Annotated in this window: 49 protein-coding genes (2 of these 49 only partly in view); 28 read left to right on the top strand and 21 right to left on the bottom strand. The window is 58.7% G+C overall.

Translation table 11 applies throughout. The features are described 5' to 3' along the window. Positions 1-696, top strand: partial view of an ATP-binding protein gene (locus tag ACW55A_RS11515; protein WP_096107968.1) — the final stretch only. The gene continues 1,542 nt to the left of window position 1, outside the view; the window shows 696 of its 2,238 coding nt (coding positions 1,543-2,238); its start codon lies off the left edge, out of view; the stop codon is at positions 694-696. 47 nt (positions 697-743) lie between these two features. Here ACW55A_RS11515 and ACW55A_RS11510 read toward each other — a convergent pair whose 3' ends face one another. From ACW55A_RS11510 to pobA, 13 genes are all read right to left on the bottom strand, one after another. After that, on the bottom strand, positions 744-1,436 hold the full coding sequence (locus tag ACW55A_RS11510) for a permease (RefSeq protein WP_072364899.1): 693 nt from the start codon (positions 1,434-1,436) through the stop codon (positions 744-746). After that, positions 1,433-4,327: a hypothetical protein gene (locus tag ACW55A_RS11505; RefSeq protein WP_498811267.1), complete on the bottom strand. Its 2,895-nt coding sequence runs from the start codon at positions 4,325-4,327 to the stop codon at positions 1,433-1,435. Before ACW55A_RS11505 ends, ACW55A_RS11510 begins: the two co-directional genes overlap by 4 nt. After that, positions 4,291-4,824 carry a toxin VasX gene (locus ACW55A_RS11500; protein WP_498811268.1) on the bottom strand — a complete coding sequence of 178 codons (534 nt, stop codon included), beginning with the start codon at positions 4,822-4,824 and terminating at the stop codon, positions 4,291-4,293. Before ACW55A_RS11500 ends, ACW55A_RS11505 begins: the two co-directional genes overlap by 37 nt. A 301-nt stretch (positions 4,825-5,125) precedes the next feature. Next, the gene (locus ACW55A_RS11495; protein WP_003436038.1) at positions 5,126-5,896 is read right to left on the bottom strand and encodes a DeoR/GlpR family DNA-binding transcription regulator; all 771 of its coding nucleotides are present in this window, start codon (positions 5,894-5,896) and stop codon (positions 5,126-5,128) included. 39 nt (positions 5,897-5,935) lie between these two features. Further along, entirely contained in the window at positions 5,936-6,622 is a 687-nt protein-coding gene (locus ACW55A_RS11490; protein ID WP_455808205.1) for an SDR family NAD(P)-dependent oxidoreductase, read from the bottom strand. A gap of 54 nt (positions 6,623-6,676) precedes the next feature. Next, the gene (locus ACW55A_RS11485) at positions 6,677-7,801 is read right to left on the bottom strand and encodes a sialidase family protein (RefSeq protein WP_060708041.1); all 1,125 of its coding nucleotides are present in this window, start codon (positions 7,799-7,801) and stop codon (positions 6,677-6,679) included. Beyond that, positions 7,788-9,212: a sodium:solute symporter family protein gene (locus tag ACW55A_RS11480; protein WP_044309054.1), complete on the bottom strand. Its 1,425-nt coding sequence runs from the start codon at positions 9,210-9,212 to the stop codon at positions 7,788-7,790. The genes ACW55A_RS11485 and ACW55A_RS11480 overlap by 14 nt, the downstream gene beginning before the upstream one ends. Positions 9,213-9,290: 78 nt before the next feature. Beyond that, the gene (gene pdxA, locus ACW55A_RS11475) at positions 9,291-10,313 is read right to left on the bottom strand and encodes a 4-hydroxythreonine-4-phosphate dehydrogenase PdxA (protein ID WP_003436046.1); all 1,023 of its coding nucleotides are present in this window, start codon (positions 10,311-10,313) and stop codon (positions 9,291-9,293) included. Next, positions 10,306-11,565 (bottom strand): four-carbon acid sugar kinase family protein, encoded by a 1,260-nt coding sequence (locus ACW55A_RS11470; RefSeq protein WP_455808203.1) that lies wholly within the window; start codon positions 11,563-11,565, stop codon positions 10,306-10,308. The genes pdxA and ACW55A_RS11470 overlap by 8 nt, the downstream gene beginning before the upstream one ends. Further along, complete coding sequence (locus ACW55A_RS11465) at positions 11,562-12,731, bottom strand: iron-containing alcohol dehydrogenase (protein ID WP_455808202.1); 1,170 nt, start codon at positions 12,729-12,731, stop codon at positions 11,562-11,564. Before ACW55A_RS11465 ends, ACW55A_RS11470 begins: the two co-directional genes overlap by 4 nt. Positions 12,732-12,741: 10 nt before the next feature. Further along, positions 12,742-13,620: a 4-hydroxy-tetrahydrodipicolinate synthase gene (gene dapA / locus ACW55A_RS11460; RefSeq protein WP_455808201.1), complete on the bottom strand. Its 879-nt coding sequence runs from the start codon at positions 13,618-13,620 to the stop codon at positions 12,742-12,744. Positions 13,621-13,790: 170 nt separating this feature from the next. Next, positions 13,791-15,116: an MFS transporter gene (locus ACW55A_RS11455; RefSeq protein WP_248672557.1), complete on the bottom strand. Its 1,326-nt coding sequence runs from the start codon at positions 15,114-15,116 to the stop codon at positions 13,791-13,793. 214 nt (positions 15,117-15,330) lie between these two features. Next, positions 15,331-16,515 carry a 4-hydroxybenzoate 3-monooxygenase gene (gene pobA / locus ACW55A_RS11450; protein WP_498811269.1) on the bottom strand — a complete coding sequence of 395 codons (1,185 nt, stop codon included), beginning with the start codon at positions 16,513-16,515 and terminating at the stop codon, positions 15,331-15,333. Positions 16,516-16,668: 153 nt separating this feature from the next. Between pobA and ACW55A_RS11445 the strand changes: the two genes are divergently transcribed. Next, a complete protein-coding gene (locus ACW55A_RS11445; protein WP_498811270.1) occupies positions 16,669-17,538 on the top strand; it encodes a helix-turn-helix domain-containing protein in 870 nt (289 codons plus the stop codon). A 51-nt stretch (positions 17,539-17,589) separates the two neighbouring features. Here ACW55A_RS11445 and ppnN read toward each other — a convergent pair whose 3' ends face one another. Then, positions 17,590-18,963: a nucleotide 5'-monophosphate nucleosidase PpnN gene (ppnN, locus tag ACW55A_RS11440; RefSeq protein ID WP_003436065.1), complete on the bottom strand. Its 1,374-nt coding sequence runs from the start codon at positions 18,961-18,963 to the stop codon at positions 17,590-17,592. A 452-nt stretch (positions 18,964-19,415) separates the two neighbouring features. Between ppnN and ACW55A_RS11435 the strand changes: the two genes are divergently transcribed. The 3 genes from ACW55A_RS11435 to ACW55A_RS11425 all read left to right on the top strand — a co-directional run bounded on the left by ACW55A_RS11435 (position 19,416) and on the right by ACW55A_RS11425 (position 22,784). Beyond that, on the top strand, positions 19,416-20,090 hold the full coding sequence (locus tag ACW55A_RS11435) for a TIGR04211 family SH3 domain-containing protein (protein ID WP_455808199.1): 675 nt from the start codon (positions 19,416-19,418) through the stop codon (positions 20,088-20,090). A 400-nt stretch (positions 20,091-20,490) separates the two neighbouring features. Further along, positions 20,491-22,092 carry a tetratricopeptide repeat-containing response regulator gene (locus ACW55A_RS11430; protein ID WP_003370034.1) on the top strand — a complete coding sequence of 534 codons (1,602 nt, stop codon included), beginning with the start codon at positions 20,491-20,493 and terminating at the stop codon, positions 22,090-22,092. After that, entirely contained in the window at positions 22,089-22,784 is a 696-nt protein-coding gene (locus ACW55A_RS11425) for a sensor histidine kinase (protein ID WP_455808198.1), read from the top strand. Before ACW55A_RS11430 ends, ACW55A_RS11425 begins: the two co-directional genes overlap by 4 nt. Positions 22,785-22,849: 65 nt before the next feature. Here the strand turns inward: ACW55A_RS11425 and ACW55A_RS11420 are convergent, their stop codons facing one another. Further along, on the bottom strand, positions 22,850-23,659 hold the full coding sequence (locus ACW55A_RS11420) for a glycosyltransferase family 2 protein (protein WP_455808197.1): 810 nt from the start codon (positions 23,657-23,659) through the stop codon (positions 22,850-22,852). A 236-nt stretch (positions 23,660-23,895) separates the two neighbouring features. On the opposite strand from ACW55A_RS11420, the gene ACW55A_RS11415 reads away from it, so the two are divergent. The 3 genes from ACW55A_RS11415 (at position 23,896) to ACW55A_RS11405 (ending at position 27,714) form a co-directional block, all read left to right on the top strand. Next, positions 23,896-24,807, top strand: a complete 912-nt coding sequence (locus tag ACW55A_RS11415) for a methyltransferase domain-containing protein (RefSeq protein ID WP_032609902.1) — start codon at positions 23,896-23,898, stop codon at positions 24,805-24,807. A gap of 93 nt (positions 24,808-24,900) precedes the next feature. Then, positions 24,901-26,244 (top strand): glutamine synthetase family protein, encoded by a 1,344-nt coding sequence (locus ACW55A_RS11410; protein ID WP_498811271.1) that lies wholly within the window; start codon positions 24,901-24,903, stop codon positions 26,242-26,244. A 54-nt stretch (positions 26,245-26,298) separates the two neighbouring features. Then, positions 26,299-27,714: an MFS transporter gene (locus ACW55A_RS11405; protein ID WP_455808196.1), complete on the top strand. Its 1,416-nt coding sequence runs from the start codon at positions 26,299-26,301 to the stop codon at positions 27,712-27,714. A 68-nt stretch (positions 27,715-27,782) separates the two neighbouring features. On the opposite strand, the gene ACW55A_RS11400 is transcribed toward ACW55A_RS11405, so the two are convergent. From ACW55A_RS11400 to flgA, 4 genes are all read right to left on the bottom strand, one after another. Continuing rightward, on the bottom strand, positions 27,783-28,529 hold the full coding sequence (locus tag ACW55A_RS11400; RefSeq protein WP_003370048.1) for a flagellar brake protein: 747 nt from the start codon (positions 28,527-28,529) through the stop codon (positions 27,783-27,785). Between the two features lie 82 nt (positions 28,530-28,611). Further along, the gene (locus tag ACW55A_RS11395) at positions 28,612-29,079 is read right to left on the bottom strand and encodes a flagella synthesis protein FlgN (RefSeq protein ID WP_003370050.1); all 468 of its coding nucleotides are present in this window, start codon (positions 29,077-29,079) and stop codon (positions 28,612-28,614) included. A gap of 49 nt (positions 29,080-29,128) precedes the next feature. After that, a complete protein-coding gene (gene flgM / locus ACW55A_RS11390; RefSeq protein WP_003370051.1) occupies positions 29,129-29,443 on the bottom strand; it encodes a flagellar biosynthesis anti-sigma factor FlgM in 315 nt (104 codons plus the stop codon). Between the two features lie 161 nt (positions 29,444-29,604). Beyond that, positions 29,605-30,363: a flagellar basal body P-ring formation chaperone FlgA gene (gene flgA, locus ACW55A_RS11385; protein WP_003417867.1), complete on the bottom strand. Its 759-nt coding sequence runs from the start codon at positions 30,361-30,363 to the stop codon at positions 29,605-29,607. A 77-nt stretch (positions 30,364-30,440) separates the two neighbouring features. On the opposite strand from flgA, the gene ACW55A_RS11380 reads away from it, so the two are divergent. Together ACW55A_RS11380 and cheR are read left to right on the top strand one after the other, a co-directional pair. Beyond that, the gene (locus ACW55A_RS11380; RefSeq protein ID WP_004658711.1) at positions 30,441-31,367 is read left to right on the top strand and encodes a chemotaxis protein CheV; all 927 of its coding nucleotides are present in this window, start codon (positions 30,441-30,443) and stop codon (positions 31,365-31,367) included. A 51-nt stretch (positions 31,368-31,418) separates the two neighbouring features. Then, a complete protein-coding gene (cheR, locus tag ACW55A_RS11375; RefSeq protein WP_003347319.1) occupies positions 31,419-32,246 on the top strand; it encodes a protein-glutamate O-methyltransferase CheR in 828 nt (275 codons plus the stop codon). A gap of 91 nt (positions 32,247-32,337) precedes the next feature. Here cheR and cynR read toward each other — a convergent pair whose 3' ends face one another. Beyond that, positions 32,338-33,249, bottom strand: coding sequence for a transcriptional regulator CynR (cynR, locus tag ACW55A_RS11370; protein WP_499140273.1), 912 nt, complete (start codon positions 33,247-33,249; stop codon positions 32,338-32,340). A 73-nt stretch (positions 33,250-33,322) separates the two neighbouring features. Between cynR and cynS the strand changes: the two genes are divergently transcribed. From cynS to ACW55A_RS11335, 7 genes are all read left to right on the top strand, one after another. Then, positions 33,323-33,790, top strand: a complete 468-nt coding sequence (gene cynS / locus ACW55A_RS11365) for a cyanase (RefSeq protein ID WP_003370061.1) — start codon at positions 33,323-33,325, stop codon at positions 33,788-33,790. A 10-nt stretch (positions 33,791-33,800) separates the two neighbouring features. After that, a complete protein-coding gene (locus ACW55A_RS11360) occupies positions 33,801-34,274 on the top strand; it encodes a nuclear transport factor 2 family protein (protein WP_003370064.1) in 474 nt (157 codons plus the stop codon). 777 nt (positions 34,275-35,051) lie between these two features. Then, positions 35,052-35,459, top strand: coding sequence for a flagellar basal body rod protein FlgB (flgB, locus tag ACW55A_RS11355; protein WP_003370068.1), 408 nt, complete (start codon positions 35,052-35,054; stop codon positions 35,457-35,459). Between the two features lie 3 nt (positions 35,460-35,462). Beyond that, a complete protein-coding gene (gene flgC / locus ACW55A_RS11350) occupies positions 35,463-35,903 on the top strand; it encodes a flagellar basal body rod protein FlgC (protein WP_002554316.1) in 441 nt (146 codons plus the stop codon). Between the two features lie 15 nt (positions 35,904-35,918). Beyond that, the gene (gene flgD, locus ACW55A_RS11345; RefSeq protein WP_003370069.1) at positions 35,919-36,608 is read left to right on the top strand and encodes a flagellar hook assembly protein FlgD; all 690 of its coding nucleotides are present in this window, start codon (positions 35,919-35,921) and stop codon (positions 36,606-36,608) included. A 25-nt stretch (positions 36,609-36,633) separates the two neighbouring features. Further along, positions 36,634-37,962 carry a flagellar hook protein FlgE gene (gene flgE, locus ACW55A_RS11340; protein WP_003436076.1) on the top strand — a complete coding sequence of 443 codons (1,329 nt, stop codon included), beginning with the start codon at positions 36,634-36,636 and terminating at the stop codon, positions 37,960-37,962. A gap of 197 nt (positions 37,963-38,159) precedes the next feature. After that, positions 38,160-39,905, top strand: coding sequence for a flagellar hook-basal body complex protein (locus ACW55A_RS11335; protein WP_455808195.1), 1,746 nt, complete (start codon positions 38,160-38,162; stop codon positions 39,903-39,905). On the opposite strand, the gene ACW55A_RS11330 is transcribed toward ACW55A_RS11335, so the two are convergent. Continuing rightward, positions 39,906-40,097, bottom strand: coding sequence for a hypothetical protein (locus ACW55A_RS11330; protein WP_032609907.1), 192 nt, complete (start codon positions 40,095-40,097; stop codon positions 39,906-39,908). Between the two features lie 282 nt (positions 40,098-40,379). Between ACW55A_RS11330 and ACW55A_RS11325 the strand changes: the two genes are divergently transcribed. From ACW55A_RS11325 to ACW55A_RS11275, 11 genes are all read left to right on the top strand, one after another. Next, a complete protein-coding gene (locus ACW55A_RS11325; RefSeq protein WP_003370079.1) occupies positions 40,380-41,120 on the top strand; it encodes a flagellar basal body rod protein FlgF in 741 nt (246 codons plus the stop codon). Positions 41,121-41,166: 46 nt separating this feature from the next. Continuing rightward, positions 41,167-41,955, top strand: coding sequence for a flagellar basal-body rod protein FlgG (gene flgG, locus ACW55A_RS11320; protein WP_003412455.1), 789 nt, complete (start codon positions 41,167-41,169; stop codon positions 41,953-41,955). Positions 41,956-42,039: 84 nt separating this feature from the next. Beyond that, positions 42,040-42,753 carry a flagellar basal body L-ring protein FlgH gene (flgH, locus tag ACW55A_RS11315; RefSeq protein WP_002554309.1) on the top strand — a complete coding sequence of 238 codons (714 nt, stop codon included), beginning with the start codon at positions 42,040-42,042 and terminating at the stop codon, positions 42,751-42,753. 13 nt (positions 42,754-42,766) lie between these two features. After that, positions 42,767-43,876, top strand: coding sequence for a flagellar basal body P-ring protein FlgI (locus tag ACW55A_RS11310; RefSeq protein ID WP_003436081.1), 1,110 nt, complete (start codon positions 42,767-42,769; stop codon positions 43,874-43,876). Positions 43,877-43,886: 10 nt separating this feature from the next. Further along, on the top strand, positions 43,887-45,131 hold the full coding sequence (gene flgJ / locus ACW55A_RS11305; protein ID WP_003436082.1) for a flagellar assembly peptidoglycan hydrolase FlgJ: 1,245 nt from the start codon (positions 43,887-43,889) through the stop codon (positions 45,129-45,131). Between the two features lie 10 nt (positions 45,132-45,141). Beyond that, on the top strand, positions 45,142-47,202 hold the full coding sequence (flgK, locus tag ACW55A_RS11300; RefSeq protein WP_003370092.1) for a flagellar hook-associated protein FlgK: 2,061 nt from the start codon (positions 45,142-45,144) through the stop codon (positions 47,200-47,202). Between the two features lie 13 nt (positions 47,203-47,215). Further along, positions 47,216-48,808, top strand: a complete 1,593-nt coding sequence (locus ACW55A_RS11295; RefSeq protein WP_003370095.1) for a flagellar hook-associated protein 3 — start codon at positions 47,216-47,218, stop codon at positions 48,806-48,808. Between the two features lie 89 nt (positions 48,809-48,897). Further along, the gene (locus tag ACW55A_RS11290) at positions 48,898-52,470 is read left to right on the top strand and encodes a glycosyltransferase (protein ID WP_498811272.1); all 3,573 of its coding nucleotides are present in this window, start codon (positions 48,898-48,900) and stop codon (positions 52,468-52,470) included. A gap of 114 nt (positions 52,471-52,584) precedes the next feature. Next, complete coding sequence (locus ACW55A_RS11285) at positions 52,585-55,491, top strand: TIGR00180 family glycosyltransferase (RefSeq protein ID WP_455808192.1); 2,907 nt, start codon at positions 52,585-52,587, stop codon at positions 55,489-55,491. Positions 55,492-55,798: 307 nt separating this feature from the next. Then, complete coding sequence (locus ACW55A_RS11280) at positions 55,799-56,725, top strand: ketoacyl-ACP synthase III (protein WP_003436094.1); 927 nt, start codon at positions 55,799-55,801, stop codon at positions 56,723-56,725. A gap of 328 nt (positions 56,726-57,053) precedes the next feature. Beyond that, positions 57,054-57,671 carry the 5' portion of a flagellin domain-containing protein gene (locus tag ACW55A_RS11275; protein WP_044309033.1) on the top strand. Its footprint extends 231 nt past the window's final position, so only the first 618 of its 849 coding nucleotides appear in the window; it begins with the start codon at positions 57,054-57,056; its stop codon lies off the right edge, out of view.

Below are 57,671 nucleotides of genomic sequence, written 5' to 3'. Positions count from 1 at the left end.
CAGCAGGCCGTTCGCGCCCGCGACGAGCTGGTAGCGGTTGTGTCCCATGACTTGCGCAACCCGATGACGGTCATTTCCATGCTGTGTGGGATGATGCAGAAGTCGTTCAGCTCCGATGGGCCACACACCTCGCGACGTATTTCCACGGCAATCGATACCATGCAGCAAGCGGCCAGCCGCATGAATGTGTTGCTCGAAGACCTGCTCGACACCTCGAAAATCGAAGCGGGCCGTTACACCATTACGCCGCAGCCGCTGGAAGTCAGTCAGATATTCGAGGAGGCCTACACCTTGCTGGCCCCTCTGGCGATGGACAAGTCCATCGAGATCTCCTTCAACGCCGAGCCTGACCTCAAGGTCCAGGCCGACCCGGAGCGTCTCTTCCAGGTGCTGTCCAACCTGATCGGCAACGCCATCAAGTTCACCCCGAAAATGGGCACAATCGGTGTGGCGGCAATGTCCAACGGCGCTGAAATCGTGTTCACCGTACGGGACTCCGGCGAGGGTATCCCTCCCGAGCAGTTGCCACACATCTTCGAGCGCTACTGGACCGTCAAGGAAGGCAACCCGACCGGCACCGGTCTGGGCCTGTACATCTCGCAAGGCATCATCAAGGCACACGGCGGTGAACTGGCTGCGCAAAGCCGGGTGGGCGAGGGCAGCGAGTTCCGCTTCACGGTGCCAATGGCAGTTTGATCGCTTTCTCAGGCTTGCAGTGTGTGTCGGCTCAAGCCTGAGTCGCGTCAGCCCTGATGCCAGTTAGTGGCTTTTTCGATGTATTCAGCGTTCGCCGGAAGTACCTCGCGCAGGAAAGCGAGGTACTTGTCCATCAACGCCTTGCTGGGAAAGCGCGCGGCGAAGCCGGTGGTGATATCGTCGCAATGGATGATGACCATCAGGCGTCTGTGATCGACCGTGACAAATTCATGCAGGTGCCAGGGGGCGGTTTGTCGATGGTGGACAGGGTTTTCCCAGTTCAGCAGTTTGATGGCGGCGATGAAGGCCATCGCTACCGGGCCGACCAGAAAGAGCAACGATCCGGTCAGGACGGCGACGAATCCGAATACCAACATGACGAAAATGGCGATGCCTTTGAAGAAGCTTGAGGCGAAGTCGGGGTAGTGGAGGTAATACTCGACCGTGGCGCCATCGGTTTTCAGGGTGTAGTTGAAGATGGTTTTTTGGCGGATGAGCAGGCCTACGAAATAGGCAAGAACGCCGGCGAGCGCTAATACAGTGCCCACTAATGAGTAGAGACTATCTGAAAACATTATCCAGCCTCCCCACAGGTAAAGTGTGCATCCTGTTAGGTAGAGTGCGATAAATATGGACTGAGTTATCATCATTTCTCTGGGCGATCTTGCAAGTGTTTTGATTTTCCAGTTCAGAACATCTCTACCCTGTGGCAAAGTTGGGACTTTTTCTTGTTGAGTCATATAAGTGTGCCCTCTGCGACTTCTAGAGTCGGCGTACCGGCTCTGTTTGATGCCTTCACTTCAAGTTCCACAGCAGCCAGTCCGTCAATAGCGGTATCGCCTCTTGGGCCAAGCTCCATCTGAAACAGATAGCTTCTATCGTCTTCGCCAAGGTTTAAAAGACTGGCCGGATACCAGATTTGCAGCTCGAGATACATTGCGTCCTTGTTCAGTGGCACCCAGGTTTCCCAGATGAGGTCTTCATTTTCTGGTGGCATGAGAGGGTAGGTGAGGTCATCACTCGCCTTGCCAGAAGGCGTGTTGGTTAGCTTCCCGAACTGTTCGGCTTTCCTGAATTGCCCGCGGTCCAGAAAAGCTTGATGCAGCGGGTCGTCTATTTTTTCTACAGGTAGCACTCCCCATGGTCGCTTGCTGCTGACGATGTTGAAGTGTATGGACTGCCCGCGTATCAGGTTGGGCAATTGCACTTGTACTCCAACACCATTTTGTACCGCTACGCTGTAGTGATCTCCTTTTCCTAGATAACGGTTTTCATAATGCACCGTGCTTTTGATATGAACCTGTGGAGATAATTGAATTTCCATCAGTGCGCGAACTTCTTCATACTCACCTTTGGCAGTCTCAGCGTAACGATAGTCCAGGGTTCTGGACCAACAGCACTTGCGTAGCCACCAGCCGACACTGTCTTGCTTGAAATAATTCAGGGTCATCGTAGTGAAAAGATAAATAGAACCTATTATGAGCAGCGCCACACTGAACCATGAGCTCATCGCAACAGTCGCGAATGCACTGGCAGGCGATAATCCTCCCATCAATTGAAAAGTTGAGCCCACTCCCATTGTGAACACAGAAATGCCTTTTACAATGATTACGTTCTTTTCTTCTGGTGTTTTTGCTGCGTAAAAGTCATCTGCAATATCAAATATTTCAAGCGTAACTGCCGCGAGTCCAAACCCACCCATCGCCACCATCGAACCTCTAAACCCGCGTATCGCATCCCCCCAAACCGCATTACCTCGTGCTTTCCAGTAAGCCGCCGATTTATCGAGAATGCCTATGTTATAGCCGCCAATGACAAGTGGCTTCGCCGTACTGATAACCGCCCACGGTGCTTCAACAAACACCGCCATCAACAAGTTAAAGCTATACCCCAAACCATACGTCACCTCGCCGATGTCCTTGGCACTGAAGTCTCCATCCCGAGTAAGGTCGCGATAAGTGAAGGCGGTGTTGATGAAGTTGAGCATGATCACGCTCCAGGTGATCGAGCCGGCAATCCCTCCCAGTCCATCGAGCCAGCGTTTGGCGGTCGCCAGCCAGTCTTTGGCGATGGCTTTGCCGGACTGGAAGTGCAGGCGAATCTCATCCTGCAACTGCCTGGCGTACTCGTTGTTCTGAAAGTCGAGCAGGGCGGGCATGCTCAGTTCGTGCAGGCGAAGCTTTTGCTCGAGCGTGCGCAGGTGGCTGGCGATGCTTTTGCGGGGGTTGTAAGCGGTTGGGTAGAGCCAGCTGCGACGGGTGTCGCTGATCTGTTTGTTGAGCACCTGCCACTCACTGATCCAGGTTTTCAGCTTCGCGAGCATCTTGTGATCGATCGCGATACGCGCCTTCGAATCGAGCAGGATCTGGCCGATCAACAGCGTGCGTATCAGTGCAACGATGTTCTGCTGCTTGCCCACCGCCAGGCGGCTGTCGATGGGCACCCAGGCCAGCAGGATGCTTTCGAACGTCGCCTTGCCTGCGCTGCTGGCCAGTTGGCCGAGAGCTTTGAAGGTGTCCTGAACGGGTTGTTTCAGCGCCTTCATCCACGGCTTGTCGGCAAAGCCCTGGTGATTGAGCGTGCCGTTGAGTTCGCCGATGCGGGTGGCCAGGTTGGTGACGTCGCCAAGGCCGTTCAGCAGCGCGTTGGCCTCCTGATGCAGCGCGTGTTTGAGCGCCGGCGAGAAGCCGTAGCGCAAGGTGCCAAACAGGCTGCTGTCGTTGGCTTCCTGCTCGGCAAGCCAGGTGCTGGCGGCGTTGTCCTGAGCGTAGATGATCTGCAGGTTTAGCATGATCGCTTGCAGATAAAGCAGGCTTTCAGGGTGGGTGGTGTCGACAAACAGCTTGAGCGGTTCCGTGCCCAGATGGGTCGACCATTGCCGAAAGTCGCTTTGCGTGTCACGCACCTGTTGCAGCAGTGTGTCGCCGGTTGGCAGGTGCTGCTGAAGGTATTGGCGCGCACCGCTCAGATCGACCTCGCGCCGCCATTTGTGGCGATCTTTCCAGGCTTGCAGGGCCTCGTCGGCGGGCGCGCTGCCGTAACGCATTTCAATCGATTTGCGCATGTCCAGGCTCTTGAACATGTCCGGCATCAGCAGAAAATCGCCGGGAACGTTACTGCTGCTGATCTGCGCTTCCTCAAGGATGCACTGCTCGAAGTAAGCTTCGAGCTCGCCCAGGTACTGATGGGTGAGCGCCGCATTGTCGCGCACCGATGTCGGCAATTTCTCTGGTTCACTTTCAGCGCCGCACAGTGCGGTGACCGTCTGGGCGATCTGGATCTTGTGTTCGTGCTCGGCTTGCCAGTTGCGGTAAGCGGCCTGATCGGCGGCCAGTTGCATGCCCAGATCGTTGAAAATGGCCAGCGGATCATCAAGAGCAATGAGCAGAGAGCTGTTCTTGTCTTCAACGCTGCCCTGCCAGAAAACGTCAGCGCCGATTGGCGAAAACAGCGGCTGGTTTTCTTCGCTGGAGGCCTTGGATGTAGGAATCGCCGAGTCTGCAAACCTGTCATCTTCAATGGCATGCTCCTTATCGATGTCCGCCACCGCCTCGGCGATACGGTTCAACGGCAAGGTATCCGGCTCGGCCATGGTCATGCAGTAGGTTTCAGATCCAGCGCTTTCATCCATGAAGCGCGGCTTGCCGGATTCGAGCGCAGGTGTTCGCAAATTCGCCAAGTCCACTGCTGCGCTGAAAAGGCGATGCGCAGCAGGTTGTTTCGCGGATAGAGCAGGAAGGGTTTGCCATCGTCGGCACCGCTTCGCCGGTCACTGCCAATCTGCGTATCGGTCCAGACAATACGGCTCAGGTTGCCGGTGGCGGCTGACACCGCGTACTCGTGCAACGTTTCGGCAGTCTCGTCATAGACATATACGTAACCGTCATACAGCTGGCGAAAGGTATAGCTGCGTGTTTTCAGCTTCGGCATCACCGCCCAGCGGCTGCCCTTGAGTAGCGGTTTCAGCTTCTGGGGAGCGGTATCGTAGCGGGAGCGATCCAGCGCATAGCGCACTGGCACGATGGCGACGTCAGGTCCGCGGAAGGGACACAGGCTGGTGGCCGTGGCGGGAGTTTTGGCGAACGTTGCAGCACGTCGTTGAGTATGGGTGCCGGATTTGTCGGTCATGCATGGAATCTCTGCGCAGAAACGGTCGATATCGCCCGCTGTATGCAGAGGTGCATTCCAAGATGTGTGCCGACTGTCTACTTATCTATAAAAAACAAAGAGATAGGAATTTAAAGCAAAGACATCGAGCAAGAAAAGCGTGAAATAGTGCGCAAGCTTCTGCACACGTGCGCTGACTCGCGCATGCTCGCTGCATCGCTTTGAGTACAAGCCTTGGTCGATTTATTTAGGTATTGGTTGCGCAAAAGTCTGCACGGCCCGCGCTAAGTGCCACGAACAGGAAATCAGGTCGTTTGCCGAATCAGGCAGGCAGTGCAATTTCCACCTGAATACTCTTGCGTGCCTTGAACGGAGCGAGCAGGGATTCGTCATCCACCGGGTTGGTAATCAGCGTCCATGGCTGGCGCAAGGGTGTCCAGTGCTGCTGACGGGCTCGGCCCAGCTTGGTGACGTCAGCCAGGACGAAGACCTGAGCGGCACGTGCCACCATGTTTTCCTTTAGATACGCCTGTTCGGCGCTGGCCTCGCACAGACCCAGCTCCGCTACCACGCCATCGGCACTGATGAACAGTTTGTCGGCACTCAGGTGTTCCAGGGCTGCCTGCGCCGCCACGCCATAGGTCGACATGCTCGATGCGCGCAGCGTGCCGCCGAGCACGGTGATGCGCCCATCGGGGATCAACGCCAGATCGCTCAGCGCCAGCAGGTTATTGGTGATCACATGCAGCCCGCGCCGCTGATTGAGAATGTGCGCCAGCGCGCTGGTACTGGTACCGCCTTCGAGAAACAGCGTGTCGTGATCCTCGATGTGCGCCAGTGCGGCACGGGCGATGTCCATTTTTTCCTGGCTGTGCTGACGGCTGCGCTCTTCCAGGGAAGTTTCCGGCTCGCGCTGACCGACGTGTGCCGCGCCGCCGTAGGTGCGCAGGATCAAGCCGTGTTCGGCCAGGGCGGTCAGGTCGCGGCGAACCGTGGCTTCCGAGACGCCGAGTTGGGCGCACAGCTCGTCCACGTTGGATTTGCCGGAAAGAACCAGTTCGAGTATCGCTTGACGACGGTTGGCGACTTTCATTACAGCCCTTGCACTAAAGCCTGGAAGCGGGATGCAACCTTACAACGACGCACCGCCGCACACCACCAGGCTTTGCCCGGTAATTGCACCCGCGTCGGGGCCGAGTAGAAACGCCGCCAGACCGGCGATCTCCTCGGGTTGCACGAAGCGGCCGATCGGAGGCTTTCGCGGCGGCGTGCCACTGCGTCCCGGGTCCAGCAGCATCGGCGTTTCGGTCGCGCCGGGGGCGATCAGGTTGACGGTGATGTTACGCGGGGCCAGCTCGATCGCCCATGAGCGAACCATGCCTTGCAGCGCCGCCTTGGTCGCTGCGTACTGGCTGCGTTGCGCCGCGCCCTGCATGGTGCGGCTGCCGATCATCAGGATACGGGCACCGTCGCGCAGGCGTGGGTAAAGCGCATTGACCATGTGGCTGGCAACGGCCACATGCAGATGCCACATCGCCTGGCCATCGGCATCGTCCAGTTCGCCAAGCGCTGCAGTGCGCATGAAGCCGGCCGCATGGATCAGTGCATCGATGCGCGGTGTTTGCTGCAGGGCTGCGTCCAGCGCGTTGAAGTCGTTGAGGTCGCACGCTTGCCAGGTGAAGTTCTCGTGTTCCAAGTCTGGCGTGCGGCGGCTCAGACCGGTGACCTGCAAGCCCTGTGTCAGCAAGCGCGTGACAATGGCTTTGCCAATGCCGGAGCTGGCACCGGTGACGAGTACGGACTGAATCGGTTCGGGCATGGCATGGGTTCCGCAAAGGCGTCGATCGGCAGCAGGCTGATCGACGCGGGTGGGTCAACGGATCGCGCTCAGCGGCAAGTGAATATGTTTGATCTTCTGTCGGAAGTAGGTGAAGGCGACATGCAGGCTGCCATCCGCGGCCTGGATGATGCTGGGGTAGGAGAATTCGCGGTTGAGCTTTTCCTGTGAGTTGTTGGTCAGGCAAAAGCCGTCGCCCAGCTCCAGGTCCAGACGGGTCGGCCAGGTACCACCGCCGTCCCGCGAGACCGCCAGGCTCATTGGTGCACGGGGGATGCCCCACACTGCAGCCTTGCCGTCCTCACGCGGCCCCGGTGTGATCCGCTCGTCACCTTCGTCTTCGATTTCGTCGTACAGCGAGGCGCGGCGCTGGGCGTGGCCGTCGGCGCTGACAGGGTTATAGACCAGTGCCAGCTCGTCCGTCGCCAGTCTCACGAACTGGATCGACGAGTTGTTGTTGGGCAATTCGGTCGGTGCCGGCACGCTCCAGGTTCGTCCCCGGTCGCTGGACCGGCTGCTGTAGATGAAGTCTGCCCAGCGGCTGCGGAACAGACCGAGCAGGCTACCATCCGCCAACTGATGAACATTCATGTGCACGCTGCCGGTGCTGTCAGGCACGTCGTGGCGTGACCAGTTGTGTCCTTGATCGGTGGAGATCATTACTGCACTGACGTCATGGTTGCCGACCCACTTTTCACCGGGGCCGGTGATGCAGTACCAGACCGGCAATACCCAGTCACCGTTATCCAGTACCACTGGCGGCTGGCGTACAAAGGTGCCCGGCTCGTCGAACAGGGTGTCTATAGGCCCCCAGCTCTGGCCGTGGTCCAGCGACAGGCGACGGCGGATGATCGCGGTCTCCTGATTACCGGAAATCTGTGCGGTCCAGATCAACCACAGCGGGCCGTCGGGTGCTTGAAACAGAATCGGGTTCTGTTCGGAGCGGGTCGAGTCTTCGGACATTTTCCGGGGCTCGCTCCAGACGCCTGTCACCGGGTCACGGCGCGACAGCAGTACGAAGATGTCGGCCATACCCTCCTGAGTCCCCGCGAACCAGGTGCATAGCACTGTGCCGTCGGCCAGCTCGTGCAGGTTTGCCGCATGGTTCTGTGCGTAAGGCGTTGGCAGGAACGCGTCCTGACGGGTATCAGCGGTTGGCATGGGGGACCTCGGTTTCTACAGGATTGGCAGGTTGGCTCGGCGCGGACTGGGGCAGCAGGCGCTCGATGGCAATCACAATGGCAGGTGTCACCAGGGCGATGTACATGTTGTCGATGCCGTAAGGGTTGTTCAACAGATACCAGACGCTGGTGGTAATTGCTGAGGCGATCAGACCCAGCGTGGCGCCTCGGCCCGAACCGAAGAACGGCAGGTAGATGGCGATCATGGCGACAACGGCAATCGACAGGCGCAGGGCGCGAGTGAAGAATGACAGGTTGAGGATTTCAGGGACGAAGAACACGAAGAACAGCGGCACGAAACCGATCACCAACGCGATCAGGCGTGTGGTTTTGAATTCCTGATCCACGGACGGTTTGCGCCACGGTACGTAGAAGTCACGGACGACCAGCGAGGCGATGGCCAGCGCTACCGTACTGACGCTGACGAAAATCGAAGCGACCAGCGAGATGGTCACTACGCCTGCCAATACCGGGCTCATCGATTGCAGGAAGATCGGCAGCGCGTACAGGCTGCTCATTTCCGGGTGCAGGTACTTGGACGCGACACCGATGAAGCCCAGCGCCAGGGCAATCGGGATGCACAGCAGCGAGGCATAGAAGGTCGAGCGGCGTGCTGCGTTCTGATTCTGCGTCGAGGAGATGGCCTGAATGATGAACTGCGTGGAGAAAATCGCGCCGACCGTGCCGATGATCCAGGCGAGGATTTTCGAACCACCGATGGCGCCGTCCCACGTGAAGTAATGCTCGGGCATGTTCTGCACCACGGGGCTGAAGCCGCCAGTCATTTTCAGTGCCACGCCGAGCACGATCAGCACGCCGATGTATTTCACCCCGGTGTGCAGAATACTCATGTAAGCCACGCTTTTCAGGCCGCCGAACACGTAGTAGAGCGTGCTGATGATCGCGGTAATGAAGGCCGCAGTGGTCAGGTTGATCTTCAGAACCGTGGCAATGGCCGCCGCGCCGCTGACGTAGTTGCCGACGTTCACCAGCAACAGCGCGTAGATCATGATGATCGAGACTGCGAGTTTGGTGGAGGTGCCGTATTTTTTGGCGATGAAGCCGGAAATGGTGAATTCGCCGGAGCTGTACAGCTTGCGCGCCATCAGCAGGCCGAACAGCGGGAAGCCGATGGCTGCGGCGATCACTGACCAGGAGGCGGCAAAACCGCTTTCGAAGGCCGCTTGTGCCGTACCGACCGTAGACTTGGCGCCGATGAATTCGGACATCATCAGCACGCCGACGACAAAGGCGGGCATGGTGCGCGAGGCGACCATGTATTGCTCACTGGTCTTGCTGCGCAGGCGCATGCTCATCCAGGTGGTTATGAGGATGTAGACGACCACCATACCGATGATGATCGAGGTGTCTTGCGCGTTGAAGGTATCCATCAGTCTCGCTCCATTGTTTTTGTTCTGGCGCGTTATGGGGTGCCGCTGGGGATCGTTGGGTCAGTACCGGTAACGACCTCAGACGGCGATGGAATTGCGGGTGTCGCGTTTTCGGGTGGCCAGCTCCACGGCCTGGCGCATGGCTTCGATCAGGCTGCGTTCGTCGGCGATGCCCTTGCCGGCGATGTCGAAAGCGGTGCCGTGATCCACCGAGGTGCGGATCACCGGCAGGCCGATGGTCACGTTGACCCCGGCCTCCAGACCCATGACCTTGACCGGGCCGTGGCCCTGATCGTGGTACATCGCAACCACGGCATCGAAGTCGCCGCGTCCGGCACGGAAGAACAACGTATCGGCGGGCAGCGGGCCTTCCACGCGCCAGCCACGGGCGCGCAGTTCATCAATCGCAGGCTGGATCTTGGTGGCTTCTTCGCCATAGCCGAACAGGCCGTTTTCCCCGGCGTGAGGATTGATGCCACAGACCGCGATCAGCGGGTTATCGATGCCTGCGCGGGTCAGCGTCTCTCTGGCGCGCTCGATGGTGCGCTTGACCAGCCCAGGTTCGATGCGCGCAATGGCGTCGATGATGCCGATGTGGGTTGTGACGTGAATTACCCGTAATGTCGGGGTCATCAGCATCATCGACACTTCTTCGATGCCCAGCAGGTGCGCGAGCATTTCGGTGTGACCGGGGAAGATATGCCCGCCTGCGTGCAGGGCTTCCTTGTTCAACGGAGCGGTGCAGATCGCATCCAGCTCGCCGGCCTGAGTCAGTTGCACCGTACGCTCGATATAGCGGAAGGCCGCATCACCGGCGACCGGCGAGAGTTTTCCATAAGGCAGGTCGGCGGGGATCAGACCCAGGTCGATGCAGTCTACGCTGCCCTGAATGAAGCGCGCTTCTGCCGGGCTGGCGATGCTATTGACGCGCAGTTGGCTGCCGACGATGCGGTTGGCGTCTTCCAGGCGTTGCGCATCGCCGATCACCAACGGCCGGCAAGTCGCGTACACCGAGGCATGGGTGAGCATTTTCATGATGATTTCCGGTCCCACCCCGGCGGCGTCGCCCATGGTGATACCAATGACGGGACGTTCAGACATAGGAAGTTTCCTCGTTGAAAGGGGTGTCGGTCGCAGCCGGTGCGTGGAGCCGTTGCCAGGCGTCAAGCAACGTGTCGGGGTCGCCGAAAGCGCCGGCTTTGGTCACTACATTGAGTGTGTGCCTGCCCAGTTGCGCTTCGGCCAGAACCACGCCGGTGGCCAGTTCGCCAGACAGCATCAGGCGTTCGATACCGGCGGCAATCAGGATCGCCCTGGCGGTTTCACCGCCCGTGGCGATCAGCGAGCCTGCATGGGGCAGGGCGGGTGCCAGCCATTGCGCCAGCGCGTGACTCAAGGTGGCTGCCCGGGCTGGATCGCGCTGTTGTTGATCGAGGCGCACCAGTACATCCTGCCCGGCGGCGAGGTGTTGCTGAAGCTGCTCGCTCAGGGCATCGCGCTCGGTGCACCTCTCTTCATTGAGTAGCGTCGAAGGTTGCAGCGTCATGCACAGTGCCTGACTGGCGTGCGCGAGCCTGTCGGCCTGGGCTTGAGAGTGCCGGGACATGCTGCCGATCACGGTCAGCACCGGTGAGCGTGGTCTGACACTGATCGGCAGGGCTGCGGCCAGACCGAACGCTTGTGGCAGATGGCGAGCCAGCCCGGCAGAGCCGACCCAGAACAGCTCGTCGTGCCAGCCCACTGACGCGTCGGCCAGACGCAGCAGGTCACTGTCCAGTTCAGCGTCGCAGACCAGCACCTGCACACCCTGCTCAAGCGCGCTGCGCAGAGCGGTTTTCAGACCGGCAGGGTCGCGAATGGCGTCGAGCCCCAGCCATTGCGTGTGCAGGCCCTGCGCGGCAAACAGCTCAAGCAGGTCGCCGGTGCCCTGCAGGTGCTCGTTGCGCCACACATCACTTTGATCGACCGGCACACCATTTATCAATTGCACACCCATCACGGTGGTGCGCTGCATGGCCGGGAACGCCGGAGCGACCAGCGCCATGCCGCGCAGTCCCTGCAAGGCATCGACCTCGCTGGCGATATTGCCGCGCAGTGTCGAGTCGATTTTCTTGTACAGCGCCATGCCTGCGCGGGACTGTTGCTGCAGCGCTACGCGGTTCTGTTCGGCGGCCTGTTGCGGCGCCAGGCGACGCGAATCGGTATCGAAGGCGATGACCCCTTGCAGGTCTGGGGCGCCGTTGCTCAGCAGCACATGGGTATCGACCCGCGAGGCGAAATCCGCCGCGCAATCGGCGGCCCCGGACAAGTCATCGGCGATGATCAACAGGCCGGGAAACTCGACGTGACTCATGGCAGCAGGCACCGGTACAGTTGCTGGATATCGTCAAGGCTGAGCGCCTTGGGATTATTGGTCATCAGGCGGGTGACCCTTGAGGCCGCCACGGCCATGTCAGCCAGATGCTCTTCGGCCACGCCAAACTCACGCAGGTTCTGCGGGATGTTCAGCACTTGAGTCCATTGGCGAATCTGTTCGATCAGCTTGTGGGCCGCCGCCTCATTGCTGTCGTCCTGCTGTGCTACACCGCAGATCAGTGCCGCGCGCTTGAGGCGTTCGGCGCAACTGTCCAGATTGAAGGCCATCACGTGGGGCAGCAGCATGGCGTTGGCTACGCCGTGAGTGACGTGAAACTTGCCTCCCAGCGGGTAGGCCAGCGCATGCACTGCAGCGGTCCCGGCAGCCGTCAGCGCCAGGCCGCCGTACATCGAACCCAGCAGCATGTCGCCGCGAGCGCGCACTGATTCCGGTTGTTGCCAGGCTTCCACAATGCTGCCTGCGATGAGACGCATCGACTCCAGGGCAAAGGCATCGCTGATCGGGTTGGCCTTGGTGGAAATGAAGGACTCCAGCGAGTGCGTGAAGGCATCCATTCCGGTCGCGGCAGTGATCGCTCGGGGCAGGCTGAGGGTCAGTAATGGATCGAGAATTACCAGCGTCGGCAGCAGATGGCGGCTGACCACGCCGATCTTCAGTTCTTCATCGGGCAGCGTGACGATCGCGTTGTGTGTCACTTCCGATCCTGTACCGGATGTGGTGGGCACCAGCACCATGGGCTTGCCGGGGTGGGTCACCTTGTCGATGCCCAGCAGGTCTCTGAGTGGCGTGTCATTGGTCAACATGACGGCGAACAGCTTGGCGGCATCCAGCACGCTGCCTCCACCGATGGCGATCAGGGCGTCCGGCGCATGCGGAGCGACGTCGTCACGGAACACACGTTCGATGTTTTCCAGGGTCGGTTCGATTTCGACGTTGTCGAGCATGTGCACGCGGATATCCAGGTCGCGTAGCTGATCGGTGACGCGCTGGGTGACACCAAGGTTATGCATGGCGTTTTGCGTGACCAGAATGACGGTCCTGACCGGCACATCGAGCAGTGGCAGCTTTTCGCCCAGCAGATCCAGGCTGCCGGGACCGTGGACAACATGCTTCACGGTCTGGAAATGGTAGGTAGCAGACATCGCAATGACCTCAGGCTTGGCGGTAAACGGCCAACAGGCTGTGAAGTTTTTCCAGCGCGGCGGCGTCGAGCGGCTGTACCGGCGCACGGCAGGGGCCGACCGGTACATTGAGCAGTTGCGTGGCGGTTTTCAGCACTACAGGCAGGGTGCCCAGCGCGAAGGCATCGCGCAGCGGGCGCAGGGACTCCTGCGCGGCGCGGGCAGCGTCATGATTGCCCGACTGGAAGTGGTTCCAGATCGACATGACCAGACCCGGCACCGCGTTGGCGGTTGCAGCCACCGCGCCGTCACCGCCGGCCAGCAGGTTCCAGTGGATCAGCGAGTCGGTTCCGGCGAATACCGCGAAGTCGTCGCTGCGGTACTTCATCATCTGCACCAGTGCATCGAAGTTGCCAGCACTGTCCTTGATGCCCTTGATCTGCGGATGCTGGCTAAGGGTGGCCACGGCATCCATGCCGATCGACATGCCGGTCTTGGCCGGAATGTTGTACATCATCAGCGGCAGTTCGGACGCATCGGCGATACTGGTGTAGTGCTTGATCAGCTCGGGCTGGCTGACAGCGTTGAAGTACGGCGTGATGATCGACAGGGCATCGGCGCCCACATCGATCATCTTTTTGTTCATTTCAATCACTTCGTGCGTGGCAAATGCCCCGGTGCCGACCACGACAGGTACGCGTCCTGCCGCCGCTTCGACGGTAATACGAGCGATCTTTAGTTTTTCCGCTTCGGAAAGGGCGAAGAACTCACCGTTGGTGCCCAGTACGAAAAGCCCGTGAACACCTGCATTCAGAAGGTTTTCGATCAGATTGCGCAGGGCCTGCTCGTCGAGCTGCTGATCTTCGGTGAGGGGCGTGACCAGAGCTGGAATGATGCCGCGAAATTGCATGGCCAGGTTCTCGTTTTATTTTTAGTAAAACGATAGTGATTGAATCGATCATTAATGGCAAGCATTTTGAGCGTTTTTTTCACAAAGGAGTGGGGTGATGCAGTAAAAATGAAAGAACCGATCAAAAAGCCAGGCACAAGGCCTGGCTCTAGATGAGGGTATCGAAAAGGTCAGGCGGGCCTAGCCACCTTGATTGCCGACGAACGACTGACCCGCAAGGCCACCAGACTGCCGACGATGGTCAGCGCGGCCAGTGAATACAGCGCCAGGGTAGTCGAGCCGGTCTGATCCTTGATCCAGCCCACCAGGTAAGGGCTGAGAAAGCCTGCCATCTGCCCGATCGAGTTGATCAGCGCCAGCCCGCCTGCGGCAACGCTGGCGCTCAGCAGGGCGGTTGGCAATGGCCAGAACATCGGCAGGCTGGTCAGCGCACCCATGGTCGCGATAGTCAGCCCGATGATGGCAACGATGGGCAGCGTCGCGAAGTTGGCGGCAATGATCAGGCCGGTCGCGCCCATCAGCATTGGCACCACCAGATGCCAGCGGCGCTCATTACGCAGGTCGGCGGAGCGGCCGACCAGCAGCATGAACACGCCCGCCATCAGGTACGGCACGGCACTGATCCAGCCGATCACCAGTGCATCGCTGAAACCGAGGTTCTTGATGATCGACGGCAGCCAGAAATTGATCGCGTAGACGCCGCTTTGAATGCAGAAGTAGATAAAGCCCAGAATCCATATGAACGGCATGGTCAGCACTGAAGCCACCGAGCTCTTGCCGTGCACCGGACGGCTCAGTTCATCGTTGGTGATATCGGTCTTGACCCGCTGACGCTGCGCGGGCGTCAGCCAGCGGGCATCCTCGACTCTGTCGCACAGCAGAACGAAGGCCAGCACACCCAGCGCCACGGTCGGCAGCCCCTGAATCAGAAACATCCATTGCCAGCCGGCCATTCCGCCCTGGCCCGCAGCGAAATGGTTGAGAATCCATCCGGAAAAAGGACCGCCCAGCAGTCCGGAGACCGGAATGGCCGACATGAACAGTGCCATGATCCGTCCGCGACGCTGGTTCGGATACCAGCGCGAGAGGTACAGAACGATGCCGGGGAAGAAGCCGGCCTCTGCCATACCGGTCAGAAAGCGCAGCACGTAGAACTCGACCGGCGTGGTGACGAACAGCAGGCAGGTCGAGAAAACTCCCCAGGTAATCATCATCAGACCGATCCAGCGACGCGGCCCGAAGCGGTTCAGCGCCAGATTGCTGGGCAGGCCACACAGCACGTAGCCAATGAAGAAGATACCGGCACCGAGGCCATAGACCGTCTCGCTGAAACTCAGGGCATCGAGCATCTGCAGCTTGGCAAAGCCCACGTTCACGCGGTCGAGGTAATTGAACAGGTAACAAATGAAGATAAACGGGATAAGGCGCAGGGTGATGCGACGGTAGACATGATTGCCTTCGGCGTCGCCCACCTCGTGGGTCGAGACAGGTGTCATGGCGGGTGTTCCTCTGTGCTTGTTGTTTTTATATAGCCGGATAGCTACTGGATGCACTCCTGATCATAGGTGGGCAGTGACAAAAACGCTTTGGGGTTTTGCACGGCGGCAGGGGGCACGCGTTGTGTGATTGCACAACGCGTGCCCCCGGGGAGCTTATGGCTTGCCGCGAATGTCAGCACGCAACGAAAATCATTGCGCCGGGGCCAAGGCTCTACTCGACAGCCTCATACGGCAAGCCCACATAATTCTCGGCAATGGTCCTGCGCCCGGCTTCCGAGCCGACGTAGTAGTCCAGTTCGGTCTGCTGGATGCGCTGGCTGAACGCGTCTGTGTCGGGAAAGTTGTGCAGCACCGACGTCATCCACCAAGAGAAGCGCTCGGCTTTCCACACTCGGCGCAGGCAGATCTGTGAATACTTTTCCAGCAGGTCAGTGCGGCCTTCCTGATAGACCTTGAGCAGGATGCGGTACAGCGTGCTGACATCGCTGGCCGCCAGGTTCAGTCCTTTGGCACCGGTCGGCGGGACGATGTGCGCGGCGTTGCCGAGCAGGAACAGGCGCCCGTACTGCATGGGTTCAACCACAAAGCTGCGCAGCGGCGCGATGCTTTTCTCAATGGACGGGCCGGTCACCAGGCGCTCTGCCAGATGCTCGGGCAGGCGGGATTTGAGTTCATCCCAGAAGCGCTCGTCCGACCAGTCTTCGACCTTCTCGTCGGTACTGACCTGCACGTAATAGCGGGTACGAATGGCCGAGCGCATGCTGCACAAGGCAAAGCCGCGCGGGTGATTGGCATAGACCAGCTCTTCGTTGACCGGCGGCGTATCGGCCAGTACGCCGAGCCAGCCGAACGGATAAACGCGTTCGAATACCTTGAGGGCGTCGGCGGGAATCGATTGCCGTGACACTCCGTGAAAGCCGTCACAACCGGCAATGTAATCGCAGTCCAGGCGCACGGTCTCGCCGTCTTTCACAAAGGTCAGGTACGGACTATCGCTCTTGAGGTCGTGCGCTTTGACGTCTGCGGCGTCATAGACCGTCATTGCACCGCTGGCTGCGCGCGCGGCCATCAGGTCGCGGGTGACCTCGGTCTGGCCGTAGACCATCACCGTTCTGCCATCGGCAAGGCTCTTCAGGTCGATGCGCTCGCAACGACCAGCGAACGCCAGCTCGAAACCGTCATGGATCATGCCCTCTGCGTCCATGCGTTCACTGACGCCCGCTTCACGCAACAGGTCGGTCATGCCTTGTTCCAGCACGCCGGCGCGGATGCGCGACAGGATGTAGTCGGGGTCCTTGCGCTCGACGATGACGTTATCGATACCGGCACGTTGCAACAGTTGGCCCAGCAACAATCCGGAAGGGCCTGAACCGATAATGGCAACCTTGGTTTTCATGGCGTTAGTCCTGTCTTTTGATCCCTGCCAGGTTTAGTCAGCGGGAAATGTTTGTTTTTGTCTCCTGCATTTTTAATGGATGCCGTCGAGATAAGAAGGCAATATCCGCTGCATTATCTGGACTTTTCGAGGGTCCGGACCAGAGAGGACGACATGGCCAGACCTGCCACAGCAGCGATACCGGTGTTCAAGCTCTATGGGGAAACCGCGGCCTGGCCGACCCCCGATCTGATCCACTGTGAGTCGATCCCCGAGCGCAGCAGGATTCACGAATGGGAGATCAAGCCGCATCGGCATGGCGATCTGGTCCAGCTGCTTTACGTGCAGTCGGGCAAGGCGATGCTCAAGGTCGAGGACCGGGTCAGCGAGGTCGAGATGCCTTCGTTGCAGGTCGTGCCCGCACTGAGCGTGCACACCTTCAGGTTTTCCAGAGATATTCAGGGCCATATTCTCAGCCTGGCCAGACCCTTGGTGGAGCAACTCGAGGCTGCGCTCGACGTCTCTGCCCTCAGCGCTGCCCGCTGCTATGCGCTCGGGGCGGACAGCGATTATGTCGACACGCTGTTCAATGCCATTGCCAATGAATACCGGCAGCCCAGAGCGGGCCGCGATCTGATGCTGCACTCGCTGGTCAGTGTGCTGGCGGTGTGGCTCAGTCGGCGCAGCAGTGAAGGTGCTGGCGAAGAGACTCACGCCATGGATCGCGGCCGCGAGCATTTGCAGGTGTTCATGTATCAACTGGAAGCGAGTTTTCGCGAGCACTGGTCGATTGACCAGCATGCCCAAGCGATGGGCATCAGCGCCGCGCATTTGAATGCTCTGTGTCGGCGGCTGTGCAACCAGTCGGCCTTACAGATCATCAGTGAGCGCTTGCTGCTGGAGGCCAAGCGCAACCTGATCTACACCACCCTGACCATCAATCAGGTGTCAGACAGCCTGGGCTTTTCCGAGCCGGCGTATTTTTCGCGTTTCTTCAAGCGTGCTACCGGGCAATCACCCAAGGCATTTCGCCAGCAGCAATAGAAACGGGGTGCTCAAGAGCACCCCGTTGGCTTGTCGCAGGTCGCTGTGCGGTCAGGTCACGACCTGGTAGCACGGCACGTACGCCGCGCCGCCTGGCAGCTTCATGCGGTGCTGATCGACGAAGGCCTGCAACAGCTTGTCCAGCGGGCCCATGATCGATGGGTCGCCGTGGATCTGATAAGGACCGTGCTGTTCGATCAGGCGAATGCCCTTGTCCTTGACGTTGCCGGCGACGATGCCGGAAAACGCACGGCGCAGATTGGCGGCCAGTTCGTGAGTCGGCACATCGTGGTTCAGTTGCAGTCTGGACATGTTCTCGTGGGTCGGATCGAAAGGGTGCTGGAAGCTTTCCTCGATCTTCAGCAGCCAATTGAAGTGAAACGCGTCATTACGCTCGCGGCGGAACCGCTTCACTTCCTTAAGGCCCTGAGTCATCTGCCGGGCAACGTCTGCCGGGTTGTCGATGATGATCTGGTAGTGGCGCTGCGCCTCTTCACCCAGCGTGGCACCGACAAATGCGTGCAGTTGCTGCAGGTACGGCTCGGTGTTTTTCGGGCCGGTCAGGATCACCGGGAACGGCACGTCCTTGTTGTCCGGGTGCATCAGAATGCCCAGCAGATACAGGAACTCTTCGGCAGTGCCTGCGCCACCGGGGAAAATGATGATGCCGTGACCGACGCGGACGAACGCTTCTAGGCGTTTTTCGATGTCCGGCAGGATCACCAACTCATTGACGATCGGGTTGGGCGCTTCGGCAGCGATGATGCCGGGCTCGGTCAGGCCCAGGTAGCGACCGCCGACGATACGCTGCTTGGCGTGCGCGATGGTCGCGCCTTTCATCGGGCCTTTCATCACGCCGGGGCCGCAGCCGGTGCAGATATCCAGGCTGCGCAGGCCCAGTTCGTGGCCGACTTTCTTGGTGTATTTGTATTCTTCGGTATTGATCGAATGGCCGCCCCAGCACACCACCATCTTCGGCTCGACACCGGCACGCAGGGTACGAGCGTTGCGCAGCAGGTGGAACACGTAGTCGGTGATGCCCTGGGAATTGCTCAGGTCGATGCGCTGGCTGTCCAGCTCGCTTTCGGTATAGACGATGTCGCGCAAGGCGCTGAACAGCATTTCGCGGGTGCTGGCGATCATCTCGCCGTCGACGAAGGCATCGGCCGGAGCGTTGAGCAGCTCCAGGCGAACGCCGCGGTCCTGTTGATGGATGCGGACTTCAAAACTCTCGTACGCTTCAAGAATGGTCTTGGCGTTATCGACGTGGGCGCCAGTATTGAGAATGGCCAGGGCGCACTGGCGAAACAGGGTATAGGTGCTGCCTGAACCGGCCGCGCTGAGCTGCTGCACTTCACGTTGGGACAGGGTTTCAAGGCTGCCTTTCGGGCTTACGGTGGCGTTAATCACTTGTCTTGGGATCATTCTATTTTCCATTAGAGCGATGCAGTCGAGCATCAGGATGGTGAATATCGAGAACATTCACCCCTGTGGAGCCTTTTCTACAGCACTTGGCCGGGAAAGCAAACGCCGGACCGCAGACGTCCCCTGTTTGAGCCGTTGTGCGTCATCGCAGGATTGAATCGGCAGGTGAATTCTTTTGAAAGCAGGCACTTGCTTCGCATGACCGTGCGGCTGAATTTTGACGCGGACAACGGGCAATAGTGAACCTGACCCCGTTAACGGAGTCTGTTAGCTGATGGACTTTCTGGACGGCCTGCACGAAAGGGATCATCAGGTGCTTTTTCAGCGCGCCTGATAGGCAGACATTCCGTCCGGGCAGGAGTTGCAAAACCGTTGATCACTTGCCGCTCCCATCCTTAGCCGGCCCGTTAAACGAGGCTTTATTTTCATTTCAGATAAAGATAATTATCGCCATGTCTCGTCATTTTTCCGCACTTCTTTCCCGAGCCCCTGGCCTGTTCGTCGTTTCGCGTCGCTTGCTCGGCGCAGGCCTGGTTGGCGCTGCATTGACCGTTGTCTTGCCTGGCAGCGCACAGGCCGCAGGCAGCGATCGCTGGGTCAGCGACAGTCTTACGACTTATGTACGCAGCGGACCAACCGATGATCACCGGATTGTGGGAACGCTGAAATCCGGGCAGAAGGTCGAGCTGCTCAGCGCTTCGGGCAAGTTCAGCCAGGTGCGCGGCGAAGGCGGTTCCACGGTGTGGATTCCGAGCAGCGACTTGCAGGAAGTCCCTGGCCAGGCCGAGCGTGTCCCACAACTGACTCAGCAGGTCGCCGATCTGACCGAGCAGCTGGCGGGCATCGACAACACTTGGAAGACTCGCGTGCAGGGCATGCAGGAAACGCTGGACGCGCGCAAGAAACTGGTCGATGAGCTGGAGGCGCGCACCAAGACCCTCAACGATCAACTGGCCGACTCTCAGGCTGAATTGCGTGCGACTCAGGCACGACTTGGCGATGAGAACAAGCAAGTGATGATGCGTTACATGGTCTACGGCGGCAGCATTGCCGGTGCCGGCTTGCTGGTCGGCCTGATCCTTCCGGCGCTGACCAAGGGCCGTAAGAAGAACGACGGCTGGGTGTAAACCACCTTGATCACCTCACATGCCAGCGTCCCGCGCTGGCATGTTGTCCGGCACGCTGTGCGTTTTATCGAGTGCGCAGCCGATGTGTGACGGACCTCTCCGAAAATGCCTTTCCCCTGCCGCAATCAAGATACAGCCCACACTCTTTATGCCTGCCTGGCACAGGGTTCGTGCGCGAAGTTGATGTTCGTTCTACAGTTTCTGCGTGGATGGTCGAAAAACTGAGTGTCGCCCTCAACCTCGTGCTCTGACGCATAGGAGGAGGGGACCGGCAAGTTGTGTTATGGCTCTTTGCCATCAGTTATTATGTGCGTCCTGAAAAATGGGCTGCCGAGTCGGGCCTGAATGATTTTCAGGCCGCGGGTCTCATATTTTCACCCTCTCCTGTGCAGGAATCCGGATGCTGGCGTACAACCAAAAAAGCTTTCTTATCGTTGATGATTTCTCTGACTTTCGCAGTTCAGTGAGATCGATGCTGCGTGAGTTGGGCGTCAAGGAAGTGGACACCGCCGACACCGGCGAGCAGGCTCTGCGCATGTGCTCGCAAAAGCGTTATGACTTCGTGCTGCACGATTTCAACCTGGGTGATGGTCGCAAGAACGGTCAGCAGGTGCTGGAAGACCTGATGATCGAGCGGCTGCTGAGTTACGAAAGCGTATTCATCATGGTCACTGCCGAAAACAGTCAGGCGATGGTCATGAGTGCGCTTGAGTGGGAGCCGGATGGTTACCTGACCAAGCCGTTCAACCGCGCCGGGCTGGCCCAGCGCCTGGAAAAGCTGGTGCAGCGCAAGACCTTGCTCAAGCCGATTCTGCAGGCCCTCGACCGTCGCAAACCGGCCGAAGTACTGGCCGCGTGCGACAAGCTGATCGAGCAGGACCCACGTTATGCGCCGTTGTGCCTGCGCTACAAGGCCGATGCCCTGCGTGACCTGAAGCAGAACGAGCCCTTGGAAGCGTTCCTCAAGACCATTCTGGCCGATCGGGCCACGCCGTGGGCCTACGGTGCATTGGGCAGCCTGCTGCTCAAGCGCGGCAAGACCGCCGAGGCGCAGGCTGTCTACGAACAGGCAATCAAGGCATTTCCGACCATGCCTGCGCTGTTCGATGGCCTGGCTGATGTGCTGGTCGCGCTTGGCGATGGCAAGCGCGCGCAGTCCGTGCTGGAAAGCGCAGTGCGCCTGTCGCCGCTGGCGGTGCGTCGGCAGAAGCTGCTGGGCAAGCTGGCATTGGGCAACGAGGACTTCGAAAGCGCTTCCAAGGCATATCGCCAGGCCGTCTCCCAAGGTCAGCATTCGCGTTTCAAGGATCCGGAAACCAACCTGGGGTTGGCGCATGCGCTGATCAGCAAGGGCGGTGATCAGGGGCTCGATGCGCGCACCCGTGTCGAGATCAACAACGCCCTGGTCGACGTGGCCAAGGAGCATGGCGACGACGAGGGTCTGCAAGTGCGCACCCGCTTGATGAAAGCGGCCAGCCTGCAGCATTCGGACCCGGAAACCGCAGCCAAGCTGACCGAGCAGGCAATGGCCAGACTGGATGGCATGGAGCAGGTGCTCAGTGCCGATGCCGCACTGATGGTGGCTGCGCAACTGAAGAAGCTTGGTCAGGAAGAGGCCGGTGCCGGCGTCTTGAAGAGTTGTGCGGGAGCCTATGGCGATGATCCTGCGGTGATGAAAAGCATTGCCAGCATGACCGATGATCCGGCGATTCTGGGTGCCAGCAAGGCGGCTGTCGATTTCAACCTGCAAGGCGTGCGCAGCTACAAGGCCGGCAATCTTACGGAAGCACAGGCATTTTTCCGCAGTGCGCTGGGGCTGCAGCCAAAGAACATCAGTATTGCGCTGAACATGGTGCAGTCGCTGCTTCACCCTGGCCAGAATCTGGGCCAGGCCGGAATTGACGAGTGCCGTGCCAGCCTGACCATGCTTGGCAAGATCCCGGAAAGCGATCCACGCTATGAGCGCTACCAGAAACTCAGGGAGAGGGCATTCAGCGCATGAGTGAGGAGACAGAGCAGGGCCTCGACTTTTCCATGGTGATCGCCTCCACGGTGCACGACATGAAAAACTCGCTGGCGACGCTGACCCAGGCACACAGCCAGTGGCAGGCGAAGCTTTCGGTCCAGCAGCGCGATACGCCGGAGCATGGCGTCATCAATTACGAGTTCGCCAACCTCAACGGGATGCTCGTGCAGTTGCTCGGTCTTTACAAGCTGGGTGTCAACCAGATGCCGTTGCGTCCGGACTACCACGAACTGGACGATTTCATCGAAGCGCAACTGGCCCATCATCAGGACGTGCTGGCCAGCCGCGGGATTGCCGCGCGTCATGTGATCGATGTGGTTAGCCCCCTGGGCTTTTTCGACCGCGAACTGATCGGCTCGGTGGTGGGCAATATCATCGTCAACGCCATCGGCTTTGCCCGCGAGCAGATTGTTGTCAGTGTCGGTGATGAAGGCGGGCAGCTGAAGATCACCATCAATGACGATGGCCCCGGCTACCCGGCGTATCTGATCGAACGCCAGACCGACTATGTGCAGGGCATCAACCAGGGCAGCGGCAGTACCGGCCTGGGCTTGTATTTCGCTGCGCACATTGCCCGGCTGCATGTACGCAACGGCATGCGCGGGCGCATTGAAATCGCCAACGGCGGCGTGCTGGGCGGGGCGATGTTCAGTATGACCCTGCCCTGAGAGGCCGCAGCCTTTCCAAGAGCACCCCGCAACGCCTTGTCAGGATTGCGGGGCGTATTCGGCGCTTAGATATTCAGCCCGAAGTTCTGTTTGATGCTGTTCAGGCTGTCCATCAGGTCCTGATCAGATGCCAACGGATGTCTGACCGGTTCGCAGCCGTGCTTGAGCGTGAAGTGCTCGATGGCCGCAAGAGCATTTTGCCGATGCAGGGTATCGGACGAGATCGTTGAGCCCTCGAGCGTCCAAGGCTCGTCCCCCAGATACAGCTGCGAATTATCGATGTCGGCAAAAAACCAGAACGGCGGATGCATGTTCTGGTTGATGATGGCCAGGGTGTGGTCGACGTGTTCAAAGGCGTTGTGATACGTCTCGTCCATCAGGCCGGCCGCTTCCAGGCTCCGTCTGGAATAGTAGGAAAACGCGCCGACGCAATGGCGGTACAAGGGCAGGTTGATGCCATTGCCGTAGTCAATCCTGTACACCGCATTGGCCTCGCCGGACGGCGTCTTGTTCATCAGGCCATGCTGGCTGTAATTGAGGTGCTGAATACCGGTCAGTGTCGAAGTCAGAATATAAAGCTCGAAGACTTCCGGGCTTTTTATGTAGATGTCGTCTTCGATCAGGAACAGATGCTCGCACCCGGCATCCATCAGTCGCGACAAGGCTCTGTTCTTGGATTTTCCAACGCCGAGGTTGGTTTCGTTATTGAAGAAAACCTCGCTGTCATACGCGGAAAACTCCGGATACACATCGCCGTCATTGATGATGACAACGCAGTCGATGATCTCGGCAGGCAGGGAATCGTAAAGTTTTCTCAGCAGTGCAGGACGGTTGTAGGTGACGATTCCGCAGCCAACCTTTTGACCATTGATCATGGCGATCCTCTGTTCTCTTGGGCGTTAGCGTGATTGTTTGTTGATTGGCGTCGCAGCGTGGAGAGTGGTTCAGGCCTGCGCTGACGTAAATCGACGTATGTACGCGGTGGATTGCAATATTTGCGCCAATTGCGGGCACGCCAAAGGCCTGGAGCGGTGCCGGTTAAAGTTTTAGCGGACACCGCCGAAACCGATGAAAGACTGTATTCGATATCACGATGAGCGGTGGGTGGGTGATGCTGTTAGCTAAAAAGTACTGCCAGGGGCATGGTATAGAGTTGGGCGCAGCGGCTCACAACGCGTTCAATCTTGCCAATTGCCTGAACGTTGCGCCGTGCAACGGTGTGGATTTTTTGCACCCTCGCGACATGGAAGACTATCAGCAGTACTTCGTCGAGCAGATGAAAGTGTCGGGCGACGTTTCGAAGGTCGACATGCTGGGCGATTTTCAGTGCATCCATACGGCCGACTCGTCAGTTGACTATCTGATCAGTTCGCACGTCATCGAGCACGTCCCCAACCTGCTCTCTGCCTACGTCGAATCCTTCAGAGTGCTGAAGAACGGCGGGGTATTCTTCTGCATCTTTCCCAAGCGCACCGCAGCCAAGACTGATCGGGCCCGTCGTTTGACGACGCTGGCGCAGATGATCGAGGACTATGAAAACAAGGTCGACATGACCACCGTCACTGAAGGCGAGTGGCGCGGTCACTATCAGGTCTTTTCCCTGCAAAGCATGCTCCGCGCAGTCAATTATGTTAACTCGTCAGGCCTGGGTTGCTGGTACATCGAGTGCGTCGAAGAAACCGATTCGAAAGTAGGCAACGGCCACACCGTCGTGCTCCGCAAAGTGGAGGGCTTGTCTGCGGAAAAGTGGCAGGACGTCGGCGACTTCAATACCCAGTTCAATCAGTTGTTGATGGCGGGCAAGCTCGAGAACGCGCTGACGCTGACCAAAATCATGCTGTCATTCAATTTTTTCGATGCCACCAGGCTGCACCTTGCCGGCGCTCTGAGTCGTCAGTTGGGCAATGTGGCCGAAGGCGTCGAATTCCTGCGTCAGGCCCTTGTGGTCGACCCGGAAAACGAAGACTACCGAAAGGAGTTCATCGAAGTGACCGGGACGCCTTTCCATAACCCGGTTCTCTGACGCGGCAGGCCGACAGCCTGAAGCGCGGTGCTTGAAGATTGCAGTCTGAAGGTTGAAGCTTGGCGTTTGCTGCTCAACTAAAAGGACTGACCCATGACAGGCAATGACCCCCATTCGCAGAAAGAAATGCTGATGGGCATTGATGAAGTGGAGTGTGTAACCCCGGATTTGAACGGTGTACCGCGCGGCAAGGTGATGACGGCTGAAGGTTTTCTTGAGGGCCGCCGTTTGCAGCTGGCGCGCGGTGTGTTGCTTCAATGCATCATGGGCGGCTATCCGCCGGCGCGCTTCTACGGCAGTGACGACGGCGATCTGGCGCTGATCAGTGATCCACAGCAGCTCCACCTTCTGCCCTGGAGCAAATCGCCGCGCGCCTTGGCGATCTGTGATGCGCAGGACCTCAATGGTCAGCCCTGCATGCTCTCCACCCGTAATCAGCTCAAGGCAGTTATCGCCCGTTACGCTGCGCAGGGCCTGGTGCCGGTGGTGGCCACTGAACTCGAGTTCTTTGTCTTCGCGCCCAACCCCGAGCCGCTGTATCCGTTCGTACCGCCGACAGGGCTGGACGGACGACGCGAGCAGGGGCATTCAGCGTTCAGTATCAGTTCCAACAATGGCTTGCGGCCTTTTTTCGCCGAGGTATACGCCTGCATGGCGGCGTTGGGCCTGCCGCGTGACACGGTGATGCACGAAATGGGCGTCAGCCAGTTCGAGATCAACCTGCTGCATGGCGATCTGCTGCTGCTGGCCGATCAGACGTTTCTGTTCAAGCACCTGCTCAAGGAGGTGGCGCTCAAACACGGGTTCATCGTGGTGTGCATGGCCAAACCGCTCGCCCATACAGCGGGCAGTTCGATGCATATTCATCAGAGCGTGGTGACAGCAGAGACCGCAACGAACATCTTCAGTGATGCGCAGGGTGAGCCGACCGACACGTTTCGTCATTTCATTGCTGGCCAGCAAGCCTGCATGGCGGACTTCACCGCGCTGTTCGCGCCCAATGTGAATTCCTACCAGCGCCTGTGCCATCCGTATGCCTCGCCCAACAACGCCTGCTGGTCCTACGACAATCGCGCTGCCGGATTACGTATACCGTCGAGTGCAGCGGCGGCCAGAAGGGTGGAGAATCGGCTGCCGGGCGCTGATGCCAATCCCTATCTGGCCATTGCCGCAAGTCTGGCGGCCGGGCTGCATGGCATCGAGCAACGGCTGGAACCGACGCCGCCGCTGCAGGGCGAACTCGAGGTGCCGGAAGAATTGTTATTGCCGTGTACCTTGCATGCTGCTCTGGAGCGTCTGAAAAGCAGTCAGTTGGCCAAGGAACTGTTTGGTCATGAATTCATCGAAGGCTACATCGCGTCGAAGACCCTGGAACTGACCAGTTTTTTTGACGAGATAACCCCCTGGGAACGGCGTGTGCTGGCTGCTCAGGTTTAAGAATCGCAGTGTTGGGCTCGCCCAGTCGGGCGACTCCCTATTTTTGGAAAGTTGATGCGCCAAATCTGGAAGTCCTTTCGAGCGCTTTATTTTGCCTCGTTGATGATGTTGATCGGCTCGGGTCTGCTGAGCACTTATCTGGCCCTGCGCCTGGCGGCCGATCAGGTTGACAGCCTGTGGGTCGGTGCGTTGATGGCCGCCAACTATTTCGGTCTGGTGCTGGGCGGCAAGATCGGTCACCGCCTGATCGGCCGTGTCGGTCACATTCGCGCCTACGCCACCTGTGCCGGCATCGTCGGCGCGGCGGTACTCGGGCATGGCCTGATCAGCTGGTTGCCGGCCTGGCTGGTGCTGAGGGTCATCGTAGGTCTGGGCATGATGTGCCAATACATGGTCATCGAGAGCTGGCTGAACGAGCAGGCGGCCGCCAAACAGCGCGGCATGGTCTTCAGCGGTTACATGATTGCCTCCTACCTGGGGCTGGTGCTGGGTCAGCTGGTGCTGGTGGTTCACCCGCAACTGGGGCCTGAGCTGCTGATGCTGGTAGCGCTGTGTTTCGCACTGTGCCTGGTGCCGGTCGCCATGACCCGGGCGATTCACCCGGCACCCCTGCATCCGGCACCACTGGAGCCGCGCTTCTTCATGAAGCGTGTGCCGCAGTCGTTGACGGCGGTACTGGGCGCCGGCCTGATCATCGGCTCGTTCTATGGTCTGGCACCGGTCTACGCCGCTGAGCAGGGGCTGTCCACCGAGCAGGTCGGTCTGTTCATGGGCTGCTGCATTCTGGCCGGGTTTCTGGTGCAGTGGCCGTTGGGCCTGCTGTCCGACCGCTATGACCGTTCCGTACTGATGCGCATCTTTGCCGCCGCACTGGTGGTGGCGTCATTACCGCTGGCGGTGTTTCCCAGTGTGCCGGTCGAGGTGCTGTTCGGTGTCGGGTTTCTGGCTTCGCTGATGCAGTTCTGCCTTTATCCGCTGGCAGTGGCATTCGCCAATGACCACGTCGAGGCCGAGCGCCGGGTATCGCTGACGGCCATGTTGCTCATGACCTACGGCATTGGCGCCAGTATCGGTCCGTTGGCCGCGGGTGTGGTGATGAAGCAGTTTGGCGGTCACATGCTCTATGCGTTCGTCTGTGGCGCGGGTGTGATTCTGGTACTGCTGATCAGGCCCAAGGCGGTCACTCACTTGCATCAGGTCGAAAACGCACCGCTGCACCACGTTGCGATGCCGGACAGTATGTCCAGTTCGCCACTGGTGGTTGCACTTGACCCGCGTGTCGATGAGCAGGTGGTTCAGGAACAGATGCAGGCAACCGTTGAGCCTGAGCCGGAGCCCGAGGCGGTGTCTGAAGCTGAGGTCGATGCAGAAAGCGAGACACTGGCGCAGACCGAGCCGGCTGCCGGAGCGGAACCAGCTGAAGCCAATGAGCATGAACGCGAGCGTGAAAGCGAGACCTGGAAGGCCTGAGGGGAGAGTGCAGGGTAGTGCATGATTGCGGCAGCATTGCCGCAATCGCCGAAGGATTCAGGTGAGTGTCAGAAGTCCTCGTCTTTGTCGAAGCGTCGTGCTTCGCGCTGTAATTGATAGACGAAGCGCTCGACCTGACGCTGCACCAGCCCACTCATGTTGTGGAAGCGGACGCCGGCAAAGGTAGTATTGAATCGTTCTTCGAAATGCAGGTGGCGCAACTCGACAGGTGCTGTCATGGCGCCGAAAGGCAGCTTGGCGACGAAACGCTCGTATACCTGGCCCAATTGCATGCGATCGGACACGTCGCCCTCGAAGCGCAACTTGCAACCTGTGGCAGAAATGTCCAGCAGCTTGCCGGCCAGTGTGAACTTCAAGCGGTCACCGCCGATTTCTACATCGACCAGTTGTGCCAGCTTCAGCGCAGCCCGAAATGCGTTGCGCCGCTGGTGATAGACCACTTCCTCAGGCATCGGGCCACGGTACATGCGTTGACCGTCAGTGCTGAGGATGTCCATGTGCGCAGTACTTTCCCAGGCAATCCGCACGCCGTCATGAAAGCCTTCGACACGGAAGGATTCGCCGTTGCTCAGAAAGCGTTCGCCATCACGGGGGATCATCTCGTCGAGAGCCATGACGTTGTTGTCACGGTCGACTTCAAGCAGATAACTCTGAAAGCGCTGGGGACGCTCATGGAAGGTAATGATCAGAGGATCATGACTCTCGAGTAGCAGCCGCAGGTTGGCGGCGATTTCCAAAGGTGTATTGAGAACCTTCGGGGGCTGCGGAGCATCGTCCGCGCTTGAGCCATTCACGTTCTTGAATCTCCAGGCAAAATACTACGGCAACGCAACAGCAGGCATTCTGCCACTATGCACGAAACCTTGATACAGGAAGTTACGCCTGACTCAGAGGGCGTGGTTTTGCTCTAAGGGCAGTCGATCCGCGACTGTCATAGAGTGTAGGCGTATCGCCACCGTTCAGTATGCGAAGCTGGTGAGCGGTACTGACCTGTTGCAGCTGGATCAGACTACCATTGCGCTCGTTGAGCGTCTGGCATTCGTTGATCAGTGTATTCAGTTCGTCGGCGGCCAGCAGCAATTGCTCACCGATATCCGACTGGCTGGCCAGTTGCTGGAGACCACTGCGATTGGCTGGCAGGCCCATGCCCGCAAGCACCTGGCTACGCTTGCGGCCGTGCTGGTCGAGAAGAATGACCAGCGCCTGTTTCTGCGCCAGCACCTGCTCCATCTCGCCCATGTCGCGGCCGTGAAGAATCAATGATTCGGCCTGCAACAACTCAAGAAGCTGTCGGGCTGAAACCATGTCGTCAGTGATCATCTGCAGCAAAGTAGTGTCGTGCATCGCATGCTCTGGTTTTTAAGCGTCCAGAATATCCAGCGCCAGCCTTGGCTTAGCGTTGGGTTTCGAAATTCAACAGTTTGCTGGCGACACGGTTGCTGTCCACTGTGTAACTACCGTCGGCGATGGCCTGTTTGAGCTCGGCAACGCGAGCACTGTTGACGGTTGGCAGATCGGTCAGCTTGTCCGTGATTTTCTGCAACTGTTGAGCCTCACTGCTCAAGGAAAAAGTTTCCCCGGTGCTTTTGACACCTGCGGTGACGGCAGGGGCTGGGGCATCGGTTTTGGCGGTGTCTTTACTGGCGCTGGTACGTGAAGTACCGGCAACAGCCTGTGAGTTGTTAAGGCGACTGAAATCTATGACCATGATTGAAAAAACCTCTGGGTGTTTGGACGCTTGCCTTGTTTTCGGCCAACCCCTGTCAAACTTTAGGCTGATTGTGAGAAAGCTTCCCAATAGACGACATTTGCCGTCGGGCATTCCCCGCAGTCTAAAAAAAACACACCCTTCGCGCCACTATCAATGCACTACATAGCGACTTCCACCTGCCCTGGGCCGGTGACACTTGCTTTGATCACCCGCTGGGAATTGAGGTTTTTCACCCGTATCTGTTCGTTGAAGCCTCCGTCGGACATTGCTTCGCCGGGCATGCGAACCGCCAGCGAGCCGCTGCGCGCGATGATCACCACCTGATCGCCCTTGTGAACCATCTGTGGCTGCTCAAGCGCCACCGGGGTAATGACCTGGTCGATGACCATTTGTCGGACAACCTTCTGACCGACCGCCTGATCCAGCGACGCCAGGAAACCCTGACCCAGACTGCTGACATCCCGCTCACGCATCGCGACGTCTTCTTCGGTGACGATCGCGTCACGCTTGAGCGGGCGCATCACGGTCACGACGTTGCGATACAGCAATACCTGAGCGGGCACAAACACCGTCCAGGGCGAAGAACCTTCGCAGCGCACGCGCACGGTAACCCGGCCAACCGGGCGCGGACTTTCCAGTGTGGCTGTCAAATCCTTGTCGCAGGCACCCATCCTTAAACGCGGGTCGAGCTGCTTGACCTGTATCTCATGACGCCCGTCAATCTGGTTGGTTGCCAAATAGTCTTCTACTGTGAACTCAAGAAACCCTTGGGTGACGCCGATAAGCTGTTCAGGCAGTGTGAAATTCTCGGCACGAGCGAGGGTCACCGTGCTGGAAAGGCACAGCAGAGCGATTGCGCACAGAAGCCTGCGGGTTTCTAATGCGAGGTGTCGAGAAATTGTCGTCTTTGCGTTCATGACGTAATAAATAGCAAAGCCCGTGCCGCTTGTTGATCTGGTGTCTGGGCGGCGGTCATTTTGTAAGGGGGTTCGGCATGGCAGGTGTAATGGATTCGGTAAACCAGCGAACTCAGCTGGTGGGTCAGAATCGCCTGGAGCTGCTCTTGTTCCGTCTCGACGGCAAGCAGCTCTATGGGATCAACGTCTTCAAAGTGAAAGAAGTACTGCAATGCCCGAAACTCACCATCATGCCCAAATCGAGCAAGATCGTTCGGGGCGTGGCCAATATTCGTGGCGGCACGATCCCGATCATGGATCTGGCAATGGCGACAGGTTCCACAGGGATGATTTCGCTGGTTAACTCCTTCGTCATCATTACCGAATACAACACCAAGGTTCAGGGCTTTCTGGTGCATTCTGTCGAACGCATCGTCAACATGAACTGGGAAGAGATTCATCCACCACCCAAGGGCACCGGGCGCGATCATTACCTGACCGCCGTCACCCGGGTCGATAACCAGTTGGTGGAAATCATCGACGTCGAGAAAATTCTCGCCGAAGTCGCGCCAGTGTCCGAAGAAATCTCGGTCGGTGTCATTGACGCCGAGGTTCAGCACAAGGCTGTCTCTATGCGCGTGCTGACGGTCGATGACTCGTCGGTGGCCCGCAAGCAAGTGAGCCGCTGCCTGGAAACCGTCGGGGTGGAGGTCGTCGCGCTCAACGATGGTCGTCAGGCGCTGGACTACCTGCTCAAGATGGTCGCAGAAGGCAAAAAGCCTGAAGAAGAGTTCCTGATGATGATCTCCGACATTGAAATGCCGGAGATGGATGGCTATACCCTTACCGCAGCAATACGTAATGATCCACGCATGCAGAAGATGCACATCACCTTGCATACCTCGTTGTCAGGGGTATTCAACCAGGCGATGGTCAAGAAAGTCGGCGCGGATGACTTTCTCGCGAAATTCCGGCCTGATGATCTGGCGGCCAGGGTCGTTGCGCGGATCAATGCAGCAGAATAACCAGCCGGGGGCGTCGTCCCCGGTGATTCACATGATTTGAGAGGCGGCACTTTGTCTACGGGTAATTTGGATTTTGATCAGTTCCGGGTATTTCTGGAAAAAGCCTGTGGCATTCTGCTTGGGGAAAACAAGCAGTACCTGGTGTCCAGCCGCCTCAACAAATTGATGGAGCAGCAAAGCATCAAGTCGCTTGGCGAGTTGGTCCAGCGTATTCAGACCCAGCCGCGCAGTGGTTTGCGCGAGCAGGTCGTCGATGCGATGACCACCAACGAAACCCTGTGGTTTCGCGACACCTATCCGTTCGAAGTGCTGAAGAACAAGGTGCTGCCCGAGCAGATCAAGGCCAGCCCTGGTCAGCGACTGCGTATCTGGTCGGCCGCCTGTTCATCGGGTCAGGAACCGTATTCGCTGTCGATGTCCATCGACGAGTTCGAGCGTGCCAATCAGGGTCAACTCAAATCGGGCGTGCAGATCGTCGCAACCGATCTGTCGGGCTTGATGCTCAATAACTGCAAGACCGGCGAATACGACAGTCTGGCTATCGGCCGCGGCCTGTCGCCGGATCGTCTGCAGCGCTTTTTTGATGTTAAAAGCCCGGGCCGCTGGGTGGTCAAGGCGCCGATCAAGAGTCGTGTGGAGTTCCGCTCGTTCAACCTGCTCGACAGCTACGCCTCGCTGGGCAAATTCGACATCGTGTTCTGCCGTAACGTATTGATCTACTTCTCCGCTGAAGTGAAGAAAGACATCCTGCTGCGTATCCACGGTACGCTCAAGCCAGGCGGTTACCTGTTTCTGGGGGCTTCCGAAGCACTCAATGGTTTGCCGGATCACTACCAGATGGTTCAGTGCAGCCCCGGGATCATCTATAAGGCCAAGTGACGGTCTGTCAGTTGCCTGCGATGAAAAAAGAGACCTTCGAGTCTCTTTTTTGTGCGCGGCTGAAAACAGCTTTGATCGTCTGCCCATCGGTTCATGTTTGCGTACTGTTGCTCACCAGTTTTGCAAAAGCGTTGGCGGCGGCGCTCTGGTAGCCGTTTTTACGCCGCAGCAGCGCAACCGTCCGCCCGGGCAAGGCAGGGATCGTCTGAACTTCGCACAACCCAGGCTGCTCGCGAACGATGGCATCGGGAAGAATGGTCGCCATGCGGCCCTGGGCAACGACCTTGAGCAAAATGGCAATCGAGTTCGCCTCGAGGCCGACCGTCGGCTTGAAGTTCTGCGTATGGCACCAGGCATCCAGCAATTGGCGAGTGGCGAATCCGGGGGCGAGCAAGGCAAAGCGAAGCGTTTGCAGGTCCTCAAGTGTCAGCAAGGTCTGTTTTTCGGGGGCAGACTTGGCCATGACCAGGCACAGTTGTTCATCGAACAGAGGCTGGCTGTCTATCTCGACAGCATGACTGCCAGCAAAACCGATGGCCAGATCGAGCGAGTCACTGATCAATGCCTCGGTGATCCGCTCCAGAGGCAGCTCCGTGAGGATGATTGCCACGCCGGGATACAGCGCGCTGAAGCGGTCGATCAGCGGCGCTATCAGGTATTCACTGAAGGTGGGCGTGACGCCGAGGCGCAAGTGTCCGCGTGACAGGTCGCTGACATCGTTGAGCGCACGCTTCCCGGCCTCCAGCTCCAGCAGGCAGCGACGCGCGTGGTCCAGATAGACGCGGCCGGCATCGGTCGGCACGACACTGCGGCGAGTGCGGTCGAACAGTTGCACACCCAAGCTGCTTTCCAGTTGCCTGATCTGTTGCGACAACGCCGGTTGCGAGACATGCAGGGCCTCGGCCGCCCGGGTGAAATTGCCATGATCGGCGACCGCCAGCAAATAACGTATGTGGCGTAACAGCATGGCATCACCATAAGTCAGGGTTATGGCGATGATCATAAATCAGTCTTGGATCTTATGGTGATAGTTGCCGATGCTGTGATTGACGTGAATTCATTCCGGAGGGTTACCTATGCCGCACAGCAACATTTCCAGAGCGCCGCGCCAGCATCTGACTGAACGTGTGCTGCAGGCCAAGACCGCAAAGAACCTGACGTGGGCAGGGCTTGCAGAAGGTACGGGGTTGAGCGTGGTGTATGTCACGGCTGCATTGCTCGGTCAGCACCCATTGCCGGAAGCGGTGGCCGAGGTAGTCGCCGAGCGTCTCGGGCTGGACAGGGACGCGGTCGCCGAACTGCAAACCATCCCGTTGCGCGGCAATGTCGAAGACGTCTCCAGTGACCCGACGATCTATCGCTTCCACGAAATGGTTCAGGTCTACGGCACAACGCTGAAGGCATTGGTGCATGAGCAGTTCGGCGACGGCATCATCAGCGCAATCAACTTCAAGCTCGACATCAAGAAAGTCGAAGATCCGGAAGGGGGCGAGCGAGCCGTGATCACCCTCGATGGAAAATTTCTGCCCTACAAACCGTTTTGAGGACGCTGGTATGAGTGATAAAGGAAGACCGCCATTTCCACCCTTTACCCTGGAGACGGCTGTCCAGAAAGTCCGTGGCGCCGAGGATGGCTGGAATTCGCGCGATGCGGCGAAAGTTGCGCTGGCCTACACCGAAGACACCTACTGGCGTAACCGCAGCGAGTTCATCAATGGTCGTGCAGAGGCTCAGGCCTTTCTAGAGCGCAAGTGGCGCAAGGAACTGGACTACCGGCTGATCAAGGAGCTCTGGGCATTCACGGATAACCGCATCGCGGTGCGCTATGCCTACGAATGGCATGACGACTCCGGCAACTGGTTCCGTTCGTATGGCAACGAAAACTGGGAGTTCGCTGCAAACGGCCTCATGCAACGGCGCTTTGCCTGCATCAACGATTTGCCGATCGCCGAGTCCGAGCGCAAATACCATTGGCCATTGGGGCGCCGACCGGATGATCACCCGGGTTTGAGTGAGCTGGGTCTCTGATTGAAAGCGCTGTCCGGGCGGAAATGATCGAAAACCGCCCGGACTTTCGTTCGGTGGAGGGTGCGTCGGTAGCTGATGCACTGTCGCCAAATAAGCTTTGATCTCTAGCCATGCCTGCGAAAGGATTCTCTCTACCGCCGTTCACGAATTGAGTTGCTTTTTTCGCGCGTGCCAGCAGTTCGGGATCAGTCGTGTCAGGCACCTCGGCATCATTTTTAGCCTTGTTGACGTCGTAGCTTCGGCCAATGATCTGGTCAAGCTGCTCAGCTGCCTTCGCCCCCAGTGCATCATGATCAAGACTCGCATCTCTTGACGCCGCACGCGTCGCGCTTTCGCTGAGTTGCACAGAAAGAGAAGAAAGTTTGCCTGAGTCCTGCGCTTTGTTTGAGGTGCAGAAGGGGCACGGGGGGTGGGTGAGGTGGCGGGGGGCGCCACGGCTTTCGCGGTGTTAATGACCGGGTTGTTGTGAGTGCCTATTGAGTCGACCAAGATGAAGCTCCTTTCCAATTCCCAATCCTTGTGCGCTTGAGTGTATCGGTCATCACCACAATCCTGTAGTGCAGATACGAGATTCGCCAACGCTGCCCCCATACTGGCAAAAAAACGGCACCCACCTTGCCGCTTTGCCCCTCCACAGCGGAAATGCCTTGCCGCTTTTCTGGCATTGCCGCCTCACCGCTGCCTACGGCCCCCGCAATCATTGGCTTTTACAACATGGCACGCCGATTGCTTTGTCAGTAGCAACAGAATCAGGTCAACCGGCAAAGGTTTCCCGAAATGAGCATCAGCTTCGATAAAGCGCTAGGCATACATGAAAAGGCTCTGAACTTCCGGGCTCAGCGTGCAGAGGTGTTGGCCAACAACATCTCCAACGCCGACACCCCGAACTTCAAGGCTCGCGATCTGGACTTCTCGTCGGTGCTGGCTGCCGAAAACGACAAGGTCCAGAACGGTCACTTCGCGCTGAACAAGACCAACAGCCGTCATATCGAAGCCGAGGGCATGGGCAATGACGACGGTACGCTGATGTATCGCACGCCGTCGCAGCCTTCGCTGGACCAGAACACCGTTGATTCCCAGGTCGAGCAGGCCAGCTACACCGAGAACGCCATGGGCTTCCAGGCCAGCTTCACATTGCTCAACAGCAAGTTCAAGGGGCTGGTTGCAGCCCTTCGCGGAGAATAATTCATGTCACTAGCCAATGTGTTCAACATTGCCGGTAGCGCCATGAGTGCCCAGACCACGCGTCTGAACACCACGGCCAGTAACATCGCCAACGCCGAGACCGTGTCTTCGAGCATGGACCAGACCTACCGCGCCCGTCACCCGGTGTTCGCCACCGTGATGCAGGGTCAGCAGTCCACAGGTGGTTCGCTGTTCCAGGACCAGGGCGAAGCCGGGCAGGGCGTTCAGGTCAACGGCATCATCGAAGACAGCTCGAACCTGGAAGCACGTTACGAGCCCAATCATCCTTCCGCTGACAAGGACGGGTATGTCTATTACCCCAACGTCAATGTCGTGGAAGAAATGGCCGACATGATTTCTGCCAGCCGGTCTTTCCAGACCAACGCAGAAATCATGAACACCGCTAAATCCATGATGCAGAAGGTTCTGACCCTCGGTCAGTGATAGAAGGCGAAAGTTATGGCCGTTGATAACACCTCAGCAACCAGCGTTTCATCGACATTCCTGAATACGCTGCAGAACCCGACGCCGACCAAGACGGACTCTACCGGCACGCTGGGCAAGGATTCGTTTCTGCAACTGCTGGTCACGCAGATGAAGAACCAGAATCCTCTGGACCCGCAGGACAACACGCAGTTCGTGGCGCAACTGGCGCAGTTCAGCAGCCTTGAAAGCATGCAGAACCTGACGTCGACGGTGGATACGATCGCCAGCAGCTACAAGTCGTCGCAGGCCTTGCAGGCCTCGTCACTGGTCGGTCGCTCGGTGATCATCGATGCGAGCAGTACCTCGGTCGATACCACCAAAGGCCTGACCGGTTCGATCGTGGTGCCGGGCGAAAGCTCGCTAACGACCGTCAAGGTGTACGACGCGCAATCGAATCTGGTCGACAGTGTTGACCTGGGCACGCAAAAAGCCGGTACCACCAGCTTTGCCTGGGACGGTACGGACTCAAGCGGTACCCAGCTGCCATCGGGTACTTACAGCTTCAAGGCTGAAGGCTCGGTGGAAGGCAAGAACACGCAGTTTTCAACTTACCTGCCCGCCACGGTCAACAGTGTCACGCTGGGTGTCAATGGCGCAGAAACAACGCTTAACCTGGCCAGCGGCAGTGTCGCCCTGTCCAAAGTTCAAACTATCGGATTGTAGAGCCGCTACGGCGCAGGAGTGAAACATGTCTTTCAATATCGGCCTTAGTGGGCTCTATGCTGCAAACAAAAGTCTCGACGTTACCGGCAACAACATTGCCAACGTCGCGACAACCGGTTTCAAATCGTCACGTGCCGAGTTCGCTGATCAATATGCTCAGTCGATTCGCGGTACTTCCGGCAATACCAGCGTCGGCAGTGGCGTGACTACCGCTGCGGTTTCCCAGCAGTTCTCCCAGGGCAGTCTGACCACCGGAACAGCCAACAGTCTGGACCTTGCCATCAATGGCGACGGGTTCTTCATGCTCAGCAATAACGGTGAGAAGCTGTATACCCGTGCCGGTGCATTCCACACCGACAAGGAAGGCTATGTCGTCAACAGCAGCAACATGAAGCTGCAGGGTTACAACGTTGACGCCAATGGCTCAGTGGTGACTGGCGCGCTCAGCGATCTGCGTGTGAACGCGTCCAACCTGGAGCCCAAGGCGACGACCACAATCACCAACTCCGCCAACCTGAACTCGACAACCGCGCTGCCGACCGTTTCGACGTTCGATGCCACCGACACCAATAGCTACAACGTCAAGTACAGCACGCCGACTTACGACACTCAGGGTAATGCGCATACCCTGGATCAGTATTTCGTCAAGACCGGCACCAATACCTGGTCGATGTATTCCCTGATGGACGGGCGCAGCATTTCCGATCCGACGTCCACCACGCCGGACAAGAATAACCTGACATTCGACTCCTCGGGCAATCTGGTGACCACTGCCGGCGGCTCTGTTCCTACCGACAGCGCCAACATCAAGTTCAATGCTGACGGTACATTCGCCGTGACCAACTGGGTGCCTGGCGTGCAGGTCGGTACTGGCACGACAGCTACCTGGGCAGCCAACGGTGCGACGGGCGCTGCTTCGATCAAGCTTGACATGTCGAGCACTACCCAGACCGCTTCGGTATCCGGTCTGCTCAAACAGGATCAGAATGGCTACGCCACTGGCCAGCTGAGCGGCATGAACGTTGACTCGAGCGGCAACCTGTTCGCCACTTATACCAACGGCAAGTCGCAGGTGATCGGTCAGACTTCGCTGACCAGCTTCGCCAACGTGCAGGGTCTGGCGCAGGCCGGCGGCACCAACTGGCGTGAAACGTTCGCTTCCGGTGTACCGGTGAGCGGCGCACCACAGTCGGGTACGCTGGGTTACATCACCGGTCAGGCGCTGGAAGAGTCCAACGTCGACCTGACCATGGAACTGGTTAACCTGATCAAGGCGCAGAGCAACTATCAGGCTAACGCCAAGACCATTTCCACCCAAAGCACCATCATGCAGACCACTATTCAGATGACGTAATACGCGTTGTTTGATACGCGTTGAAAGAGCCCCTGTAAAAAGGGGCTTTTTTATGGGTGTCTGCAAAGTATTTTGTCATGTCTTTTTTAGTGCTGAAAGTTACGGATTACTCCCTCAGCCTACTTGGAAACTTCCTACGCACGATGGTGTGAGAATAAAACTCCTCTATGAATTGCCTTTATGGCAAGGGAGTTTTCATGTCATTCAATACAGCGATCAGCGGTATTCAGGCTGCCAATAAACGACTGGAAGTAGCGGGTAATAATATTGCCAACGTCGGCACCCTGGGGTTCAAGTCGTCTCGTGCGCAGTTTTCTGCTTTATATGCGTCCGCACAGTTGGGGGCCGGGCAGCACGCTGTCGGGGATGGCGTACGACTTGCTTCGGTGCAGCAGAATTTCAATCAGGGTGAAACCGTGATCAGTTCCGGCAATGCGTTGGATATGCGTATTCAGGGCAACGGTTTTTTTGTGGTCAGTGATCAGGGCTCACTGGCCTATACCCGGGCCGGCGCCTTTCTGAAGGATGCTGCCAACTTTGTCGTCGACAGCGATGGTGGGCGTTTGCAGGGTTATGCCGCAAACGACAAGGGCGAGATTGCCAGTGGTATCCGCATGGACTTGCAGATCGATACGTCCAACGTCGGTGCTCGGGCCACGACCCGGGTGGCCGAAACCATCAATCTGGATGCCTCGCTGCCGTCACTCGCCCGCTTGCCGACCTTTGACCCGGACAACCCCGCGACCTATACACGGGTTGCCACCCGGACCATCCAGGATGTGGGGATCACTCCGGTGCCCGCAGCCGACCATGAACTCAAGCAGTATTTCGTCAAGACCGAGGCTGATCAGTGGTCGATGTATGTACTGGTGGACGGGCGCAACCCGGTGGATCCCGACAGCGTAGCGCCGTTGCAGGTAAGCCTTGAGCTGAAGCCTGACGGTTCTCTGTCGTACAGCGGCAATGATCAGCATCTGCGCAAGCTTTCGGACACCGAGTTTGCCTTGCAGGGTTGGGTGCCTGCCGCGCAGATCAATGGCGCCTGGGCGGCAAATGGCTCCCTGAACGGCGGGGCTGTTTCGTTGCCGTTGAGCGACGCCGGGGCCAGTCTGCTCGACCCGGGCGATACGGTCATGCATCGGCCAGTTCCGCACTTCAACCCCGCAGATCTGAACACCTACAGCAGGATGTTCGGTAACCAGATCTTTGACAGTCAGGGCAACACCCATGAGCTGAAACAATATTTCGTGAAGGACGGCACCAACAGCTGGCGCCTGCACGTACTGATCGACGATCGAAACCCGCAGAACTCCGGGTCCACCACGCCGCTGACGGCAAACATCGTCTTCGATTCCCATGGCGCCGTCGCGTCGTTGACCGGCAGTCCGGGCCTGAGCAGCAATGGCGATCAGCTGAAGCTCACGGGCTGGTCGCCTGTGATGGCGGTTGATCCTGGCACCGGTCGCGAGCGCTGGATATCCAATGGGGCGGCTGGCAGCGCTGACGGCATCACCATCGACTTCACCCATCTGCTTCAGCACAACGCTGCCAGTTCGCGCTCCGCCGCATATGTGGATGGCCATTCGGCAGGGGAATTGAAAAGCCTCGACGTTGGCCGGGACGGCATTCTGCGTGCCGGGTTTACCAATGGCATGACTAAAGATATCGGTCAGGTGATGCTCGCCAGTTTCGCCAATCCGCATGGCTTGCAGCCGCGTAGCGATACACGCTGGACCGCCACTGCCGATTCCGGAGTGGCTGAATATGATGTGCCGGGCGTCGGTACGCTGGGCGGCATCGTCAGTGGCGCGCTGGAAGGTTCGAACGTCGTGCTGGCCGATGAGCTGATTGCGCTGATCCAGGCCCAGACGGCCTATCAAGCCAACTCCAAGGCGATATCCACCGAAGTGACGCTGATGCAGACGCTGATCCAGTCGACCTGATCAGATCGAGCAGTCGGCTTTGATGAAGTGGCCTTTCAAGCGTTTCCAGCCTGGGCCCGGGCTGGCCTGGGCGCAGACGATCCGGCTGTCGCCCTGCCATTTGTAATAGTGGGCGGGAGCGGCCTGAGAGAGCAGGGCAAAGGTCATCAGGCTCGCGCTCGCGATACCGATGATGCACGCACGAAAAGGCATGACGGTTCCCGGTCACGGTTGCGGTGTCGGCAAGATTATCACTGTCGATCCGGTTCTCGGCGCAGTTCGATGAAGTTTTTTTGGCGGTGTTTCCTGTCTGGCAAGCGGCAGGCGGCAGTCCACCGCCGCTATTGGTTGGCGCTCGTTCCTCAAGCCATCGGCGATCGCCAGTTTTTACTGGCTAATCAGGCATTTGTATCGAGCCTGACAAGTTGGTTCAAAAATTGCTTAACCCTTTCAGAACAGCTACAGGCGGCAAGCGTCTGTCGGAGGAGGAAGACTGTGGACAAGTTGCTTTACGTCGCAATGAGCGGTGCATCCGAAAACGCGATCGCGCAAAAGGCTCATGCCAACAACCTGGCAAACGTCTCGACCAACGGTTTCATGCGTGACCTGGAACAGGCCCGCTCGATGCCGGTGTTTGGCGAGGTCATGCCATCGCGAGCCTACGCCATGAGCGAGCGTCCCGGGACCGACTTTTCCGCCGGTGCGATGGTGCAGACCGGTCGTGAGCTGGACATCGCCGTCAAGGGTGATGGCTGGATCGCAGTACAGACGCCCGACGGCGGTGAAGCCTACACCCGCAGTTCCGGCATGAACATCGATGCCCTGGGCGTGTTGCGCGACGGCAGTGGTTTGCCGGTTATGGGCAACGGCGGTCCGATTGCCGTGCCGCCTCAGCAGCAGATCGAGATCGGCGCCGACGGCACGATCAGTATTCGTTCGCTGGGCGAGAGTCCTCAGGTGATGGCGCAGGTCGACCGCATCAAGCTGGTCAAGCCTGACCTGAAGACCATGGAGAAGGGCCCTGATGGCCTGATCCACACCAAGACCGGCCGGCCTGCCGATGCAGATGCCACCGTTCAGGTCGAGTCCGGCTTTCTGCAGGCGAGCAACGTCAATGCGGTCGAGGAAATGACCTCGGTACTGGCCTTGTCCCGTCAATTCGAATTGCACGTCAAGATGATGAAGACCGCCGAAGAAGACGATCAGTCTATGGCTCGCGTCTTGCAACTTGGCTAATCAATGACAGCTTGCGCCGACAAACCGGCGCTCGAGGAGAACACACATGCTTCCTGCACTATACGTCGCCAAAACCGGTCTTGCCGCTCAGGACACCAACCTGACCACCATCTCCAACAACCTGGCGAACGTCTCGACCACCGGTTTCAAGAGTGACCGGGCCGAGTTCCAGGACCTGCTGTATCAGATCAAACGCCAGCCGGGTGCCCAGTCCACTCAGGACAGCGAACTGCCTTCCGGCCTGCAACTGGGTACCGGTGTGCGTATTGTCGGCACGCAGAAGAACTTCACTGCCGGTAGCCTGCAGACCACCAACAACCCGCTGGACCTGGCGGTCAACGGTCGTGGTTTCTTTCAGGTGACCCAGCCGGACGGCACCATTGCCTACAGCCGTGACGGTACTTTCCACCTCGACGCCAACGGCCAGATCGTCACGGCCAACGGTTATGCCCTCGAGCCTGCGATCGTTGTTCCGCAGAACGCCCAGACTTTTACGGTCGGTCAGGACGGTACTGTTTCCGTCACGCTGGCAGGCGCAACCGCTACGCCGCAGATCATCGGCAATATCCAGACCGCCGACTTCATCAACCCCGCCGGCCTGCAGGCCATCGGTGGCAACCTGTACCTGGAGACCGGTTCGAGCGGCGCGCCGCAGATCGGCACCCCTGGCCTTAACGGCCTTGGCCCGACCCTGCAGAACACCCTTGAAAACTCCAACGTCAGCACCGTTGAGGAACTGGTCAACATGATCACTACCCAGCGCGCCTACGAGATGAACTCCAAAGTGATCTCGACCGCTGATCAGATGCTGCAAAACCTGACTCAGAACCTGTAAATCCTTGATGTCGCTGCTCGTAGAACCGCTCAATCCGATGGGGCGCCTGATAAGCGCCTGTTACACCGCGAGGTTTCAAGTGTCATGAACCGCCTTAGTGTTCCGCGTTTTTCAGTGTTGATCGCTTCATTGTGCGGGATCACCCTGCTGTCCGGCTGTGTTGCGCCGACGGCCAAGCCCAATGACCCTTATTACGCTCCGGTGTTGCCGCGTACGCCCATGTCGGCGGCTGCCAACAATGGCGCCATCTATCAGGCCGGTTTCGAGCAGAACCTGTACGGCGACCGCAAGGCCTTCCGTATTGGCGACATCATCACCATCACGCTTTCCGAGCGTATGGCGGCGAGCAAGGCGGCCACTTCGGCGATGACCAAGGACAGCACCAACAGCATTGGTCTGACCTCGCTGTTCGGTTCGGGTCTGACCACCAACAACCCGATTGGCGGTAACGACCTGAGCCTGAACGCTGGTTACACCGGCGCGCGGACCACCAAGGGTGATGGCAAGGCCGCACAGAGCAACAGTCTGACCGGCTCGGTCACCGTGACGGTTGCGGATGTGCTGCCCAACGGCATTCTGGCGGTGCGTGGCGAGAAGTGGATGACCCTCAATACCGGTGACGAACTGGTGCGGATTGCCGGCCTGGTCCGGGCTGACGACATCGCGACCGATAATACCGTGTCGTCCACCCGTATCGCCGATGCACGTATTACCTATTCGGGGACCGGAGCCTTTGCCGATACCAGCCAGCCAGGCTGGTTCGACCGGTTCTTCCTCAGCCCGTTGTTCCCTTTCTGATAGCGGGATAGACATGATCAAGCTCAAGCAACTGATAGCGGCGACCTTGTTGTTGTCCACAGCGTTCGGCGTGCATGCCGAGCGTCTGAAGGACATCGCAAGCATCTCCGGCGTACGGGCCAACCAGTTGATAGGTTACGGTCTGGTCGTGGGTCTCAACGGTACAGGTGACCAGACCACCCAGACCCCGTTCACCCTGCAGACCTTCAACAACATGCTGTCGCAGTTCGGCATCAAGGTGCCGTCGGGTTCGGGCACCGTGCAGCTGAAGAACGTCGCGGCGGTTGCGGTGTACGCAGATTTGCCAGCGTTTGCCAAACCGGGCCAGACGGTCGATATCACTGTTTCCTCGATCGGTAACTCCAAAAGCCTGCGCGGTGGTGCGCTGTTGATGACACCGATGAAAGGTGTCGACGGCAACGTTTACGCCATCGCTCAGGGCAACCTGGTGGTCGGCGGTTTCGACGCGGAAGGCCGTGACGGCTCGAAGATTACCGTCAACGTTCCGTCGTCGGGTCGAATCCCCGGTGGTGCGTCGGTAGAACGCGCTGTACCGAGCGGCTTCAACCAGGGCAACACCCTGACGCTGAACCTGAATCGCTCCGACTTCACTACTGCCAAGCGCGTCGTGGACAAGATCAATGACATGCTTGGCCCTGGCGTCGCTCAGGCGCTTGACGGTGGTTCGGTGCGCGTGACTGCGCCGCTCGACCCAAGCCAGCGTGTGGATTACCTGTCGATTCTGGAAAACCTGGAAATCGATCCGGGCCAGACCGCTGCCAAGGTCATCATCAATTCGCGGACCGGCACCATCGTCATCGGCCAGAACGTCAAGGTTTCACCTGCTGCCGTCACCCACGGCAGCCTGACCGTGACCATCACCGAAGACCCGATCGTCAGCCAGCCGGGCGCATTGTCCGGCGGACAGACTGCTGTAGTGCCTCGCTCGCGGGTTAATGCCCAGCAGGAACTGCACCCGATGTTCAAGTTCGGTCCAGGCACCACGCTGGATGAGATCGTTCGCGCGGTCAATCAGGTGGGCGCTGCGCCCGGTGACCTGATGGCCATCCTCGAAGCCCTTAAGCAGGCCGGCGCGTTGCAAGCCGACCTGATCGTGATCTGAGGATTCGAGCATGGATATGCCCAAGAGCGGAATTTCGTCGGCGGTCGATTCGGGTGCCTACACCGACGTCAACCGTCTGGCGTCGCTGAAGCATGGCGACAAGGACAGTGTGGAAAACCAGAAGAAGGTGGCCCGCGAGTTCGAGTCGCTGTTCGTCAGCCAGATGCTCAAGGCCATGCGCTCGGCCAACGAAGTGCTGGCCAAGGACAATCCGATGAACACCCCGGCCACGCGGCAGTATCAGGATATGTATGACCAGCAGTTGGCGGTCACGCTGTCCACCCGTGGCAACGGTATCGGTTTGCAGGACGTGCTGATGCGCCAATTGTCGAAAGACAAGGGGATAAACCACGCTGCGCCGGTCAATACGACCGACGCTGCAACGGCCGCTACTGACGCTGCGCCGGCCAAGACCGGTCTGGCGACCAGCGTCTATCAGCGTCCGTTGTGGGCCACGCGCTCGGCGGCTGCCGATCAGGCGGCGGCTGCGGCCTCGGCGTCCGGAGAAGGGCGCAACGACATGGCGCTGCTCAACGCGCGTCGTCTGTCGCTGCCCGCCAAACTCACCGATCGTCTGCTGGCCGGCATCGTGCCTTCTGCCACCACAGCCGTCAGCAACAGCCCGGTGCCAGCTCGTGCGACAGCCGGTACTTCAGGCAACAACGGCGACTGGACACTCGATCCGAACCTGGCACCCGCGCCGGAATACGTGCGCTCCATGGCCCAGCCACCGCTGGCACCGGCCAAGCGCGCGTTCAGCAACGCCGATCAGTTCGTCGAAACCATGTTGCCACTGGCCAAGGAAGCCGCAGCGCGTATCGGCGTCGACCCGGTCATGCTGGTGGCGCAGGCGGCACTGGAAACCGGTTGGGGCAAATCGATCATGCGTCAGCAGGACGGTAGCAGCAGTCACAACCTGTTCGGCATCAAGGCGGCGGGCAGCTGGAAGGGTGCCGAAGCGCGTGCGATCACCAGCGAGTTCCGCGACGGCAAGATGGTCAAGGAAACGGCGGATTTCCGTTCCTATGATTCCTACGCCGACAGCTTCCACGACCTGGTCAGTCTGTTGCAGAACAACAGCCGCTATAAAGAAGTAGTCAATTCGGCCGATAAACCGGAACAGTTTGTAAAAGAATTGCAGAAGGCCGGTTACGCCACTGACCCGGACTATGCCAGCAAGATTTCGCAGATTGCGAAGCAGATGAAGAGTTACCAGACTTACGCCGCTGCAGCGGGCTCTTCCACGACTTTATAAGGTTTGACTCATGTCGCTGATTTCAATTGGGCTCTCAGGTATCAATGCCAGCAGTGCCGCGATCAACACCATCGGTAACAACACGGCCAACGTGGATACCGCGGGTTACTCGCGTCAGCAGGTGCTGACCACGGCTTCGGCGCAGATCGCTCTTGGTCAGGGTGTAGGCTACATCGGTACCGGCACTACGCTGTCGGACGTACGTCGCATCTACAACAGCTATCTGGACACCCAATTGCAATCGAGCACCGCCCTCAGCGCGGATGCAGTGGCTTATTCCGGTCAGGCCAGCAAGACCGATACATTACTGTCAGACAATGCGACGGGGATCTCCGTGCAATTGGCGGACTTCTTCACCAAGATGCAGGGCATCGCCACCAGCGCCACGCAGTCGGCCGAACGCTCGTCGTTCCTGACCCAGGCTGGCGCGTTGAGCGCACGCTTCAACTCGGTTTCGTCGCAGTTGTCCACGCAGAACGATAACGTCAACACGCAGCTCAACACCTTCACCAAACAGGTCAACGAGCTGACCACCACCCTGGCGAGCCTGAACAAGCAGATCACACAAGCGTCTGCGGGCAACGCCACGCCGAACACCCTGCTTGACTCGCGCAGTGAAGCGGTTCGTCAGCTCAACGAGCTGGTCGGTGTGAAAGTGGTCGAGAACAACGGTAACTTCGACATCTATACCGGTACCGGACAATCACTGGTCAGTGGCGGCACGTCCTACAAGATGTCGGCCAGCCCGAGCCCGTCCGATCCGTTGCAGTACAACGTGCAGATTGCCTACGGCCAGACCCAGACCGATGTGACCTCGGTGCTCACTGGCGGCTCGATCGGTGGTCTGTTGCGTTACCGCAACGAAGTGCTGGTGCCTGCGACCAACGAACTGGGCCGTACCGCGATGGTATTGTCGGACCAGGTCAACAGCCAGATGAACCAGGGCATCGACAGCAAGGGCAATTTCGGTTCGAACCTGTATTCCAGCATCAACAGTGCCGAAGCCATTACCCAGCGCAGCATCGGCAAAACCACCAACAGTGTCGGCTCCGGCAACCTCAACGTCACCATTGGCGACACCAGCAAGCTGACCGCCAACGATTATGAAGTGACGTTCAGCGACTCGTCGAATTTCACCGTACGTCGTCTGCCCAACGGCGAGAGCGTCGGTGCCGGTTCGCTGGCTGACAATCCGCCCAAACAGTTCGACGGCTTCAGTGTGAGCCTCAACGGCAATACGCTGGCAGCCGGTGACAGTTTCAAGGTTATCCCGACCCGCACTGGCGCGTCGGGGATCTCGGTGGTTCTGACGGACGCCAAGGATATTGCAGCGGCCGCGCCCTTGACGGCAACGGCGGGATCCAGCAACTCCGGTACTGGTGGCTTCACCCAGCCGGTGCTGAACACCAAGTCGGATATCTACGACAGCACCCAGACCGCTGACCTGCGCAATGCGCTCAAAGACTCCACCCCGATGAAACTGGTGATGGGTGCGGTCAGCAGTACCGGCGTGCAGAGTTACACCCTGATCAATGCGAGTGGCGGGGCGGTGCTCGACCAGAACGGCAATGCCGTTGGTGGCTCGATCATCCAGGGCCAGGCCAACACGATCAAATTGAACGTCGGCTATACCGACACCACAACGACGCCGAGCAGCAGCACTGCGTTCCAGCTGGAAATGACCATTTCCGGCTCGCCGGTTGCCAATGACACGTTCAGCATCGGCATGACCGGTGGCGGCTCGTCCGACAACCGCAACGCGTTGGCAGTAGTCGGCCTGCAGACCGCCAAGACCGTCGGTGTCGTCAACGGTGGCGTGGGCACCAGCCTGTCCGGTTCGTATGCAGATACGGTATCGGTTGTGGGTACGCTGGCGAGCCAGAGCAAGAACGATGTGACCGCCACTGCGGCCGTTGTCAGCCAGGCCAAATCGTCACGCGACTCGGTCTCGGGTGTATCGCTCGACGAAGAGGCGTCCAACCTGATCAAGTATCAGCAGTACTACACCGCCTCTTCGCAGATCATCAAGGCGGCACAAACCATTTTCAGCACGCTGATCAACAGTCTTTAAGGAATCGTGAGCCATGCGTATCTCGACTACCCAGTTCTTCGAATCCACGAACACCAATTATCAGCGTAACTATTCGAACCTGAACAAGACCAGCGAAGAGGTCTCCAGCGGCATCAAGCTCAATACCGCAGGCGATGATCCGGTAGGTGCCGCGCGCGTACTGCAACTGGCGCAGCAGAACTCCATGCTGACCCAGTACGAAACCAATATCGGCACGATCAATACCAACGCGGTGACCACCGAGACCACGCTGACCAGCATCATCGACACGATGCAGGCTGCGCGGGAGCAGATCGTATCGGCAGGCAGTGGCGCGTTTACCGACTCGGACCGGCTCGCCAAGGCTTCGGCCCTCAAGCAGTACCAGAGTCAGATTCTGGGCTTGATGAACAGCCAGGACCCTAACGGTCAGTACATATTTTCCGGTTCCAAGGCCTCGACGCCACCGTATTCGCTGAACGCCGATGGCTCCTATAGCTACAAGGGCGACCAGACCAGCGTCAATCTGGCGGTAGGTGATGGTTTGGTCATGGCCAGCAACACGACAGGTTTCGAGGCCTTCGAGCAGTCGGTCAACACAACCCGTACGTCTGCCACACTGCTTTCGCCTGCAACCGATGACGGCAAGATCGGCCTCAGCAGTGGCCTGGTGACGTCCACTCCGACCTATAACTCCAGCTACCAGGGCGGCGAGCCCTATACGCTGACTTTTCTCAGCGGTACGCAATTCAAGATCACTGATGCCAGTGGCACTGACGTGAGTTCCGATACCTCGACTGGCGGCAAGTTTTCCCACGGCTCGTTCGATGCCCAGACGTTTACTTTCCGCGGCGTGGAAATGACGCTCAACGTCAACCTGCCGGCCGCTGACCGGGTCTCGGACGCTACCGCAGATGCGGCGCTGGCCAATCGCAGCTACCAGCTGGCGTCGACACCGGACAGTGTTTCCACCTCGCGCAGCGCCGGCAATACGTCAACGGCGACCGTCAGCAGCTCTGTCGTGGGCAATACCGCTGCGGACCGGACTGCTTTCAACAATACCTTCCCGACAGACGGCGCGATCCTCAAGTTCACCAGCCCGACCGATTACGAGCTGTACGCCGCGCCGTTGACCACCAGCAGCAAGCCAGTGTCCAGCGGCACCATGACCGGCTCGACGGCCAACGCCTCCGGTGTGAACTTCAATATCAGCGGTACACCGGCTGCCGGTGATCAGTTCATCGTCGAGTCTGGCACGCACCAGACCGAGAACATTCTCAATACGCTGACAGCGGCGATCAAAGCCCTGTCGACGCCCACCGATGGCAACCTGGTGGCCTCGCAGAATATGACGGCAGCGCTGAACTCTGCGCTGGGCAACATGAGCAGCGCCATCGAACAAGCTTCTACGGCACGTTCCAGTGGCGGCGCGCGTCAGCTGGCGGCAACCGCCCAAGGTACGACCAACGATCTGCTCAAAGGCAACAACACTACTGAGCAAGGTACTTACGTAAACGCAGACATCGTCGAGGCGACCACCCGCCTGACATTGCAGAAAACCATGCTGGACGCTTCTCAGCAGGTGTTTACCATGCTATCCAAGTTGAACCTGTTCAGTCAGCTTTGAGTTCTGACGTTGAGCATCCGCCGTCTTTTTTCAGCGGTGAGGGGGGCCACTCGACTGAAGGGCCCCCAGCCGCTCGCGAGTCAGTCATAGTGAATTCAGTCCCCCTCGTCAGTATTGTCATTCCCGCCTTCAATTCGCGCTTCTTCCGCGCAGCGCTGCAAAGTGCGCTCGACCAGGTCTACGACAATCTCGAAATCATCGTCTGTGACGATTGCCGTAGCGACGAGATCAAGGCGATTTTCGACGAGCTGGTAGCTCCCGACAGCGACCGGGCCCGTTACCTGCGCAATCCTCAGCGCCTGGGATTTCAGGGCAATCTGCTCAAGTGTCTGGAGCAGGCGAGCGGCGAATACATCAAGTTTCTCTGCGATGACGACCGCCTCTATAACTACTGCGTTGCGCATCAGGCGCAAACCCTCGATACCTACAAGGATGTCCAGCTCGTCGTCAGCAAACGCCATCTGGTGGACGTCGATGATTATGTCCTGCCGGCCCGCATGGAAAACGTTGGTCTGGTGCCCTACGACGCTGTGTTCAAGGGCGAGGACATGCTGGCGATTTTCGAGCGCACGCCGCGCAATTATCTGGGCGGTTTCAGTGGCGCGATGATGCGTCGCGCCGATGTGCAGGAATACCTGCCGTCCATTGCGCTGCCGCAGGGCTTCGTTGCGCTGCTGGATTTCACGCTGTTCATCTGCCTGCTGCGGCGCGGCAATCTGGTTGTGCTGCACAGCATCCAGAGTACCGAACGCCTGCACCCGGGGCGCTTCAGCAGTCAGGGCGATATGTACCAGAAAGCCACCACCGAATGGGGCTGGCTGAACGAAATGCTCAAGGCGCGTAGCGGAGAAGACGCACCGGCTCAGGGCTGGGTACGTTTTCTGCCTCTGCGCCGCGCGCACGAAGAGCCGCGCGAGTGGGACGAGGTCGGCCTTTACGGGGTGATGGCGGGTCGCCAGGGCGTGATGATGAGCCGCGTCGGCAGTGCCAGTGACAGCTATGCCGAACTGTACGCCGAATGGCTGTCCTGCCGCCGGTTTTCCGAGCCGCAAAAAAAGCTGCTCGAACAACGCATAGTGAGTTGGGCATGGCAGCCACGTATTGTGCCGGTGATCATCGATCAGCAGGGTGATGCCGAAGCCCTCGACATCACCTTGCGCAGCCTGGCCGAACAGGACTATGCCGCAGACTCGGTGGTGGTACTGACCAACGCCAGTGTCGACGATCCGCAGGTGCTGCGTTTTTCTCTGCAGCCGGACTGGGCTCGGCAACTGAACGAAGTATTGCCACTGCTGGAGAGTACCGACTGGGTCTACCTGTTGCGCGCCGGTGACCGGCTGACGCAGCCGGCGCTGCTGATTCTGGCCGAGCGTATTGCCCAGACTCCCGGTCTGCTGTGTGTCTACAGCGACGAAGGCGCGCTGGTTGAGGACGAGTCCAGAGAGCCTATTTTCAAACCCGGCTTCAACCTGGATCTGCTGCGTGCCTATCCCTATGTCGGGCGCACGCTGGCGTTCGAGCGGCGAAATCTGCTGGACATGGGTGGTTTCGATCCGGCCTTCGATGAGCTCGCCCCGCACGATGTGATCTGGCGTCTGGTCGAGGGGGCAGGGCCGCAGAGCATCGAGCACATCGCCGAAGTGCAGGTCGAGTCGCGTCTGGCATTCGCCGACTGGCTGTCACTGCCTTGTGTCATCGAGCACAGCGAACCTCTGGTTGCGGCCCACCTGTCGCGGATCGGCAGAGAGCACGTCATTCATCACGATCAGTTGCCGTTGCTCAATCGCATCGAGTACGTTCATCCGTCGCTGCCTCTGGTCTCGATCATCATCACCGCCAGGGATCAACTCGGCGCCCTGGAGCGCTGCATAGACAGTCTGCTCAGCAACACCACCTACCCGAATTACGAAGTCCTGATCGTCGACAACGCCAGCGAAAGCGCCGAAGCGCGGGCATGGTTCACGGCGATGAGTGAGCTGGGCAGCGACAAGCTGCGGATTGTTTCCCTGTCCGAGGCTGGCAGCGAAGCAACCGCCCAGAATCATGCCGCCGGTCAGGCGCGTGGTGATTATCTGCTGATGCTCAGCGCCTATGCCCTGATCCATCAGGCGGACTGGCTGCAGGGGCTGATCCACCATGCCCAGCGTCCCGAGGTCGGGATCGTCGGTCCACGCATCCTTAATCCGCAAGGCAATATTCTGTACGCCGGTATGGTCATGGGCATGGATGGCCTGGCCGGTCGGCCGTTCATCAATTTCCCCGCAGGGGCCAGCGGCTACATGCAGCGTCTGCAGTTGACCCAGAACTGGAGCGCGGTCAGTGGCAATTGCCTGATGGTGCGCAAGGAGGTGTTCGACGCTGTTGGCGCACTGGAGGCGGCGACCTTCACGCAGGGTCTGCAGGACCTGGACCTGTGCATGCGCGTCGGGCGCGAGGGTTACCTGATCGTTGGCACCCCGGATGCATCGCTGGTACTGGCCGAGCCTGCTGCCGTTGAACGTAATGAGGCGTCTCGCCAGGCGCTCGATGACGAGCAGAAATCGTTCTTTCAGAAGTGGCTGCCGAAAATGGCCAGGGATCAGGCCTACAATCCCAACCTGTACCTCAACGAGGCGCTGTCGTTCACCCTCGATCCCGGTCTGCTGGCGGGCTGGAGTCCGTTCTGCACCCGCCATCTGCCTTTCATTTTCGGTATGGCGGTCAACTCTTCGGCGGTGGGTCACTACCGGGTCAGCCAGCCTCTGCTGGAGTTGATGGCGGCCGGGCGGGTGGTTGGCCGTATGACTTACGAGACCGCAACGCCCGTCGAAATCGAGCGCCAGTCGCCAGATGTCATCGTCTTTCAGGGCCGGTACACAGAAGCCAAGGTCCCGGACATCGAGCTGGCAAAGAACTACTCCAATGCCATGCGTATTTTCGAGCTCGATGACTACATCGCCGATGTCCCCGAGCGCAATGAGCACAAGCGCAACATGCCGGACAATATCGGCGCCATGCTGCGCAAGGGCATAGGTCTGTGTGATCGCGTGGTGGTCTCGACTCACCCGCTGGCCGAGGCGTTGTCGGGCATGCACAGCGATATTCGCGTCGTGCCGAACATGCTGGCGACGCATTTGTGGAGCAATCTCAGGAGCCAGCGTCGCAGCTCCGACAAGCCGCGTATCGGCTGGGGCGGCGGAACCAGCCATCGCGGGGACCTGGAGCTGATTGTCGATGTGGTGCGCGAACTGGCTGATGAAGTCGAGTGGGTATTCTTCGGCATGTGCCCGGACCTGCTCAAGCCCTACATCCATGAGTTCCATCCGGGGGTCAGCCTGAAAACCTACCCGGCCAAGCTCGCCAGCCTGAACCTTGATCTGGCACTGGCGCCGCTGGAATTCCATATTTTCAATGACTGCAAAAGTAACCTCAGGTTGCTTGAGTACGGCGCCTGTGGCTACCCGGTGATCTGTTCCGACACCGAAGCGTATCGGGGCCATCTGCCAGCGACCCGTGTGTATACCAACAGCTCGGATGAATGGTTGCAGGCAATCCGCATGCACTTGTCCGACCCCAATGCCAGCTACCGCATGGGTGACGAGTTGCGCGAGACAGTACTGCGCGACTTCATGTTGCGCGGCGAAAACCTGCAATATTGGGCCAACGGCTGGTTGCCGGACTGATCCGATCCGTTTGAACACGCACCAGCAGGTTGCCTGCCGGCGCGGTCACGCTACGCTCTTGCTTCAACGCCCGCTGCGGTTGAAGGCGCAATCGATTCGTTATAAGGAAAGACCATGCAAAGCCATTCGGGAAATGAACATAACGCTTTGAATCAGCGTCTGACCCTGCTGTTGATGGCCAGGGACCAGCCAGACTTCCTGCGCCGCGCCTTGAAGTATTACAGCGAGTTTCCGTGCAACCTGGTAGTGGTCGATGCATCGGCCCAGCCTGATGCGGAAATTGCCGCGAGCGCTGGCTTGCATTACCTGCAGAGTGACGCGCTGGTCAATGCCAGCCTTGGCGTCAGGGTCGCAGAGGGGCTCAAACAGGTGGCCACACCCTTCGTGGTCCAGGCTCCGGTCGACAGTTTTTTGCTGCCTGATGCACTGCGCGCAGCGCTGAGCTTTCTTGAGGCCAACCCGACCTACGGTGCCTGTCAGGGCTACAGCCTGAGCTATCAGGCGCAGGTCGGTCAGGTGGATTATTTCCGCCGCGATCGCAAAACCTGCGAAGACTATGCCGCAGATGATGCGGGCGAGCGGGTTCTGGGTTTCATGAGCGAAAGTCTGTCGCTGCTCAGCGCAGTGACGCGCACGGAACTGGCGCAGCAGTGGTTCACCTCGGTTGCCGATGACACCGAGCCGCACTGGCAGGAAATCGGCCACATGAACTACCTGGTTGCTGCGGCCCGCCTGCGCATCCTGCCAATCCCTTATGCACTGCACTTCACCTCGGGCAAGCAGGTCGAGCTACGTCACGGCACCGCCATTGCCGCAGCCGTCAGACACACTGATCCCAAAGCCAGGGCCGCCCGCGACGCATTCGCCGAAAAACTGGTCGCGCTGCTCGGCGAAGGCTCGGGCTTCGAAGGCGCACAGGGCCTGCAAAAGATCCAGGCTGGCCTTGCAGTCATGGGCGAATGCCTTAAGACCCAGGCTTTCCAGGGCGATGAGAAAATCATCAGCGCGGTGTGGAATGTCGGCCTTGAGCAATCGGACGCGCTGTTCGAGCCTCGTCAGTTTGTCGAAATGCCGTTCTACAACCAGGCGTTGTTCGATGAGCTGGCCAAAATCGAATTCCTGATCCACATCATGCCAGCGGGTCGTTTGCAGCTGGAAGGGCTGGAAGCGGTGCTGCTCAAGCAGGCTGAATTGTTGCGCGAGCAGAGCAACCCGGATGCTGAAGCGCGCATCAGCCGCCTGTGGTATGCCTACGAAACCTACGCTTTTAACCTGGGTGTCGTGCAGAGCCTGATCGCGGAGTTGATCAGCGGCAAAGGCAAGGACAGTGAAAAGCAGATCGAAATGGTTTCGGCCTGGAGCCAGCGTCTGCAGGCGGCATCCGGTTTCGACAACGGTCGGCTGTTCGATGGCATGGCTTCCGGTCGACTGCTCAACTGGCTTGATTCGCGCGATCCGGCGCCTGAGGCCCTCAAGCAGATCAGCGACAGGCTCGCCAGCAAACCGGCCGGGTCGCAGATCGGTATCTTGCTGCTGGACCTGGACGCGGACGTCTTCAAGCTGCAGGCCACGTTCGACAGCCTGATCAACAGTCACTACAAGGCCTTCAGGGTGGTGGTGTTCACCACCGGGGAATTGCCAGCGGTGACCACGCTGCACAATACCCTGCACTTTGTGAAAGTCACCGAAAGCAACTACGTCGACAAGATCAACCAGGTCGTCAAGCAGTCACCCAGCGACTGGCTGATGCTGGCACGGGCCGGCGAAGAGTTCACCCGCAGCGGTCTGCTGCTGGCCAGCGCCGAGCTGATCGATGCGGCGCAATGCCGGGCTGTTGCCGTGGACGAGATTCAGCGTCAAGCCAATGGCACACTGACCCCGGTGTTCCGTCCCGGCTTCAACCTTGATCTGCTGCAAAGCCTGCCGGCATTGATGGCTCGTCACTGGCTGGTGCGCCGTGAGTTGCTGGTCGAGGCGGGTGGTTACTCGCGCGAGTTTCCCGAGGCGCTGGAATTCGATCTGTTGCTGCGTCTGATCGAGCAGGGCGGCATGAGCGGCCTGGCCCATCTCAGCGAACCGTTGCTGATCTGTGATGCGCCCGAACTGAAAGACAATCCGGACGAACAGAAAGCGCTCAAGCGCCATCTTGGCAAGCGCGGTTATCAGGCGGAAGTCAGCTCGGCGCAGCCTGGCACCTACAAGATCGATTATCGCCACGCCCATCGGCCGGTGGTTTCGATCCTGCTGCACAGCCAGGACAACCTGCCCGAATTGCAGCGCTGCCTGCAAAGCATTCTGCAACGCACCCGCTATCAGCGTTATGAAGTGCTGATCGGTGACAACGCCAGCACCTCTGCCGAACTGTCGACCTGGCTTGACCGGCAGGAGCAGGTGTCGGGTCGCGTGCGGGTGTTCCGTGCCGAACAGCGCATGAGCCCTGCGGCCCTGCGCAATCTGATCAGCCAGGAAGCCGGTGGCGAATACCTGATCCTGCTGGATGCCGAAAGTCAGATCGTCAATGTCGGCTGGATCGAATCACTGCTCAACCAGGCGCAGCGCCCGGAAGTGGGCGTAGTAGGCGCCAAGCTGGTGAATGGCGAAGGCGCAGTGACTCAGGCCGGTCTGGTGCTGGGACTGAATGGCGGCGTGGGTTCGGGGTTTGTCGGCGAGCCGAAGACCGCCACCGGCTACATGCAGCGCCTGGTGGTCGAGCAGAACTACTCTGCCGTGTCATCGGCCTGCCTGATGATTGCCAAGGAGCTGTACAACGCTGTGGGCGGTCTGGATGAAGATCTATTCGCCGAAGCGCTTGCCGATGTCGACCTTTGCCTCAAGGCTGCACAGGCCGGCTACCTGACGGTATGGACGCCGCATGTGCAGGTGGTGCATTCCGGGGTGGTGCATGCCCCGCAGCAGGCGCGCGAAGCATTGATGGACAAGTGGTCAGCGCAGTTCGCACAGGATGAGGCCTACAACGCCAATCTGGATCTTGACGGCAAGGGTTTCACTCTGGCCGGCTGAGTCGTCCGCCCTCGTAAAACCGGCTGCTTCGCGGCCGGTTCGCTGCCTTGAAGGCTTCCTCGCAGAGAGCAGTCGGCAAGGATCAAGTGCCTGTTCCCTCGACGCAAATTATCGTAAAGCATGCAGACGGGAGTGACCTGCGGGTCATAACGTGCATCTCCACTGTATTGTTTTACAGGGAGCGACATGCGCCTGACTTGCTTTAACCTGCCAAGCGCCCTGAAAATGTCCGTAAATCACCCCTATTCGGTAGCGCTCCGATTTCATCGGGACGAAAAATGACCTGTTTACTCATCGGGAAGCCATGATGATTGGCATTAAAAGCATAGCGAGTTACGTGCCTGTTGCAGGTGTCGATAACTACGCTCAAGGCGCCAAATTCGGCAAGGATGAAGAATTCATCCTTGGGAAGATCGGCTCCACCTTTCTGCCGCGCAAAGACGCCGGCCAGGAAACCTCGGATCTGTGCGTTGAGGCAGCCAATACGCTGTTTGCCAATAACCCGCAGCTCAAGCGCGAAAGTATCGATGTGCTGATCGTCGTCACCCAGAATGGCGACGAGGAAGGGCTGCCGCACACCGCGGCCATCGTTCAGGACAAGCTGGGGCTGTCGACCAACGTTGCTGCATTCGACATTTCGCTGGGCTGTTCCGGCTATGTGTACGGCATTTATGCGATCAAGGGCTTCATGGAAGCGGCAGGCTTGAAAAACGGCCTGTTGATCACTGCCGATCCGTACTCGAAAATTGTCGACCCGGAAGACCGCAATACCACCATGCTGTTCGGTGATGCTGCGACGGCCACCTGGATGGGCGAGGGGGCCGAATGGCAGCTGGGCAAGGCGAAATTCGGTACCGATGGTTCCGGTGCGCCACATCTCAAGGTCAGCAACGGCATTTTCTTCATGAACGGTCGCCAGGTGTTCAACTTCGCACTGTTGAAAGTGCCAGCGCATCTGCACGAGCTATTGGCCGAGTCTGATTTGACCCCCGACGACATCGATGCCTTCTGTATTCACCAGGGCAGTGCGGCGATCGTCGATGCGGTCGCGCGGCGCTTCGAAGACAAGCCCGAGAAGTTTCTCAAGGACATGGTCGAAACCGGCAATACCGTGTCATCCAGCATTCCGTTGCTGATCGAAAAGCACGTGCTCGGCTCTTCATGGACGCGCGTCGCCTTGAGTGGTTTTGGTGTGGGGCTTTCCTGGGGCTCTGCAATTATCTATAAAGGCTGAGTTCACTTCGCCTGACAAAGAACGCCTGCGGATAAATCCCCAGGCGTTTTTAAATTAAATAGTGATCCACGTCACACTTTTAACTTCGTGGCACAACGCGCTCACCTGTCGCCACTTCTGACTGTCATGAATTTCTCTCTGTTGCGTCGCAGGTTTATGCCCCCAAACCCTTGTTTTATAAGGGGTGTCACGGTGATGGCAAAATATTAAAAAAAAACACTCAAGCAACCTGCCATCGCGACGATAACTATTACGAAGGTTCTCTAGGCACACCCGGCGCTTGCAGGGGCCGGAAGCCACGTAGTACCAAACCAACGAGGAATTCATCATGGCTTTAACAGTAAACACCAACGTAGCATCGTTGAACGTCCAGAAGAACCTGGGTCGCGCTTCCGACGCCCTTTCGACCTCGATGACTCGTCTGTCTTCCGGTCTGAAAATCAACAGCGCCAAAGACGACGCTGCTGGCCTGAACATCGCCACCAAGATCAACTCGCAGATCAAAGGTCAGACCATGGCGATCAAAAACGCCAACGACGGTATGTCCATTGCTCAGACCGCTGAAGGCGCGCTGCAAGAGTCGACCAACATTCTGCAACGTATGCGTGAACTGGCTGTTCAGTCGCGAAACGACAGCAACAGCGACACTGACCGCGTTGCGCTGAACAAAGAATTCACTCAGATGAGTTCGGAACTGACCCGTATCGCTCAGAGTACCAACCTGAACGGCAAAAACCTGATCGACGGTTCTGCCAGCACCATGACTTTCCAGGTTGGCTCCAACTCCGGCGCCTCGAACCAGATCACTCTGACTCTGAGCGCCAGCTTTGACGCAAACACCCTGGGTGTCGGTTCGGCAATCACCATCGTCGGTTCCGACAGTGCTGCTGCAGAGACCAACTTCTCTGCTGCAATGGCCGCTATCGACTCGGCTCTGCAGACCATC

It is taken from the genome of Plantibacter cousiniae (nom. nud.) (assembly GCF_977070315.1).
This window is presented reverse-complemented; position numbering and strand designations above follow the sequence as displayed.

Excerpts from the sequence above, each read along its gene's own strand:
- ACW55A_RS11510 (WP_072364899.1), bottom strand. The coding sequence starts at position 1,436 with ATGACTCAACAAGAAAAAGTCCCAACTTTGCCACAGGGTAGAGATGTT.
- ACW55A_RS11505 (WP_498811267.1), bottom strand. The coding sequence starts at position 4,327 with ATGGATGAAAGCGCTGGATCTGAAACCTACTGCATGACCATGGCCGAG.
- ACW55A_RS11500 (WP_498811268.1), bottom strand. The coding sequence starts at position 4,824 with ATGACCGACAAATCCGGCACCCATACTCAACGACGTGCTGCAACGTTC.
- ACW55A_RS11495 (WP_003436038.1), bottom strand. The coding sequence starts at position 5,896 with ATGAAAGTCGCCAACCGTCGTCAAGCGATACTCGAACTGGTTCTTTCC.
- ACW55A_RS11490 (WP_455808205.1), bottom strand. The coding sequence starts at position 6,622 with ATGCCCGAACCGATTCAGTCCGTACTCGTCACCGGTGCCAGCTCCGGC.
- ACW55A_RS11485 (WP_060708041.1), bottom strand. The coding sequence starts at position 7,801 with ATGCCAACCGCTGATACCCGTCAGGACGCGTTCCTGCCAACGCCTTAC.
- ACW55A_RS11480 (WP_044309054.1), bottom strand. The coding sequence starts at position 9,212 with ATGGATACCTTCAACGCGCAAGACACCTCGATCATCATCGGTATGGTG.
- pdxA (WP_003436046.1), bottom strand. The coding sequence starts at position 10,313 with ATGTCTGAACGTCCCGTCATTGGTATCACCATGGGCGACGCCGCCGGG.
- ACW55A_RS11470 (WP_455808203.1), bottom strand. The coding sequence starts at position 11,565 with ATGAGTCACGTCGAGTTTCCCGGCCTGTTGATCATCGCCGATGACTTG.
- ACW55A_RS11465 (WP_455808202.1), bottom strand. The coding sequence starts at position 12,731 with ATGTCTGCTACCTACCATTTCCAGACCGTGAAGCATGTTGTCCACGGT.
- dapA (WP_455808201.1), bottom strand. The coding sequence starts at position 13,620 with ATGCAATTTCGCGGCATCATTCCAGCTCTGGTCACGCCCCTCACCGAA.
- ACW55A_RS11455 (WP_248672557.1), bottom strand. The coding sequence starts at position 15,116 with ATGACACCTGTCTCGACCCACGAGGTGGGCGACGCCGAAGGCAATCAT.
- pobA (WP_498811269.1), bottom strand. The coding sequence starts at position 16,515 with ATGAAAACCAAGGTTGCCATTATCGGTTCAGGCCCTTCCGGATTGTTG.
- ACW55A_RS11445 (WP_498811270.1), top strand. The coding sequence starts at position 16,669 with ATGGCCAGACCTGCCACAGCAGCGATACCGGTGTTCAAGCTCTATGGG.
- ppnN (WP_003436065.1), bottom strand. The coding sequence starts at position 18,963 with ATGATCCCAAGACAAGTGATTAACGCCACCGTAAGCCCGAAAGGCAGC.
- ACW55A_RS11435 (WP_455808199.1), top strand. The coding sequence starts at position 19,416 with ATGTCTCGTCATTTTTCCGCACTTCTTTCCCGAGCCCCTGGCCTGTTC.
- ACW55A_RS11430 (WP_003370034.1), top strand. The coding sequence starts at position 20,491 with ATGCTGGCGTACAACCAAAAAAGCTTTCTTATCGTTGATGATTTCTCT.
- ACW55A_RS11425 (WP_455808198.1), top strand. The coding sequence starts at position 22,089 with ATGAGTGAGGAGACAGAGCAGGGCCTCGACTTTTCCATGGTGATCGCC.
- ACW55A_RS11420 (WP_455808197.1), bottom strand. The coding sequence starts at position 23,659 with ATGATCAATGGTCAAAAGGTTGGCTGCGGAATCGTCACCTACAACCGT.
- ACW55A_RS11415 (WP_032609902.1), top strand. The coding sequence starts at position 23,896 with ATGCTGTTAGCTAAAAAGTACTGCCAGGGGCATGGTATAGAGTTGGGC.
- ACW55A_RS11410 (WP_498811271.1), top strand. The coding sequence starts at position 24,901 with ATGACAGGCAATGACCCCCATTCGCAGAAAGAAATGCTGATGGGCATT.
- ACW55A_RS11405 (WP_455808196.1), top strand. The coding sequence starts at position 26,299 with ATGCGCCAAATCTGGAAGTCCTTTCGAGCGCTTTATTTTGCCTCGTTG.
- ACW55A_RS11395 (WP_003370050.1), bottom strand. The coding sequence starts at position 29,079 with ATGCACGACACTACTTTGCTGCAGATGATCACTGACGACATGGTTTCA.
- flgM (WP_003370051.1), bottom strand. The coding sequence starts at position 29,443 with ATGGTCATAGATTTCAGTCGCCTTAACAACTCACAGGCTGTTGCCGGT.
- flgA (WP_003417867.1), bottom strand. The coding sequence starts at position 30,363 with ATGAACGCAAAGACGACAATTTCTCGACACCTCGCATTAGAAACCCGC.
- ACW55A_RS11380 (WP_004658711.1), top strand. The coding sequence starts at position 30,441 with ATGGCAGGTGTAATGGATTCGGTAAACCAGCGAACTCAGCTGGTGGGT.
- cynR (WP_499140273.1), bottom strand. The coding sequence starts at position 33,249 with ATGATCATCGCCATAACCCTGACTTATGGTGATGCCATGCTGTTACGC.
- cynS (WP_003370061.1), top strand. The coding sequence starts at position 33,323 with ATGCCGCACAGCAACATTTCCAGAGCGCCGCGCCAGCATCTGACTGAA.
- ACW55A_RS11360 (WP_003370064.1), top strand. The coding sequence starts at position 33,801 with ATGAGTGATAAAGGAAGACCGCCATTTCCACCCTTTACCCTGGAGACG.
- flgB (WP_003370068.1), top strand. The coding sequence starts at position 35,052 with ATGAGCATCAGCTTCGATAAAGCGCTAGGCATACATGAAAAGGCTCTG.
- flgC (WP_002554316.1), top strand. The coding sequence starts at position 35,463 with ATGTCACTAGCCAATGTGTTCAACATTGCCGGTAGCGCCATGAGTGCC.
- flgD (WP_003370069.1), top strand. The coding sequence starts at position 35,919 with ATGGCCGTTGATAACACCTCAGCAACCAGCGTTTCATCGACATTCCTG.
- flgE (WP_003436076.1), top strand. The coding sequence starts at position 36,634 with ATGTCTTTCAATATCGGCCTTAGTGGGCTCTATGCTGCAAACAAAAGT.
- ACW55A_RS11335 (WP_455808195.1), top strand. The coding sequence starts at position 38,160 with ATGTCATTCAATACAGCGATCAGCGGTATTCAGGCTGCCAATAAACGA.
- ACW55A_RS11330 (WP_032609907.1), bottom strand. The coding sequence starts at position 40,097 with ATGCCTTTTCGTGCGTGCATCATCGGTATCGCGAGCGCGAGCCTGATG.
- flgG (WP_003412455.1), top strand. The coding sequence starts at position 41,167 with ATGCTTCCTGCACTATACGTCGCCAAAACCGGTCTTGCCGCTCAGGAC.
- flgH (WP_002554309.1), top strand. The coding sequence starts at position 42,040 with ATGAACCGCCTTAGTGTTCCGCGTTTTTCAGTGTTGATCGCTTCATTG.
- ACW55A_RS11310 (WP_003436081.1), top strand. The coding sequence starts at position 42,767 with ATGATCAAGCTCAAGCAACTGATAGCGGCGACCTTGTTGTTGTCCACA.
- flgJ (WP_003436082.1), top strand. The coding sequence starts at position 43,887 with ATGGATATGCCCAAGAGCGGAATTTCGTCGGCGGTCGATTCGGGTGCC.
- flgK (WP_003370092.1), top strand. The coding sequence starts at position 45,142 with ATGTCGCTGATTTCAATTGGGCTCTCAGGTATCAATGCCAGCAGTGCC.
- ACW55A_RS11295 (WP_003370095.1), top strand. The coding sequence starts at position 47,216 with ATGCGTATCTCGACTACCCAGTTCTTCGAATCCACGAACACCAATTAT.
- ACW55A_RS11285 (WP_455808192.1), top strand. The coding sequence starts at position 52,585 with ATGCAAAGCCATTCGGGAAATGAACATAACGCTTTGAATCAGCGTCTG.
- ACW55A_RS11280 (WP_003436094.1), top strand. The coding sequence starts at position 55,799 with ATGATTGGCATTAAAAGCATAGCGAGTTACGTGCCTGTTGCAGGTGTC.